Annotated in this window: 54 protein-coding genes (1 of these 54 cut by a window edge); 17 read left to right on the top strand and 37 right to left on the bottom strand. The window is 35.4% G+C overall.

From position 1 onward, the window contains the following. The 8 genes from HH_RS08155 to pgsA all read right to left on the bottom strand — a co-directional run. Nucleotides 1-789, bottom strand: partial view of an aminotransferase class V-fold PLP-dependent enzyme gene (locus HH_RS08155; protein WP_158295436.1) — the 5' portion only. The gene continues 363 nt to the left of window position 1, outside the view; the window shows 789 of its 1,152 coding nt (coding positions 1-789); its start codon is at nt 787-789; its stop codon lies beyond the left edge, outside the window. Between the two features lie 19 nt (nt 790-808). Next, nucleotides 809-2,608: a sodium-extruding oxaloacetate decarboxylase subunit alpha gene (gene oadA / locus HH_RS08150; protein WP_011116525.1), complete on the bottom strand. Its 1,800-nt coding sequence runs from the start codon at nt 2,606-2,608 to the stop codon at nt 809-811. 75 nt (nt 2,609-2,683) lie between these two features. Further along, on the bottom strand, nt 2,684-3,418 hold the full coding sequence (locus HH_RS08145) for a YaaA family protein (RefSeq protein ID WP_011116524.1): 735 nt from the start codon (nt 3,416-3,418) through the stop codon (nt 2,684-2,686). A gap of 9 nt (nt 3,419-3,427) precedes the next feature. Next, on the bottom strand, nt 3,428-4,738 hold the full coding sequence (locus HH_RS08140) for a DUF3298 and DUF4163 domain-containing protein (RefSeq protein WP_011116523.1): 1,311 nt from the start codon (nt 4,736-4,738) through the stop codon (nt 3,428-3,430). Nucleotides 4,739-4,763: 25 nt separating this feature from the next. After that, nucleotides 4,764-5,150, bottom strand: coding sequence for a hypothetical protein (locus tag HH_RS08135; protein ID WP_011116522.1), 387 nt, complete (start codon nt 5,148-5,150; stop codon nt 4,764-4,766). Then, the gene (locus tag HH_RS08130) at nt 5,147-5,815 is read right to left on the bottom strand and encodes a YggS family pyridoxal phosphate-dependent enzyme (RefSeq protein ID WP_011116521.1); all 669 of its coding nucleotides are present in this window, start codon (nt 5,813-5,815) and stop codon (nt 5,147-5,149) included. The genes HH_RS08135 and HH_RS08130 overlap by 4 nt, the downstream gene beginning before the upstream one ends. Before the next feature lie 9 nt (nt 5,816-5,824). After that, nucleotides 5,825-6,880 (bottom strand): RIP metalloprotease RseP, encoded by a 1,056-nt coding sequence (rseP, locus tag HH_RS08125; protein ID WP_011116520.1) that lies wholly within the window; start codon nt 6,878-6,880, stop codon nt 5,825-5,827. Then, nucleotides 6,877-7,422 (bottom strand): CDP-diacylglycerol--glycerol-3-phosphate 3-phosphatidyltransferase, encoded by a 546-nt coding sequence (gene pgsA / locus HH_RS08120; protein ID WP_011116519.1) that lies wholly within the window; start codon nt 7,420-7,422, stop codon nt 6,877-6,879. The genes rseP and pgsA overlap by 4 nt, the downstream gene beginning before the upstream one ends. Nucleotides 7,423-7,566: 144 nt before the next feature. Between pgsA and corA the strand changes: the two genes are divergently transcribed. Together corA and HH_RS08110 are read left to right on the top strand one after the other, a co-directional pair. Then, nucleotides 7,567-8,535: a magnesium/cobalt transporter CorA gene (gene corA, locus HH_RS08115; RefSeq protein WP_011116518.1), complete on the top strand. Its 969-nt coding sequence runs from the start codon at nt 7,567-7,569 to the stop codon at nt 8,533-8,535. Continuing rightward, complete coding sequence (locus tag HH_RS08110; protein ID WP_041309147.1) at nt 8,535-9,248, top strand: TerC family protein; 714 nt, start codon at nt 8,535-8,537, stop codon at nt 9,246-9,248. The genes corA and HH_RS08110 overlap by 1 nt, the downstream gene beginning before the upstream one ends. A 101-nt stretch (nt 9,249-9,349) precedes the next feature. Here HH_RS08110 and HH_RS08105 read toward each other — a convergent pair whose 3' ends face one another. The 9 genes from HH_RS08105 to mqnP form a co-directional block, all read right to left on the bottom strand. Next, nucleotides 9,350-9,979 carry an outer membrane beta-barrel protein gene (locus HH_RS08105; protein ID WP_011116516.1) on the bottom strand — a complete coding sequence of 210 codons (630 nt, stop codon included), beginning with the start codon at nt 9,977-9,979 and terminating at the stop codon, nt 9,350-9,352. Nucleotides 9,980-10,182: 203 nt separating this feature from the next. Continuing rightward, nucleotides 10,183-10,950 carry a tRNA (5-methylaminomethyl-2-thiouridine)(34)-methyltransferase MnmD gene (locus HH_RS08100; protein ID WP_011116514.1) on the bottom strand — a complete coding sequence of 256 codons (768 nt, stop codon included), beginning with the start codon at nt 10,948-10,950 and terminating at the stop codon, nt 10,183-10,185. A gap of 3 nt (nt 10,951-10,953) precedes the next feature. After that, on the bottom strand, nt 10,954-13,017 hold the full coding sequence (locus HH_RS08095) for an LTA synthase family protein (protein WP_226989489.1): 2,064 nt from the start codon (nt 13,015-13,017) through the stop codon (nt 10,954-10,956). After that, the gene (locus HH_RS08090; RefSeq protein WP_011116512.1) at nt 12,998-13,672 is read right to left on the bottom strand and encodes a hypothetical protein; all 675 of its coding nucleotides are present in this window, start codon (nt 13,670-13,672) and stop codon (nt 12,998-13,000) included. Before HH_RS08090 ends, HH_RS08095 begins: the two co-directional genes overlap by 20 nt. Further along, nucleotides 13,669-14,955, bottom strand: coding sequence for a sialidase family protein (locus HH_RS08085; protein ID WP_226989488.1), 1,287 nt, complete (start codon nt 14,953-14,955; stop codon nt 13,669-13,671). The genes HH_RS08090 and HH_RS08085 overlap by 4 nt, the downstream gene beginning before the upstream one ends. A gap of 9 nt (nt 14,956-14,964) precedes the next feature. Then, complete coding sequence (locus HH_RS08080) at nt 14,965-16,152, bottom strand: pyridoxal phosphate-dependent aminotransferase (RefSeq protein ID WP_011116510.1); 1,188 nt, start codon at nt 16,150-16,152, stop codon at nt 14,965-14,967. A 21-nt stretch (nt 16,153-16,173) separates the two neighbouring features. Continuing rightward, complete coding sequence (locus HH_RS08075; RefSeq protein ID WP_011116509.1) at nt 16,174-16,701, bottom strand: hypothetical protein; 528 nt, start codon at nt 16,699-16,701, stop codon at nt 16,174-16,176. 3 nt (nt 16,702-16,704) lie between these two features. Next, entirely contained in the window at nt 16,705-17,271 is a 567-nt protein-coding gene (locus tag HH_RS08070) for a hypothetical protein (RefSeq protein ID WP_011116508.1), read from the bottom strand. Continuing rightward, complete coding sequence (gene mqnP, locus HH_RS08065) at nt 17,261-18,157, bottom strand: menaquinone biosynthesis prenyltransferase MqnP (RefSeq protein WP_011116507.1); 897 nt, start codon at nt 18,155-18,157, stop codon at nt 17,261-17,263. The genes HH_RS08070 and mqnP overlap by 11 nt, the downstream gene beginning before the upstream one ends. A gap of 185 nt (nt 18,158-18,342) precedes the next feature. Here mqnP and HH_RS08060 point away from each other — a divergent pair, with 185 nt between their 5' ends. The 8 genes from HH_RS08060 to HH_RS08025 are packed head-to-tail and all read left to right on the top strand — an operon-like array spanning nt 18,343 to nt 26,150. After that, nucleotides 18,343-18,966, top strand: coding sequence for a CvpA family protein (locus tag HH_RS08060; RefSeq protein WP_011116506.1), 624 nt, complete (start codon nt 18,343-18,345; stop codon nt 18,964-18,966). A 12-nt stretch (nt 18,967-18,978) separates the two neighbouring features. After that, nucleotides 18,979-20,535, top strand: a complete 1,557-nt coding sequence (gene lysS, locus HH_RS08055; RefSeq protein ID WP_011116505.1) for a lysine--tRNA ligase — start codon at nt 18,979-18,981, stop codon at nt 20,533-20,535. Continuing rightward, entirely contained in the window at nt 20,535-21,785 is a 1,251-nt protein-coding gene (locus HH_RS08050) for a serine hydroxymethyltransferase (RefSeq protein WP_011116504.1), read from the top strand. Before lysS ends, HH_RS08050 begins: the two co-directional genes overlap by 1 nt. 11 nt (nt 21,786-21,796) lie before the next feature. Then, nucleotides 21,797-22,342 (top strand): DUF1882 domain-containing protein, encoded by a 546-nt coding sequence (locus HH_RS08045; RefSeq protein WP_011116503.1) that lies wholly within the window; start codon nt 21,797-21,799, stop codon nt 22,340-22,342. Nucleotides 22,343-22,386: 44 nt separating this feature from the next. Beyond that, entirely contained in the window at nt 22,387-23,313 is a 927-nt protein-coding gene (locus HH_RS08040; RefSeq protein WP_011116502.1) for an SPOR domain-containing protein, read from the top strand. A gap of 7 nt (nt 23,314-23,320) precedes the next feature. Further along, nucleotides 23,321-24,283, top strand: coding sequence for a Gfo/Idh/MocA family oxidoreductase (locus HH_RS08035; RefSeq protein WP_011116501.1), 963 nt, complete (start codon nt 23,321-23,323; stop codon nt 24,281-24,283). After that, nucleotides 24,280-24,861 (top strand): acyltransferase, encoded by a 582-nt coding sequence (locus tag HH_RS08030; RefSeq protein ID WP_011116500.1) that lies wholly within the window; start codon nt 24,280-24,282, stop codon nt 24,859-24,861. Before HH_RS08035 ends, HH_RS08030 begins: the two co-directional genes overlap by 4 nt. Continuing rightward, nucleotides 24,861-26,150 carry a nucleotide sugar dehydrogenase gene (locus tag HH_RS08025; protein WP_011116499.1) on the top strand — a complete coding sequence of 430 codons (1,290 nt, stop codon included), beginning with the start codon at nt 24,861-24,863 and terminating at the stop codon, nt 26,148-26,150. The genes HH_RS08030 and HH_RS08025 overlap by 1 nt, the downstream gene beginning before the upstream one ends. Here the strand turns inward: HH_RS08025 and HH_RS08020 are convergent. From HH_RS08020 to HH_RS07990, 7 genes are all read right to left on the bottom strand, one after another. Further along, on the bottom strand, nt 26,123-27,460 hold the full coding sequence (locus HH_RS08020) for a ComEC/Rec2 family competence protein (RefSeq protein ID WP_011116498.1): 1,338 nt from the start codon (nt 27,458-27,460) through the stop codon (nt 26,123-26,125). The two genes, HH_RS08025 and HH_RS08020, sit on opposite strands and share 28 nt — an antisense overlap. A 9-nt stretch (nt 27,461-27,469) precedes the next feature. Further along, nucleotides 27,470-28,933 carry a replicative DNA helicase gene (locus tag HH_RS08015; protein WP_011116497.1) on the bottom strand — a complete coding sequence of 488 codons (1,464 nt, stop codon included), beginning with the start codon at nt 28,931-28,933 and terminating at the stop codon, nt 27,470-27,472. Between the two features lie 80 nt (nt 28,934-29,013). Next, a complete protein-coding gene (locus HH_RS08010) occupies nt 29,014-30,297 on the bottom strand; it encodes a sensor histidine kinase (protein ID WP_011116496.1) in 1,284 nt (427 codons plus the stop codon). Between the two features lie 12 nt (nt 30,298-30,309). Then, a complete protein-coding gene (locus tag HH_RS08005; protein WP_011116495.1) occupies nt 30,310-30,981 on the bottom strand; it encodes a response regulator transcription factor in 672 nt (223 codons plus the stop codon). A gap of 51 nt (nt 30,982-31,032) precedes the next feature. Further along, nucleotides 31,033-31,449, bottom strand: a complete 417-nt coding sequence (locus HH_RS08000; protein ID WP_011116494.1) for a DUF1104 domain-containing protein — start codon at nt 31,447-31,449, stop codon at nt 31,033-31,035. A gap of 72 nt (nt 31,450-31,521) precedes the next feature. Next, the gene (locus tag HH_RS07995; RefSeq protein WP_041309408.1) at nt 31,522-32,283 is read right to left on the bottom strand and encodes a TSUP family transporter; all 762 of its coding nucleotides are present in this window, start codon (nt 32,281-32,283) and stop codon (nt 31,522-31,524) included. A gap of 157 nt (nt 32,284-32,440) precedes the next feature. Beyond that, the gene (locus HH_RS07990) at nt 32,441-33,967 is read right to left on the bottom strand and encodes a flagellin A (protein ID WP_011116204.1); all 1,527 of its coding nucleotides are present in this window, start codon (nt 33,965-33,967) and stop codon (nt 32,441-32,443) included. A 236-nt stretch (nt 33,968-34,203) separates the two neighbouring features. Here HH_RS07990 and HH_RS07985 point away from each other — a divergent pair, with 236 nt between their 5' ends. Next, nucleotides 34,204-34,665 carry an acyl-CoA thioesterase gene (locus tag HH_RS07985; RefSeq protein ID WP_011116492.1) on the top strand — a complete coding sequence of 154 codons (462 nt, stop codon included), beginning with the start codon at nt 34,204-34,206 and terminating at the stop codon, nt 34,663-34,665. Nucleotides 34,666-34,668: 3 nt separating this feature from the next. Here the strand turns inward: HH_RS07985 and HH_RS07980 are convergent, their stop codons facing one another. The 9 genes from HH_RS07980 to HH_RS07940 form a co-directional block, all read right to left on the bottom strand. Then, a complete protein-coding gene (locus HH_RS07980; protein WP_011116491.1) occupies nt 34,669-36,759 on the bottom strand; it encodes a hypothetical protein in 2,091 nt (696 codons plus the stop codon). An 11-nt stretch (nt 36,760-36,770) separates the two neighbouring features. Then, nucleotides 36,771-37,484 (bottom strand): hypothetical protein, encoded by a 714-nt coding sequence (locus tag HH_RS07975; protein WP_011116490.1) that lies wholly within the window; start codon nt 37,482-37,484, stop codon nt 36,771-36,773. A 35-nt stretch (nt 37,485-37,519) separates the two neighbouring features. After that, complete coding sequence (locus HH_RS07970; RefSeq protein WP_011116489.1) at nt 37,520-37,861, bottom strand: DUF6394 family protein; 342 nt, start codon at nt 37,859-37,861, stop codon at nt 37,520-37,522. Between the two features lie 10 nt (nt 37,862-37,871). Then, on the bottom strand, nt 37,872-38,843 hold the full coding sequence (gene secF, locus HH_RS07965; RefSeq protein WP_011116488.1) for a protein translocase subunit SecF: 972 nt from the start codon (nt 38,841-38,843) through the stop codon (nt 37,872-37,874). Between the two features lie 3 nt (nt 38,844-38,846). Next, entirely contained in the window at nt 38,847-40,685 is a 1,839-nt protein-coding gene (gene secD / locus HH_RS07960) for a protein translocase subunit SecD (protein WP_011116487.1), read from the bottom strand. A gap of 6 nt (nt 40,686-40,691) precedes the next feature. Further along, the gene (gene yajC, locus HH_RS07955; protein WP_011116486.1) at nt 40,692-40,985 is read right to left on the bottom strand and encodes a preprotein translocase subunit YajC; all 294 of its coding nucleotides are present in this window, start codon (nt 40,983-40,985) and stop codon (nt 40,692-40,694) included. Nucleotides 40,986-41,035: 50 nt separating this feature from the next. Next, on the bottom strand, nt 41,036-42,370 hold the full coding sequence (gene nhaA, locus HH_RS07950) for a sodium/proton antiporter NhaA (protein WP_011116485.1): 1,335 nt from the start codon (nt 42,368-42,370) through the stop codon (nt 41,036-41,038). A 20-nt stretch (nt 42,371-42,390) separates the two neighbouring features. Then, the gene (gene nhaA, locus HH_RS07945; RefSeq protein WP_041309145.1) at nt 42,391-43,902 is read right to left on the bottom strand and encodes a Na+/H+ antiporter NhaA; all 1,512 of its coding nucleotides are present in this window, start codon (nt 43,900-43,902) and stop codon (nt 42,391-42,393) included. 149 nt (nt 43,903-44,051) lie between these two features. Then, nucleotides 44,052-46,967, bottom strand: a complete 2,916-nt coding sequence (locus tag HH_RS07940; RefSeq protein ID WP_011116483.1) for a RecB-like helicase — start codon at nt 46,965-46,967, stop codon at nt 44,052-44,054. Nucleotides 46,968-47,125: 158 nt separating this feature from the next. Here HH_RS07940 and HH_RS07935 point away from each other — a divergent pair, with 158 nt between their 5' ends. The 6 genes from HH_RS07935 to HH_RS07910 all read left to right on the top strand — a co-directional run bounded on the left by HH_RS07935 (nt 47,126) and on the right by HH_RS07910 (nt 52,681). Then, on the top strand, nt 47,126-48,019 hold the full coding sequence (locus tag HH_RS07935) for a DnaJ family protein (RefSeq protein WP_011116482.1): 894 nt from the start codon (nt 47,126-47,128) through the stop codon (nt 48,017-48,019). Nucleotides 48,020-48,044: 25 nt separating this feature from the next. Beyond that, nucleotides 48,045-48,422, top strand: a complete 378-nt coding sequence (locus tag HH_RS07930) for a heat shock protein transcriptional repressor HspR (RefSeq protein WP_011116481.1) — start codon at nt 48,045-48,047, stop codon at nt 48,420-48,422. Further along, on the top strand, nt 48,416-49,651 hold the full coding sequence (locus HH_RS07925; protein ID WP_011116480.1) for a replication-associated recombination protein A: 1,236 nt from the start codon (nt 48,416-48,418) through the stop codon (nt 49,649-49,651). Before HH_RS07930 ends, HH_RS07925 begins: the two co-directional genes overlap by 7 nt. Beyond that, nucleotides 49,644-50,540: a hypothetical protein gene (locus tag HH_RS07920; protein ID WP_011116479.1), complete on the top strand. Its 897-nt coding sequence runs from the start codon at nt 49,644-49,646 to the stop codon at nt 50,538-50,540. Before HH_RS07925 ends, HH_RS07920 begins: the two co-directional genes overlap by 8 nt. A gap of 127 nt (nt 50,541-50,667) precedes the next feature. Continuing rightward, nucleotides 50,668-51,633, top strand: coding sequence for a CNNM domain-containing protein (locus tag HH_RS07915; protein ID WP_011116478.1), 966 nt, complete (start codon nt 50,668-50,670; stop codon nt 51,631-51,633). 1 nt (nt 51,634) lies between these two features. After that, the gene (locus tag HH_RS07910; protein WP_041309143.1) at nt 51,635-52,681 is read left to right on the top strand and encodes a CNNM domain-containing protein; all 1,047 of its coding nucleotides are present in this window, start codon (nt 51,635-51,637) and stop codon (nt 52,679-52,681) included. Nucleotides 52,682-52,727: 46 nt separating this feature from the next. Here HH_RS07910 and HH_RS07905 read toward each other — a convergent pair whose 3' ends face one another. Genes HH_RS07905 through gyrA form a run of 4 tightly spaced genes read right to left on the bottom strand, consistent with a single transcriptional unit; the run spans nt 52,728 to nt 57,565 of the window. Further along, entirely contained in the window at nt 52,728-53,249 is a 522-nt protein-coding gene (locus HH_RS07905) for a hypothetical protein (protein WP_011116476.1), read from the bottom strand. 20 nt (nt 53,250-53,269) lie between these two features. Next, nucleotides 53,270-54,580 carry a sigma-54-dependent transcriptional regulator gene (locus HH_RS07900; protein WP_011116475.1) on the bottom strand — a complete coding sequence of 437 codons (1,311 nt, stop codon included), beginning with the start codon at nt 54,578-54,580 and terminating at the stop codon, nt 53,270-53,272. Then, entirely contained in the window at nt 54,577-55,050 is a 474-nt protein-coding gene (locus tag HH_RS07895) for a hypothetical protein (protein ID WP_011116474.1), read from the bottom strand. Before HH_RS07895 ends, HH_RS07900 begins: the two co-directional genes overlap by 4 nt. Nucleotides 55,051-55,090: 40 nt before the next feature. After that, nucleotides 55,091-57,565, bottom strand: a complete 2,475-nt coding sequence (gene gyrA, locus HH_RS07890) for a DNA topoisomerase (ATP-hydrolyzing) subunit A (protein ID WP_011116473.1) — start codon at nt 57,563-57,565, stop codon at nt 55,091-55,093. Nucleotides 57,566-57,671 lie beyond the last annotated feature (106 nt).

The following is a 57,671-nucleotide window of genomic DNA, read 5'->3' as shown; positions in this document are numbered from 1 at the left end:
CCCAGCTCTAAGCCCAGCAATCGCACACATATTAGGTGTGCCGCTCTCATATTTATCAGGTAATATGCAAGGTTGTGTGATTTCCTCACTCAATGAGCCACTGCCCCCTTGCATAAAACTCTCTAAAAGTTCCTCATTAAAATGAGGATTTAAACTCATAAACCCAAGCGCACTTGGTGCATATAAGCCCTTATGACAAGAGGCACAAATAATATCTGCACTCGTAGCCTTTAAGGGTAAATAACCCACAGCTTGGGAAGCATCAAGGATAAATATCACTTTATGCTTTATGCAAAGCTTATAAATTTCTTCAATAGGTAATACTGCGCCTGTTATATTATTCGCATATACACATACAAAAGCTTTTGCTCCTTTGAGCTTAGATTCAATATCGCATAAATCAAGCTTACAAGTTTGTGAAGATTGAATAAACTCAAGCGTAATACCATATTTTAGCCTTAAGTTTTCAAGCGGACGCAAAACACTATTATGTTCTAATGTCGTAGTAAGCACCTTATCGCCTTTTTTAAGCAAACCATAAAGTGCACTATTAAGCATAGTTGTAGCATTTGCACCAAATATGATACGCTCCTCATTTGGCTGATGAAGTAGCTCTGCCAAGCCTACACGCGCCTCATAGAGAATCCGCCCAGATTCTATAGAAAGAGAATGCGCACTCCTAGCAGGAGAAGCCCCCACATTACAAAGATAATCTTTCACTGCCTCAATTACACACAATGGCTTAGGAAAGGAAGTAGCGGCATTGTCAAGATAAATCAATGTATTCATATCTCTCATAAGCTTATTGTTATCCAAGAAGCATAATTGCCACATCGCTCCCTATTTGCGCTCCTTGAGTTGCATAAATTTCTTTAACTACACCATCAATAGGAGAAAGCACCTCATTCTCCATTTTCATAGCTTCTACAATGGCTAGAGTATCGCCTTGTTTAACTTTATCGCCTACTTTCACTTTAAGTTTTGTAAGTGTGCCGGGCATCGGAGATTTAGCGTGGCCGGGTGCAGTTGCTTGAGGCAAAGCACCTGCTTTTTGCTCCTTGATAACCTTTCCCCCCAAAGGAGTGGAAATACTCTCAACAAATACCTCCTTAAGCTCCCCATCAACACGTATAAAAAATGGACGCACCTCATCTGTTTTTTCGCCACTCCCCTCAATTTTAATCGCATAGTGCTCTCCATTGACAACAATCTCAAACTCTTTAGGTAATTTATCATCACATTTTTCTTCATATGATTCCAAAGGCTCGGGGTTAAGCGCATTAGCATTGCGCTCTTGCAAAAACGTTTGCGCAATAGTCCCAAACATTGCATAAGATATAACATCTTGCGCACTCTTAGCAAATCCTGCACTTTCTTCTTTTGCTTTTTTAAGTTCAGGAGAGAGTAAATCCGCAGGGCGCACACGAACAATATCTTCACCCTCGCTTAAAACTTTTTTTACTAACATTTCATTTAAAGGTGCTGGTGTGCGACCATATAGCCCCTTAATTACGTTGCGCGTTTCCGTTGTAATAGTCTTATATCGCTCTCCCATAAGCACATTAAGCACTGCTTGAGTGCCAACAATCTGACTTGAAGGTGTTACCAAAGGCACATAACCAAAATCCGCCCGCACATTTGGAATCTCCTGCATTACTTCTTCCATTCTATCAAGAGCATTTTGTTCTTTGAGTTGATTTGCCATATTTGAAATCATACCACCTGGAATCTGATTGACAAGCACACGCGTATCAATTTGATTATATTGAGATTCAAATTTTTTATATTTACGGCGGTTTTTGCGCAAAATCTCTGCTGCTATCTCCATAGAGGCTATATCAAGCTTAGTATCCCATTTTGTCCCTCTAAGTGTAGCGACCATAGATTGTGTGCAAGGGTGGCTTGTGCCTTCACTTAAAGCTGAATTTGCTAAATCTAACACATCAACTCCAGCCTCTACTGCTTTCAAATGTGCTCCAAATGCAAACCCTGCGGTTGAGTGCGTATGTAAACATAGATATACACCTAGCTCTTCTTTGAGTGCTTTTACCAAATCATACGCTGTAAATGGCGTAAGCAAACCCGCCATATCCTTAATTGCAATAGAATCACAACCCATTTCTACAAGCTCTTTTGCATAATCTACAAAGCTTGAAATTGTATGCACAGGAGAAGTTGTATAACAAATTGCACCTTGTGCGTGTTTGCCATATTTTTTCACGCTCTCAATAGAAACTCTAAGATTACGAGCATCATTAAAGGCATCAAAGATTCTAAAAATATCCATACCTGCTTCACTTGAAAGCCTTACAAATTCCTCAACCACATCATCAGCATAATGCCGATAGCCTATAAGATTCTGTCCTCTTAGAAGCATTTGCAATGGCGTTTTTACAAAAACTTTTTTAAACTCATTCAAACGTTCAAAAGGGTCTTCTTTAAGATAGCGTAAGCAAGTATCATAAGTTGCCCCACCCCATACTTCTACGCTATGAAAGCCAATAGAATCAAAAATCTTTGCTGCCTCAAGCAAATCTTGCGTGCGCATACGAGTAGCCAAAAGCGACTGGTGTCCATCTCGCAAACTATTTTCTGTGATTTTTATCATAACCTCACCTTCTATTTGGATTGTTTATTATTATAAATTCTATCGCATTTGGCATTATAAATGACAAAATACAGACTAAGAGAGCACCTCATAGGTTAATATTGTAGCATTTTGTGCGTGCTGTTGCTCACAAAGATGTAAGTTTTCAATTTTTAATCTCACCAATTCATCAAGATGAGAGATTCCTTTTTGTGCTAGAGCACGAGCATAAATACCACGATAAAATTTCGCATAATGGCTTACTTTCTTGCCATTTTTTAAAAATACGATTTGGTAGTATTGCCTCGCACATTCACATTTATAAGCCTTTATATATGCTTCAGCGCGCAAATCTAGCACTTTCTCTCCACATAGAATCTTATCAATTTTAGCTTTTAAATCTTTATAGAGATTTTTTAAGCTAAAAGCTCCTACACCTTTGCCTTGATGAAGGTTGTAGTATGGCAAAGGCTCATCTGCCCTCACTGCACCAAAAAGATTACTAAAAATATACAAATTTTCACGCACATAGCTTTGCGCTTTAAAATCTAAACTTTCAAAATCAAGTGCTTTATACCCCACACCACTATAAAGCTTAATAGCTTCTACTCTTGGAGAAGTAGGTAGATTCTGTGAAAGGGCAAAATCACGCATATCAAGAATCTTGCTCCCAAAAAGTGAAGCTATTTCACTCTCGCTTGCAGTTTGCAAAAATGTTATATACTCACGCACTGCTTGAGAATCTAGTATGTGAGATAATGCATTATGCGAAGTCTTTGTTGTATTTTGAGGCTTATTTTTGCCTTCACTTGGACTAAAGAGGATTTTCATACTCATTTTTTATTTTAATCCAAACAAATACGCATAAGGCGAGGAGGGATTGACAAAAGATTTTAAGTCATTATATGGAATATGAAATTCTATTTCTCCATAAACATAAGGAGCAATCTCATAAATATGCCATACAAATTTTATGCCTTGAGATGTAGCAAAAAAAGTCTGTGGCAATTCTTTCAGCGGCAAAGTCTGCTCAAAAAGTTTCTCTTTATATTCTGGCGTCTCTAGTTTTTGAGTAAGCATTTGCAAAAGTGTATTTTTATTTTTCTCATCTAAAAGAAACAAATCCTCTAATTTGCTTGATAATCTTTCGCCATTTTGCAAAGAATAGCTTTCCATTGTTGTGCTATGAACCCCGTGTGCTCCTCCCTCATACACATAAGAAAATTTCTGTAATGATACAATATGTGAATCTATAAATTCTACACTATACATTTTTGCATATTCTGCATTAAATTGCTCTTTTTCTTGGCTATATGCCTTAAAATCCTGCTTTGCTAGATATTGAAGCTGCTTTTGTAGCTCCGACACATCTTTTGCCCCATCTGCAAGTTGCGCGTTAAGCTTTTCTACGATATGAGATTCAAGTTTGGGATTATATGAGGGCAAAATGATAGGTTTTTTGTAAGTAGATTCAAATAAAACAACTTCCTTATCTGCTTTTTTAATGGAATGTGCATAATGTCCTTGTGCGAAAGTTACCTCATTTAAAGGTAATGTATCATCTTGAATAAAGCTAAATTTCTCTCCTTTAAAATAACTTTTTTGATGCCAAAATAGCCTATCGCCGCGAGGGTTATCATTTTCCCATACACCACTTACCTTTAAAAATCCTTTTTCATCTTTACTAAAAGTAATCTTTTGAGCATCAAGTGATGACATAAAATGTTCATTGTCTCCCATTGCTTCATTCCACACATTTGGCAAAGCAATAGCAATCATTAAAGGAAAATCTTTGCTATTTTGCTTTAAATAAACTACTCTTCCTTTTTCAGGGTCATTTTGTATATTCTCTATGCTAGATTCTATATCTATATCACGCTTTTTATCCTCCCATATAGATAAATACCCTACTTGCTCCTTATCGCCTACCTTGCCTTTAAGCACATAAAAAGCCGTGCTATTTTCTTGCAGTCCTAGTAACTCCCGCACAGATGCAGAATCTCGTGCAATATCTTGCCCTTGAGCCTTGCTCTCTTGCGTTTGTTCTTGAGTAGATTGCTTCTTTTGAGAATCTTTAGAATCTCCACAGCCTATTAAACAAAAACCTAAATAAATCCCCAAAACAATATATATTAGACTTGAAAACCTCATAATACCCTCCTTCGCCTTAAAAGAACTACCAACCACGCGAAACAATATGACAACTCATACAGCCTCTTAAAATCCGTCCGTATGCGCCAGCACTTTCAATAAATTCATCACGTTTTAAAAATTGCTCCATTGCTTCAATGTTCTCTTGATTTCTATTTAAAACGCCTGTTACAACATTTATGTCTCTGCGCCTTTGCGGACCAAGATAAGTATTTGGGTCAATGTGTAGTAATTTCTTGTTGAGTGCCTTAAAATCTTTAAGTCCCTCATTAATTAATTCTTTTCTATTATACAAAAATCCTCTTTCCATTCTGTCCATTGCCCATTCCATATCCTGCATAATTTGTGTAAGTTGATGATTCTGTGCGAAAACACCACATACACACAAACTTATAAATAATAAAACCCTCATTTTGCCTCCTCAAATAGTTTTGAACCAATCCGCACAAGATTTGCCCCATAAGCAATCGCTATTTCAAAATCCCCGCTCATACCCATAGAAAGAATCTTCGCACCACTTCCTTTAAGAGAATCAAACACATCACGAGTTAATCTAAAACTACGTTCTATAAGTGCTCTATCATCGCTATGTGCGCCAATACTCATTATGCCCTCAAGCTTGATATTTGGGCAAGTAGCACAAATGTGCTCATATATTTCTTTAGCAGATTCTACGCTCACACCGCTTTTACTCTCTTCATTTGCAGCATTCACTTGAAGCAGTGCGCGAATCTTCTGCTCTCCTAATCGCTTTTGCAAAGCAAGGGCGAGTTTTATAGAATCTAGGCTATGCAAAAGTGTAGGATTCAAAGAAAGAAGCGTATTAATTTTATTTTCCTGCAAATTCCCAATAAAATGCCACTCCAAAGGCAAATCATCTAAAGATTCAATTTTTGCGCGTAAATCCTGCACTTTATTCTCACCAAACGCCCTTTGTCCGCATTCATAAAGAGCGCGTATTTGCTCCGTGCTTTGATACTTGCTTACGGCAACAAGTGAGATGATTTGATGAGGACTATAAGCGAGTCTAGCCCTTTCGATTCTACGCAAAATGCGTTCAAGATTTAAAGCTAACATATTCTTTCCTTATGACAATAAACGGAAAATATCATTATACAATCCTAAAAACATTAAAGCCAAAAGTATTGCCCAACCACACAATGTAAGATAATACGCAACATTTTCACTCGGTGGCTTCCTCATAATAATTTCATAACAATTAAATATAATATGTCCTCCATCTAGTGCGGGGATTGGCAGGAGATTAAGAATCCCTAGATTCACTGAAATAAGAGCAGTAAGCCAAAAAAGTATTACCCAACCCTCTTGGGAAGCTGAACCTATTACAGACACTATACTCACAACACCACCCACTTCACTACTTGGCACAACACCACTTAGAAGCTTTACAATTCCTTGAGCAATAAGCGTACTTGCCTTAAGCGTTTCCTCAAAACCATACCTTATGCTCTCCCAGCCACGATAGCTCACTTTACCTACAGCATTAGCACTTGCTATACCAATTACACGCCGAGTAATGTCTTCACCAAAAATATTTTTTGCTTCTTTTTCTATCGGAGTGAGATGAAAGTTAAAAATTTGTGAAGGATCTCGCTCAATGCTTATAAGTAATTCTCCACTTGAAGAAAGAATTATAGAATCTAACTCCTCCCAAGTTTTAATCTCTTCATCATTTATACTTAAGATTCTATCCCCTGCTTTGATACCAGCTAAGTAGGCAGGGTAGTTTTCTTTGACTTCTCCCACCACGGGTAATAAACTTAATTTTCCACCTATACCTACCGCTATATAGAGAAAAAAAGCAAGGAGTAGGTTAAATAATGGTCCTGCCAACAAAATAGCTATACGTTGCATTGGGGATTTACTAAGATATGAATCTACCTCATAATTGCGTGCTTTTGGATTACTATCATCTTGTCCTTTTAATTTGACATAACCACCAAGGGGAATAAGCGAAAGAGCGTATTGTGTTTGCCCTATTTGCACACTTGCAATTTTTTTGCCAAAGCCTATACTAAATACTTCTACTCTCACACCGCATAGACGAGCCACAAAAAAATGTCCTAATTCGTGAAAAAATACCAAAAAAGATAAGATGATAAGGGCAATAAAAATACTCATACGCTCAAACTTTTAACATATTTTAGAGTATAGTCCGCCCCAGAATAAAGAGTAAGCGCTACTGCAATCCATAGTAATATCTCACCGCCGGGGAAAAAATCTGCCAATAAAAATGCGATTGCAGTAATTTGTGCACCTGTTTTATATTTGCCACTTCTACTTGCTGCCACACTTGCCCCACTTCCTGCCACCATTACGCGCAATCCAGTAATAAAAAATTCTCGCGATAAAATCAAAAATACCGCCCAAGGAGATGCCCTATCTAAAATCAAAAGTGCGATAAAAGCAGATAGAATCAACATTTTATCTGCTAATGGGTCAAATACTTCCCCGAATCGTGAATGCACACAATATTCACGCGCAATATAACCATCAAAAAAATCTGTGATCGAAGCTATACAAAAAATAAAGCAAGTGAGGTAATTTACCCAACTCTTATCAATATAATCAGGAAATACTGCATCATAATGTAATGCCACAAAAAGCAATAAAACTGCTAAAAATATCCGTGAAATACTTAAAAAATTAGGTAAATGCTTCACTATTGTTCCTTATAAATAATGCCTATATAAATTGAAAATTAAAGTAGATTCTACAATGGATTATTTAACTTAACACAAAAGTATCAAAAGTTATACTAGTTTTTGCTACAATCACGCACGATATTTATTATAAGGAGGCAGGAGATGATTAATATTTTTATAAGACGTGGAGGACTTATTGTGCGAGAGAGCTTGTATTCAAGTGATGAGCAAATTAAAGTTTTCCACGAAGAAGATAAGATTTTATGGATTGATTTGTTTCGCCCCTCAAGCGATGAGGTAAATTATATTTCACAAACTTATCATCTTGAAGTGCCCACCAAAGAAGAAAGAGAAGAGATTGAGCAATCAGCTAGATATTGGGAAGATAGCGGGAGTATTACGATAAATACTTACTTTCTCGTGCGTTCTTTAGAATCTGAACTCCATAATGAAACAATTACTTTCTTACTTCGTAAAAATATCCTTTTTACAATCCGATACAGCGAGTTTCGTGTCTTTGATGAGATTCAACAAATTGTTCTCGCTACACCAAAAGTGTTTGAAGATGGATTTGACCTCATTGGCAAAATCTTTGAAATACGCGTAGAAAAAGATGCAGATTTACTTGAGAGTGCAGCAAAAAACACTCGTGCATTGCGTAAAAGAGTATTTAACTCTCAAGTAATCAACTATGATGAAATGCTAGAAGAACTTTCGTCTTTACAAGAATTAAATATGAGCGTGCGAGATTCTCTTTTTGATAAAAGAAGAGCCATCACCGCTGTGCTTAAAAGCGACAAAGCAGATGCTGATGTGAAAAAAAATATTACCATTGTTCTAAAAGACTTAAATTCACTTGTTGAATTTACAGCCGTGAATATGCACGCGTTGGACAATATTCAAACGATTCTAACAAACCAAATTAATATTGAACAAAACAAAACCATTAAACTATTCACGGTTGTAACCGTAGCAATGATGCCCCCAACTCTTATTGGCACAATTTATGGTATGAACTTTGATAATATGCCCGAATTACATTGGGATTTCTCTTACCCTGTGGCACTTGTGATTATGATTCTCTCTACAATTTTCCCTATCATTTATTTTAAGAAAAAAGGTTGGATTTGATGGATTTTTCTTGGATAGGAGATTTTAATGCGTGGGTGGCACTTGCTACACTTGTATTTTTAGAAATCGTGCTTGGCATTGATAATCTTATTTTTTTATCCATTATTATTTCACGCCTTGAAGAATCTCAACGCGATAAGGCTCGTATTTTTGGCTTAATGCTTGCTATGCTCTCTCGCATTGCACTTTTAATCTCACTTTTTTGGGTAACAAAGCTTACAAAACCACTTTTTTACATTTTGGATTTAGCAGTAAGTGGGCGAGATATTGTGTTGTTTTTGGGAGGATTATTCTTGATTTATAAAGCTACAAGCGAGATTCACGAAATGACGCAAGCACGAGAAGAGCACACTCCTGCCCCAAAATATACAAATTTTAACTTAGTGTTGCTCCAAATTATGGTGCTTGATATTGTATTTTCACTTGATTCTGTTATCACTGCTGTGGGTATGGTAGATATTTTATCTGTAATGATTATTGCCATTGTTGTAAGTGTATTTGTTATGCTTTTTGCTTCTAAGGGTATTTCACATTTTATAGAATCTAATCCAAGCATTAAGATTCTAGCGCTTGCATTCTTAATTTTGGTAGGCATAACACTTGTAGCTGATAGTTTGCATTTCCATATACCTAGAGAGTATGTTTATTTTGCTATTATCTTTTCTTTAAGCGTGGAAATTATTAATATTTACTTTATCAAATCACGCAAATAAATAGTAAAAGTATCATAGGAATGTAGCATTTATAACAATTACCTAAGGATAAATAGAACTTCTCCTTAGGTTTTAAATTTTAGGATTATAGTTCTTGATGTCTAAAAACTATAAATATAGCGCACTCCAATATTGTAATTACGAGAAGCTGTAAGTTTTACTTGAGTGCCTGCCACATTTCCATCAAATAATGTCATAGCAACTAAAGGCACTCTAACTATGGCTTCTAAACTATGTTTAGTATCTACCACACTACGCAAACCAAGATTTAAACTCACATCAAGCCCTGTTTTTTTAAGGTTTATACCAGCTGCTTGTATATCGCTAAAATCCTTATTGTCAATCGTATTGCTGCCTACGCCCACACCTACAAATGCGCCAAAGTTTGCACTCTCACTCGTGATAAAATTAAAAAGAGCATCAACATTCACACCATAATTCATTAAGGTTGTCTTGCCCGGATTCTCATCATTAAAATTTGCATAAGTGAAGTTTGCATAATAGCGCAATCCAACATCAGAAGTAAAAAATTGCTTATAACCAGCAATAATTTCATAACTTGCCCCAGCCCCTACTGCTTTATCTTTTGCTCCATTTTCTACATATTCTCTTTCCCCTGCGCCGTGCCCTATACCCACACCAAAAAATGCACCACTTTCTTCACCTACTAGCGCAGAACTTGATAACACTAAAGCCACGACAGAGCTAACTAACAATTTTTTAGTTTTCATTGAAACCACCTTTAAAGAATTGATTTTGCATTTATAATGCGTGTCAATTCTACCCCCCCCCCCCCCCCCCCGATTTTTGCTTAAAAAGCAAAAAAATAAGGTTGTATTTAAACTTTAATATGCAAAAATGTAACAATAAATTAAAGCAGGTGCAAAGATAAATATCTACCTTACCAAATTGCATAAAAAATCTCATTAATGCTCTAAGGGTGTAATGGTTTTAATCCTTTGAGCGTAAGAACTATCTTACTCATTACACTTCCTCCGCGCACCATACCGCTCTCATAGTTATATACCTTAAGCCCACCATTAAGTGCATTTTGACGAATACTTGCGCTTTGGGAATAAGTTGTAATAATGCCTTGTGGGTGCAAAAGAGAAGCAAGGAGTGAAAAATACTCTGTATTCCATAAAGTTGGATTCTTCTTTGGACTAAAGGCGTCCTGATAGATAATATCAAATGTATCCTTTGGTAAAAGCTTGCAAGCTTCAATCGCATCACCTTTATAAATATAAAGCTCAAAGGTTACACTTTGAGCCAATATACCGCTGTGCATTATCATTTTTTTATCTTGCGCAGAGGCAAAAAAATACATAATCTCATTAATATTTTCTATATACTCGCTCATATAAGGAGGATATGCCCATTTGTGTAATGCGTTAAATATATTTTTATCTTGTTCGGGAGAATAGATATGCACTTTACCACAATAACCCTTTTGGACAAGTGTGCTTAAAAGTGCAAAAGTGTTGTATCCTAACCCAAAACATATATCAAGTGCATAAATTTCGCTTGGTAAGCCTCCATAGACAGATTCTAAATGCGCTAAAGAAGGGTATATGTGCTTATAGAGTGTCTCACTTAATGCGCCATCTTTTAAGCTATGATAGCATTCATCAAAAACTTCATTATATGCGCTCAAACTTCCGTCATTACTCTGTCTTATCCAACTTTTGCCCTTTTGCTCCACGCTCTAGTGTGCCTCATCATTCCTTACTTCATAGCCATTTTTGAGAATCCACCAACTCAAAGCCGTAGCTTGTTGCAATCTCTTATAAAGTGATTGAGCAAATTCCTTATCATTGTGTCGTTCCATAGCTTTATGGAAATATTCTATTTGCTCCCCATCATTATTATAAATAAATCTATCTGTGGCGACAGAAAAATAACCAAGTGCATCATTTTCTCCAGCCAATGCTGCACTATCATTGCTTACAAGCGGAGTGCCAAAACTATAATAAGTGTAATTTTCAGGAGCGATAAGCTCTACAATGCTTGGGGTAATATCAATATGAGAGCCAATATTTGTATTTTTTTTCATTTCAAGAGTAGGTGAATAAATAATCAATGGAATAGTGTTTTGCGTTTTTAAAGAAGGCTTTGCATTTGGATATTCTCCATCATAATGATTTCCTGTAATGACAAAAAGCGAATCAGGAAGCACACGTGAAACCTCTTGAATAAAACGCGTTATCACTTTATCTTGATACCAAATATGCCCAAAAAATCGCGCATCTTTCTTTTTGTATTCAGAATGATTTGTAAGAAATTTCTGTATATCTTCAAGGGGCACATTAAACTGCTCTAAAGGCACATCATAAGGTGAATGATTAGAAGTGGTGAGTATCATATTAAAACTTGGTGTGCTTCTGTGTTTAAAAACATTATCTTTTATAAGGGTAAAAAGATAGTGGTCATATGCTCCCCATAAGCCCTCATAAGGAGAGGCATAACCATTAAGTTTTGCATTTTCAACAATATGAGTGCTATAATATATCTTTTCAAAACCTTGTGATGCGCTATATTGGTCAAGCCTTTGCCAAATACCACTGCCACCATAATAAAAATTTGTTTTATATCCTAAATCTTTCATAATTACGCCCGGCGCAGTGATAAAAGGCTGTAATGTCCCTATTATAGAATTTATGGGAATCTCTGTCTGAAACAATCCTGTAAGTTGCACATCTATACTTTTAATAGTAGAATCTGCATTTTGCAAAAATACACCAATTTTTGTTCCGTGTGCATCATTGAGTAAAGATTTGAGTCCTGAAGTCAAACCAATCTCATCAAACTCTTTATCAAAATGCCATTCACTCAAACTTTCTGCTATAATATAAAAAATATAATTAACTTTCTCTTTACTGCTATAAGTAACTTTTTTTGCTAATAAATCTTTGAGGTTATAATGTGTCTGTTTAGAATCTAGCTCAAAATACTCTTGCACCACTTCAAGTGGTGTTTGGGAAGTATAATCGCTAAAATGAGAATTTGAAATTCGCATATAACCGCGATAAACAAGGTAAAGATTCCTAAAAGCGCCTGTAGAAACTTTACGCAAAAAAGTATTTTCTACAGGCTTGGCAATTTGGTCTAAATTCCCACCCTTAAAGCTAAACGAAGAATTAATAGAAAACATCATTAAAAGTGCAAAAATAACAAACAAAATAGCTGAAGTAATTAAAGATTCTTTGCTTGTAGAGCGAGAGCGAATAGAGCTTAATGGGTCATAGCCATATTCACGCGTAATTTTGGTAAAAATTTTGCTATAAGCATACATAAATAAAAAACTGAGAATGCTATACATAAATATAAAACTGAGAATGCTATAATGTCCGCTTATACCTGTATGAAAAATTGCCTTTTGGTCATCAAAAATAAATCCAAGTAAATTTGCATTAAAAACATCATTATAAATCTCATAAAATGCAATCTCTGCAATACCTATAAATAAACTCACAATCACCACAATAAACGCATAAATCCATAAAATAACCCAACGCAATTCGCTCCAAAAAAATAATAGACCAATGGCAAAATATACAATACTTAAAGTGGCTATATGTCTAGAATCATAACGCAGTCCATTGATAAAAGTGTTTATGTATTCGCTAAAACTTTTTACTTCCCCTATGGCATCATAATATACTCCACTATAAAGCACAAAGCAAAGTTTTATCGCAAAAAATAAAGCAAATAAAAATAAAGCAAAGGTAATTGACTTAACAAGCAGCTTTTCAAACCACTTTCTTTCCATTTCTCCCTCCAAAATATAATCTTATTAATGTCTGAATCACTCGCCATATCAAAGCGATAATACAACCTATCCACAAAAATGGGTCAATACAATAATTTATAATACTCATCTGCCCTAGAATCTGTAACTCATAGCCTAGAATAGACAAAAGTAGCCCATAGCCTGCCAAAGCACACAGACTATAAGAAAAAAGAGACAAAATACAAAGAAAATAAAGTTGAATTTTAAACTCTAAATGGTAAATATCAATAAAACCATAACCTAAAAACCCATAATAAACTAATATCCCTAATCCAATCCATATATATTGTATGCTCGGTGGAAAAAAGTGATGAGATTGCATAAAATGCGACATTTGTATCAATAAAGAATCTGTTCTCATAGTGCAGCAAGGAGTTGCTGTTCTTTGAACAACAATGCGCATAAGTAAAAAACGAATAAGCCACCAAAGGCTTAAAAAGCATAGCATTAAACTTGGCACATCAAAAAGTGCATATACATAATCACACGCACTCCAGCCATATATGGGCACATTAAAACATATAAGCCACACTATGGCAATAATTACTATAAACTTGTTTCTTAAACATTGCAAACAAAATATTAATGCACAAAAAATGGTAAGATTAATCGCTATACATACAGCTATACTCATAATTCTGCCTCTATTTGTTGTGGTTGCGAATTTTGCTTGGTAGATTTTACAAGCAAAGACTTTGGCACAAGTGCAGTTTTAATATGTGTGCGTCCGTGAGTATAAGCAATATGCACGAAAGATTCATTAATAGCTACACTTGGATAAGAAACTTCATTGTCAAGCAATGTGTCAAGCTGCAAAAGAGGTTCAAATATCACTTGAGAATCTTTAAGACTAGATTGAAGTAATTTATAAATCCATAATTCCTCGCGTTTGTTTCCCGTAAGAGAGCTTGCTTGATTGTGTAATAAAAATAAAGAATCTAAAGCATTAAAAAGCACAGAAGAAGCATCATAATTTTTGAGATTGCTTGGTTTTGAATCTGCACATATTGTGCTACACTCACTTACATAAAGTGTATGCTCATAAGCTTTGTGATTGCGATAAATTCCTATACTTGAGTGCATTGTAAGTGGCACAAAGCTTGGTTGTAGTTGGGAGCGAAGCTGTGTAGGACGTGTAATAGAAGTAAGTTGTAAAGAAGGGCTAAACTCTAGCAAAAGCGGATATTTGCGCGCAAGCTCGTGGTAAATAGGCAAGATAAATCCACCATCACTTTTGGACATTGCAGGTGTGCGCACAAGATGAGAAAAGTTAAGCAAAGGGCTTATGTGCAATTCTTGCATATAACGCAAAGATTGTAGATTTTTGTCTAATTGAGAAGCAGATTCTAATAAAAGCCAATAAATTTTGCTTGTCGACCAACCACCCATACTCACTCCTACAACGAATAAATGCACTCTCCCTTGCATATCCACAAAAGTAATAGGATTCCCTAGTTTTTTAATAAATTTTCCACTTAGAGCAGAAAGTGTAGGAGCGTCTAAAAGAAGTCGGGGTTCGCTCCAGTGCCCAATCTGTGTATCTACTCTATTTTTCTTTATATCTTTATCAAAAGTAAAAAAGCTCTGATAAATCCCTACATCTCTCGCACCTTCATTACTTCCTGCAAAATATAAGAGCATAAAATCCTTATTGCTCACACTTGCGATATTGACAATCGCGCTTGCGTGTGCAGAAGCTCGAGAATTAGGAATATCAAAATAAATAATAGCTTGTGAGAGGGTATTTAATGGGGGGGGGGGCGATAAAAGATTTTGCTCTGGTAATACTAAATTCTGTTGCGAAAAATCAAGCTTGGTCTTGGGTGTCTCATCATTAATAAGACACCACCAAGCACACAAACAAAGCAAAAACACAAATATGCTATGCTTCGAATATGTGTAAAAGAGATCTCGCATTTTCATTACTTAAAAAAGCGTTTTAACAAATTGCGAAATGCGTGTAATGCCTTCTTTAAGCTGCTCTAAAGAACACGCAAAAGAAAGTCGCACAAATCCCTCCATACCAAAAGCAACTCCGGGCACAAGTGCTACTCCTTGCTCCTTAAGTAATGCTTGGCAAAATCCCATAGAATCTGTACCATACCGAGGTAATGTAGAAATATTAATAAAGAGATAAAATGCACCTTGAGGCTCACACACATTAAGGTTTTGAATATTATTAATCGCATCGCACGCAAAACGCATACGCTCTTCAAATGCCTTTCTCATATCCTCAATATCATTATTTGCCTCTCCTTTAAGTGCTACTATGGCAGCTTTTTGCGTGATAGAATTAATATTAGAAGTGCATTGGCTTTGAAGATTGTTCATTAATTTAACAAGTTTTTTGTCTTTACACGCGAGATAGCCTATACGCCACCCTGTCATCGCCACAGACTTACTTAGTCCATTAATTGTGATAGTGCGCTGCATCATATCCTCATTTACAGCTGCAACAGAGAAAAATTTCACTCCATAAACAAGTTTTTCATACATTTCATCACTCACAACCCATATGTTTGTGTCTTTTAAGACTTCAGCAAGAGATTCTAGTTCTTCTTTAGTATAAACCATACCGGTAGGATTAGATGGGGTATTAAGCACAAATACTTTTGTCTTGGGTGTGATGGCTTCACGGAGCTGTTTTGGTGTAATTTTAAAATTATTTGCTTGCGTTGTTTGCACAATGACAGATTTACCGCCGCTAAAGGTTACAAGTTCAGGATAGGTAACCCAATAAGGAGAGGGGATAATCACCTCATCATCTTTATCAACAAGAGCTTGAAAAACATTAAAAAGTGAGTGTTTTGCTCCATTGCTTACAAGTATTTCATTACGCTCATAAGCAAGAGTATTTTCACGCAAAAGTTTATCTTTAATCGCCTCAAGTAATTCTGGAATCCCTGCCACCGCAGTATATTTAGTAAAACCACTTTTTAACGCTCTAATAGCCTCATCTTTTATAATTTCTGGCGTATCAAAATCAGGTTCTCCAGCCGAAAAACTTAATATATCTTGCCCCGCAGCTTTTAATTCTCGTGCAAGTGTGCTAATAGCAATTGTGGTAGATTCTCCTAAAAGCTCTACACGTTTTGCATAAGTTGTCTTTTTCATCTTTTCTCCTTGTGCTTAAGATTACTCTTTAATATCCGCAAGTTTGAGTGTAAATTCAATCTCACCCTTGCTTAAACGCATTTCTTTTGCAATCGCATCAATGCTCCAACCATCACGAAACATACCAATAATGCGTTTTTCATCAATATTTGTGCTAGAAGTAGGAAAATAACCAAACTCGCGGATTTTCTCTTCAATACCCACAATTTTCTCTTCAATATAATCGCCTTCTTTATTGACTTGTGCTTCAAGAATCTCTATTTGGCGATATACATTTACCAAAGCATTATTGACTGCATCAATGCTCTCTGTTTTAATTTTGGTATTTAATGCAGTAGAGCTTAATTGATTCTCAAGTTCATTATCTTTAATCCATTTATGAATTTTAAAAATTTCATTATTAAGATCTTCCATACCTTTTTCAAAACGTCTTAATCGCTTGTTTAAATCAAAATTACGGGTATAATTAAAAAATGCAACTAAACATACAATACCTATTGAGACAAGCCCAAAAATCATACTGATACTACTCATTGAAACACCAAACATAAACTATTCCTCCATTTTTTGTAATCTTTTAGAATCTAAAATTGCTAAACGTTCCATTTGAACCACAAAGCTATCAAAATCTCCTGTGTCTTTATGATGAATACGCTCAAATTTTACAATCTGGTTATGGATTGCAGATGCAAAAATACCAATATATCTTTGTGGAAAGATAGGTAAAAATATACGCAAATAATACTCTTCTCCCTCTTCAAACACATTTGAAGGCATACATAACACATTATGCCCCACAAAATGAGCAATTCCTTCAAATGCCAAAGGAATATATTGTGTCGTTTTATTTAAAAGTATTTGCTCAATATTCTCCACCTTTTGATAAAGCTCTACAAGCAGCTCAAGCAAAACCTCATCGGTATCCTCTGTGGCTTTTTTAGATTTAAGTTTATTAAGCCATTGTGCAATAGAACCATAACGATGTTGCGCAAGAGTAACAAACTCCTTATTAAAAGTTGCCTGATTAGCTTCATCTAGCTTTGAAAAAGCTACTTCAAGTTCGCACGGCACGATACGTGTGTAAATACCGCATTGCTCAAGTATGCCTTTAATATCCATATACAACCCTTATAGAATCTATTAAAATACAAATAAAAAATATCATACCCAAATAACCATTAGTAACAAAGAAAGCTTTGGGAATATTTTTTAAATGCACACTGACTAAATATTGTTCATAACAAAGCATAAGAGCAGATAAAACTACGCCTATTTCTGCAATTTTGCCAAGCTGTGCTTCATATACAAAACTTACCCAAAATCCTACTGCTATAAGATGACATAAACGCGAAATCCACAATGTAGCTTTTACTCCAAAATACGCAGGAATAGAGTGTAGATGGTTATCCTTATCAAACTCTATATCTTGAATAGAATAAAGCAAATCAAATCCCGCTACCCAAAATAGCACCCCCACAGATAAAAATATACTCCACAAAGGAATCTCACCCATAACTGCAATAACTCCAGCTATGGGTGCTAAACCCAAGCATACACCAAGCACCCAATGTGCTATGGCACTAAAACGTTTGGTATAAGAATAAAAAGCCAAAATAACTAAAAATGGTACACAAAGATAAAACGCAAGGGTATTGATAAAATAAGAAACAAATATAAAAATTAAAGCATTGATAACATTAAAGGCTACAAGACCGCTAAGACTAATACGCCCATCAACACTCGGACGCTTATTTGTACGTAAATTGCGTATATCAATATCCCTGTCTTTAAGACGATTAAAGCCCATAGCAAAATTTCTTGCACTCACAAGAGCCAATATACAAAGAATAAAAGTTTCCCACCCACACCACGGAATCCCATACACTTGCATACTTGCTACAACTATTGCAATAAGAATAAAACTGCTTGAAAAAATTGTATGCTCAAAAGCAACAAGGTCGCTAAAATTTTTTATTCGCCTACCCAACGCTTGAAATAAGTTCATTTTAAATCCAGTCCTTGATTTGATTATTCTTTATCTTGCTTAAGGTAAAATAATGTAAGATTTTAAAATACCTTACCAAAAAATAAGCTAAAACTCTTGCAAAATAAGGCAAAATCGTTTAATATATCGCATTCTAAAAGGTGGGGTTATTTCTCTAATATTAAAAATTTTAAAGGACAGGGTGTATGGACAACTTGAATTACATTGACATAGGGATTTTAGTATTGCTTATTTTACTTTCCCTTAAGGGCATTTGGCAAGGTATTATCCGCGGTTTAGCAAGCTTTTTGGGTATATTACTTGGGATATTCTTTGCCTCAAGATTCTATAATGATGCGGGCGAATGGTTTGCAAGCAACATTTATGATTTTAATTCCCCTGACCTTAATGCGCTTGTAGGTTTTCTTATCATTATTACATTCATTTGGGCAAGTTTTCTGCTTCTTGGTGAGATTCTCTATCGGGCGATAAAATTCACGCCTCTTGCGGTGCTTGATGGTGCTTTTGGTTTAATGTTTGGATTCTGTAAGGCATTTTTGCTTATTTCTATAATTGTCTTTGGTATTTCACAAATTGGGTGGCTTAAGAATTTTTCACAAAATATTGAACAAAGCAGTTCTCTATTTCCGATGATGAAAAATCTTGCTGTGCATATTATGAATCTTGAGCAAATACAAGAAGTTAAAGAAAATTTAAATAATTTTAATACGCAACAACTTGAAGAAAAACTTGACAACACGACAAAACAGCTTCAAAATAAGCTACCAACATCGCCTAAACAAGATTCTCATAATTGGCGACAAAGGTAAATAAGGTAAAATATGTTTTCAAATTTTTATGTTCAACAACGTATAAAAAAAATGGAACTTATGCGACAAGAAGGCTTTAATCCTTATGCTAATAAAACTACACGCACTATCAGTAATTACAATTTTTTAAATAAATATAATCATCTCAAAATGCAATCTTCAGATGATACGCAAGATTGTACGCAAAATAAAGAGATTGAAAGCATTGTAGGACGTGTGCGTTTTATCCGTCTAATGGGAAAAGCGTGCTTTATTAAGATTCAAGATGAAAGTGGTATCCTTCAAGCTTATGTATCAAAAAATGATATTGGAGAAGACTTTTTATTGATTAAAAAAGTGCTTGAAGTTGGGGATATTATCAATGTAAGTGGTTATGCTTTTGTAACCAAAACCGGTGAATTAAGTATCCACACACTTACATTGCAAATACTTACCAAAAGTATCGTCCCACTCCCAGAAAAATTTCACGGACTAAATGATATTGAGCTACGTTATCGCCAACGTTATGTAGATTTAATCGTTAATAACAAAGTTAAAGAAACTTTTAAACTGCGTAGCCAAATTGTCTCGTGCATACGACAATTTTTTGAGCAAAAAGGATTCTTAGAAGTGGAAACACCTATGCTCCATTCTATTCCTGGCGGAGCAAATGCGCGCCCTTTCATCACTCATCATAATGCACTTGATGTAGATAGATATCTACGAATTGCGCCCGAACTTTATCTCAAACGTCTTATTGTAGGGGGATTTGAAGCTATTTTTGAACTCAATCGTAATTTTCGCAATGAAGGTATGGATCATTCACATAATCCAGAATTTAGTATGATTGAATTTTATTGGGCATATAAGACTTATGAAGACCTCATTACACTTACCCAAGAACTTTTTGCTTTCTTATTTAAAAAACTCAACTTACCGCATAGTTTGATACACGATGAGTTAGAAATTGATTTCTCACAATGGCACATTATAGGCTACAAAGAAGCATTAATTAAAATTGGTGGTTTAGATAAAAATATCATTGATAATCAAGACGCACTCCTTAGCTTCCTTATGAGCAAACATCTTAAGGTAGATAAGAGTATGTCTTATGGCAAACTTTTAGGCGAAGCTTTTGATGAATTTGTTGAACATAAACTCATCAATCCGACTTTTATCACGCAATATCCCATTGAAATTAGCCCTTTAGCTCGGCGTAATGATGAGAATCCAAATGTTGCTGATAGATTTGAGTTATTCATCGGTGGTAAGGAAATTGCCAATGGTTTTAGTGAGCTTAATGACCCAATCGACCAATTTGAGAGATTCAAAGAGCAAGCCAAGGCAAAAGATGCGGGAGATGAAGAAGCGCAGTATATGGACGAAGATTATGTATGGGCACTTGCGCACGGTATGCCACCTACTGCTGGAGAAGGCATAGGTATTGATAGATTAGTAATGCTTTTAAGCAATGCAAAAACAATTAAAGATGTAATTTTATTTCCTGCATTAAAGCCAACTAAATCAAATTTTGATATAATACTTTCTCAAGACGCATTATCTAATGCTCAAATAATCAAGGAGAACTAATGGATTACTCAATCAAAGAGCAGGACTTTGAGGTCTTTGAGCTCATAGAAAAAGAGCTTGAACGACAAAATGAGCATTTAGAAATGATTGCGAGTGAAAATTTTACTTTTCCAAGTGTTATGGAGGCTATGGGAAGTATTTTAACAAATAAATATGCTGAAGGTTACCCATTTAAACGCTATTATGGAGGCTGTGAGTTTGTTGATAAAATTGAAGAAATTGCGATTGAACGAGCAAAAAAACTCTTTGGTGCAAATTTTGTTAATGTGCAACCACATTCAGGCTCACAGGCTAATGCAGCGGTATATGCAGCGATTTTAAAACCTTATGATAAAATTTTAGGTATGGATTTAAGCCACGGAGGACATCTCACACACGGGGCTAAAGTCAGCACTTCAGGGCAACTTTATCAAAGCTTCTTTTATGGTGTAGAGCTTAATGGGCGTATTGATTATGATAAACTCGCACTTCAAGCTCAAGTGGTTAAACCAAATGTTCTTGTATGTGGATTCTCTGCTTATACTCGTGAGCTTGATTTTAAAAGATTGCGTGAGATTGCAGATTCTGTAGGGGCTTACCTTATGGGTGATATTGCTCACGTAGCTGGGCTTGTGGTTGCAGGAGAATATCCAAATCCTTTTCCACATTGCCATATTGTTACCACTACGACACATAAAACATTGCGCGGACCTAGAGGTGGAGCGATTCTTACAAATGATGAAGAACTCTATGCTAAAATCAATAAGGCTGTATTTCCAGGTATCCAAGGTGGACCTCTTATGCATATTATCGCAGGAAAGGCAGTAGGTTTTAAAGAAAATCTCAAACCTGAATGGAAAATTTATGCAAAACAAGTAAAGTCAAATATTCAAGCTCTTGCAGAGGTGCTCATCAAGCGCAACTATGAACTTGTAAGCGGTGGAAGTGATAATCATCTAATTTTAATGAGTTTCCTTAACAAAGATTTTAGTGGCAAAGATGCAGATTTAGCGCTTGGTAATGCGGGAATAACGGTGAATAAAAATACCATTCCAGGAGAAATCCGTTCTCCTTTTATTACAAGTGGTATTAGGATTGGCTCTCCTGCTCTAACTGCACGAGGTATGAAAGAAAAGGAGTTTGAATGGATTGGAGAAAAAATTGCTGATATTCTTGATGATATTAACAATACCAATTTGCAAGAACATATTAAGGCACAAGTCAAAAACTTTAGTCGAGATTTTAGAATCTATGACCGACCAATTTTTTAGGGGGGTGAGTCGTGACAGAAATGGATTTAAAGTTAATTAAAATGGATACATCGCATTATTATAAACGTGTCAGTGGATTAGGAACAAAAGTTAGTCATATGGGGCGGATTCTCTATGATAAATACGAGAGAGTAGATGCAATGCTCACTTCTATGCTTATTAACAAACATTTTCGTAAGGAAATTGTAATTGCGCATTCACTTTTGCTTGCTAAAGGAGCAAAAGTGGAAAATATTGTTTTTGATTACAATGGGCGTAATCCTGAAAAATTCTATCATCGTGCTCAACTGCTTTTACGTGAAGAAGGTTTCTTAAATTTTACAGCATTTTGCTCTAAAACACCAGGACATTTGCACCTCTATATACATAAAGGACATACAGAGATTAATGAGGGAAAACGTTTGGCTAAAACGCTTTCTATCAAGTTGGCTCAACGCTGTCCTAAAGAATGGAGAGTGTTTCCTAGTGATGAAATGCCTTCAAATTTTAACATTTTAGCCTTGCCCTATGATGTTTATGCTAAAGAGCGTGGAGCATCTTGGGCAAGACATATGTAGCCAAAACATAATATGAGAAGTTTAAATTATTTAAGGAGTAACTAATGGAAACAAAACGAGAACTCAATGATATCTTAATCAATGATGATGAATTGCAAAAACAAAACCGCACAAAAAAACTTATGATGATGATTGCCACAGCATTAGTTTTTTTAAGTATTTTAATTGCAGTAGTTTTTATCCTTACACGTGATGATGAAGAGCTTGATGAGAGACATACTGCAACCAACAGTGGTTTAACTCCCATAGATTCTCAAAACGATACATCGCATTCAAATCCTCAAGATGGTTTTGTTGATATTCCACTTGCTAATAGCGAATCAAATGATGACCCATTTCAGCAAATTCTTAATGACATTCGTAGCCGTGATCCAAAAAATACAAATACACAAACACAGGTTGCACAAAATCAACCACAAGCTCCTGCCACTCCAATAGAGCCAACAAAACCTGCACAACCTGTACTTCCACCTAAAAATACTACCCAACCTACTCAAAAAGTATCAGATTCTCCAAAAAAACCTGCAACCACTGCTGCCACAAGAGAACCAGCGAAACCTGCACAACCTGTGTTAGTTCAGCCTACTCAAACAAACAAACCGGAGCCAACAAAACCTGCACAAAATGCAGCTCCTGCTAAACCTGCTCCAACTCAAAATCAACCGCAAGCTCAAAAAAATGTGGCAAATGTTTTTGAAGATGTCTCTGTAACTCGTATGGATACTTCTAAAAATGGGCAAGTTGCAGAAAAGGGATTCTATGTGCAGGTAGGCTCATTTGCCAATAAGCCAAGTGCAGATTTTCTTAAAAAAATTAGTAACTATAGCTATCGTGTTTATGCAGGTACTTCAAATGGGCAGCCGACAACAAAATATCTCATCGGACCTTATCATTCACGCACTGATGCTGGACGTGATTTGCCTAAATTTACAACCCTTGTCTCTGACCCAGTGCATTTTGAGGTAAAATAATCTTATAATGAAAAAAACTTTTGGATTGATTGGTGTAGGTGGCTTTGTCGCTCCTAGACACCTTCAAGCCATTAAACATAATAATGGTGAGTTACTCTGCGCAATTGATAAACACGATTCAGTTGGTATTTTAGATAGTTATTTTCCAAATGCTAATTTTTTTACTGAAGCTGAACGTTTTGAGCGCCACCTTGATAAACTTTGCCGCAATGGCACACCTCTTGATTACATCAGTATCTGCTCACCTAATTATCTTCACGATACACACATACGCCTTGCCTTACGCAATGGTGCATCAGCAATTTGCGAAAAACCTATTGTACTTAATCCTTGGAATCTTGACGCCCTCATACAAGCCCAACAAGAAAATAAACAAAAAATCTACACAATTTTGCAGCTTCGTCTTCACCCAAGCATTATCGCCCTTAAAAATCGCATTCAAACCCTATTAGCACAAAACCCTTGCAAAATCTTTAATATTGATTTAAGCTATATTACTGCAAGGGGCAAATGGTATTTTCACTCTTGGAAAGGTGATGAAAGCAAAAGTGGAGGTGTAGCAACTAATATCGGGGTACATTTTTTTGATATGCTGCTGTGGATTTTTGGCTCATTCAAAGAAAGTATTGTGCATATTCGTAATGAAAAAAGCGTGAGTGGTTACCTTATATTAGAACACGCACAAGTGCGTTGGTTTTTATCTATTGATGAAACACTTTTACCTGATGAATGCAAAATACAAGGAAAAAGAGTTTATCGTCGCCTTATATTCGAAAATGAAGAATTTATCTTCAGCGAAGGGTTTGATGATTTACATACAAGAAGTTATGCAGAGATTCTCTGTGGCAATGGGTTTGAATGCACTCAATCACGAGAGGCTATTGAACTTATCCACCATATCCGCCATAGCACACCCATTGGCATTAAGGGCGAATATCACCCTCTGAATGCAAAGGTGCAAGTAGTATGAAATGCTTTATCCACCCTACAAGTATCATTGATGAAAATGTCAGCATAGGAGAAGGGAGTAAAATATGGCACTTTTGCCATATTCTTAGTGGCAGTTCGATAGGCACAAACTGCTCTTTTGGGCAGAATTGTATGATAGGTCCAAATGTGATAATTGGTAACAATCTTAAGGCTCAAAATAATATCAGTATTTATGAGGGTGTGAGAATCTGCGATGATGTGTTTTTGGGACCAAGTGTTGTTTTTACCAACGTCATTAATCCTCGTGCATTTATCTCACGCAAGAGTGAATTTCGCCCTACTCTTATTAAACGCGGTGCTTCTATTGGCGCAAATACTACTATTATATGTGGTGTAGAAATCGGGGAATACGCCTTTGTTGGCGCTGGAAGCGTAGTTACAAAAAACATTCCTAATTTTGCTCTTTATGTGGGAAATCCCGCACGACACCTTGCTTGGGTAGATAAAGCAGGAAAAAAACTTGTATTTGATGCAAAAATGATGGCTTATGATAGTTATGATGGCACAATGTATCATCTATGCAATAATCACATTGAAATAATAAATGAGAATCTGTAATGATAAATGATTCACTCCCTCACACTTGCACCCTGCCAAGTTTAGAATCTGCACACATTGCAGTCATTGGCTTAGGCTATGTCGGGCTGCCTCTTGCTGTGGCTTTTGGCAAAGTTTATCCTACAATAGGTTTCGATATTGATTCTAAACGTATAGAGGAACTACAAACTGGCATTGACAACACTCAAGAAGTAAACAAAGAGGATATTCTTCAGGCTTCACAATTATATTTTTGCGACCAACTCACACATATTGCATCAGCAAATATTTATATTATATGCGTGCCAACTCCTATTGACAAAAATAAAGTCCCAGACCTTTCTCCACTCCTTAATGCAAGCAAACTCGTAGGCAAAGTGCTCCAAAAGGGGAATCTTGTCATTTATGAATCTACGACTTATCCCACTTGCACAGAAACCGAATGCAAAAATATGCTTGAATCCACTTCTCACTTATCTCTTAATAAAGACTTTTATCTCGGATATTCGCCAGAGCGCATAAATCCTAGTGATAGCTCACATACGCTCACACAGATTCGCAAAATCACTTCGGGTAGCACATTAGAAGTAGCAAAGTTTGTGGATTCTCTGTATGCTTCAATTATTACTGCAGGAACGCATTGTGTTTCTTCAATCAAAACTGCCGAAATGGTAAAAATTATTGAAAATGCCCAGCGCGACCTTAATATTGCCTTTGTAAATGAAATGTGCATTATTTGTGATTATTTAGATATAGATGCACTTGAAGTGCTTGAAGCTGCAAAAACAAAATGGAATTTTCTTCCCTTTAGCCCCGGATTAGTCGGCGGACATTGCATTAGCATTGACCCATATTATCTCACACACAAAATGAATGCTATTGGTTATATTCCACAAGTAATTAGTTCAGGGCGACTTATTAATGATATGATGCCACATTTTGTCGCACAAAAAATGATCAAATTAATGATTGCCCAACATATAGAAGTGCTCTCAAGCAAAATTCTTATTCTTGGCATAACATTTAAGCAAAATTGTCCTGATATACGCAACTCTAAAGTGCCACTTGTCAAAAAAGAGCTTGAAGACTTTGGCGCACAAGTGAGTATCTATGACCCTCTTGCTAATGTCAAAGAAGTTCAAAAACAATATGGTATTACCCTCTTACCCTCACTTCCTACTGAATATTTTGATGCAATTTTTCTAGCAGTGGCACACGATAAATTCTTATCTCTCTCTCATCAAGATCTAGGCAAAAAAGAGCACATTTATTACACACTTACTCACCATAAACTGAGTCCAGATTTATAAAATTGCACGATAAGATAAGCAAAAAATGCAACACTCATACAATGAAGCGCATAATATGCTCTCTTAGAATATATTGCCCATATACATAAAATACCATACCCACATATAAACCACAATGGCGTATAAAATGTAATAGCATTAATCTGTTTATCTTTTATCCACAAGAAAAATTCATCACACACCCACCCAAAACCAAATATATGAGCTACAAGCATTAAAGGAAAAAATACTACAAAAATGAGACTAAGAGGGATTGAAAGCACATTTAAAGGTGTAAAATAAGGAAAAAACCAATGCACAAACGGCAACATATCTAAAAAAATAAGTGTATTAAAACTTATGGGTACAGATACTATTTTATGCCATAATCCACCTACCCAATGAATATGGCGCACAAAAAGATAAATAAAAAATACGCCACTTACAGAAAGTGCAAAACCTATACTAAAGATTAAACGTGGAAAAAGTGCTAAACACACGCATACAACGACAAATAGCAATTTAAAACTGATTAATCTAATGCCGCTATATACGACAAAGAATCCGCACACTGCCATTATAAAAGAGCGTAAAAATGAAGGTGAAAAATCAAGCACAATAAGATAGCCAAAAAGACACACAAGCACCAGCAATCCAATATCAAAATATTTATTCCGATAGCTCACAAATCTATGAAAACTATTATATACAAGACTTAAAAGCCCTCCTATAACAAAACTTAAAATCCCCAAATGAAATCCACTAATAGCAATTAAATGGGCAACACCAAGCTTATTGCTTATATCACGCCAAATATGTGGTAAAAAATCTGCCATAAAAAGCGTTTTATATAAATCAGCTACTAAAGATTCTTGATGCTGTGAATCTATCCATTTTCTCACACCTTGACGATAATCATATTCAGACAAAAGTGAAATACGATAAGAAATAAAAAAACAACTTTTTAAATATTGCGCAAAAGAGCATTCAAGCCTTTTGCCATAGATTCTCACAAAACGATGTGAAATATCCTTAATATCTTCTTTACTTGTAGTATAAAATACTTCACCATCGCTTGTTTTGAGCTTTAAGACCTCATAGACGCTATTTTTGCCATTATTTTGTTTGCTCTTTGTATATTGAGCAATGACTTGTGCATATAGCTCTTGCGTATGTGTGGGTGTAGTATAGATTCTATACTGAACATATTCTTGATATAAATGCAAAGCAAAAACCAACGCGCAAATACATATAAATACTGCCCATTGTCTTCTTGTGCTAAAAAGTTCAACTTCAAAAAGTGAATGTGTATTTTTATGAGAATCTTTCACTTAAATTCATCAAATATTTGGCATTTGGACTTGTGGAGGCAGATTCTCTATTTGTGTCATAAACTCTTCTCCATCAATGCGCGTTTGTGTCATCTCGTGCTCATACTTTTCGGGCACATCTTCAAAACGTGTAAAGCGCGTATCAAATTGAATCTCCACGCTTCCTGTTTCGCCATTACGATTCTTGGCAATAATAATTTCAGCTTTCTCAATTTCGCGTTTTTGATATTCTGGTTTAAAATCTTTTTCCTTACCTTCTTTTTTTAATCGCGCATATCTGTCATTATCTGCACGTTTTTTATACACATCTTCACGATATAAAAATAAAATAATATCTGCATCTTGCTCTATCGCACCAGAATCTCGCAAATCTGATAAAATAGGTCTTTTATCATCACGAGATTCCACAAAGCGATTAAGCTGTGAGAGTGCAATGATTGGCATATCAAGCTCACGAGCTAACATTTTAAGCCCACGCGAGATTTCAGAAACTTCTGCTTGTTTGCTACCCTCATTTTTACCGCCATTCATAAGCTGCAAATAATCAATGATTGCTATACTAATTTCTGGGTGCTGTTTTTTTAATCGGCGCAAACGCCCTTTTAATTGTGCAATACTTAAATTTGAATTATCATCAACCCATATAGGCTGCTTTGCAAATGCATCAATAGTTTCACTCAGGTTTGACCACTCATTATTAGTAAGATTGCCTATTCGTAGATTTTGTAAATGAATAGAAGCCTTTGCACTTATCATACGCATAACAAGCTGGAGAAAAGGCATTTCAAGGCTAAAAAAAGCTACGCCTTTTGGAGAATCTAAAATATGTTGAGCAAGATTAAGCACAAATGATGTCTTTCCCATAGAAGGACGTGCGCCAATGATAATAAAATCTCCCTTATTAAAGCCTGTTGTCAGCAGATTAAGCCTTTTAAATCCCGTGTCAAGCCCTACTACAACTTGATTACCACGATTTTTAAGCTCCTTGAGATGTTCTAGAACTCCTATTGCCATTTCGTGTGCATTCATAACATTATCTTGGGGTTTGCCAAGTGCTACATCATTGAGCTTACGCTCCACTTCATCAATAATATCTTCTACACTCTCTTGCATATCAAGTGATTTTTCACGCAAAAAATTTGCCAAAGAATGAAGCTCGCGCTTGATACTCGCCTCTTTAATCTCGCTCACATACGCTTCAATATTGGCAATAGGATTAAGGGCTGTAATCTCAAGTAGTTCTTCTTGTGAAATTTTTTTATGTGATGGTTTTCTAGTAAGAATAAGCTCTGTATCAATTGGAAGATTACATTTATTTAAATATACACACATATCAAAAATATCACGATGTGCTGGATATAGAAAATCATCAGCTTGAAGTTCAGCAGAGATTTCCTCAAATTTTTCAGGAGAGAAAAAAATTGATGAAAGGACAATTTTTTCAATACTAATGATATGCTCTTGTTGCTGCATCTTTTATATCCCTATTGTTCAAATGATTTTAGATTCCATAATCTTACCTTGTTTTTATTTAAAGAGTAATTTGTATTGAATTAAATGTGCTTATTCGTATGCCTCCATAAAAGCGTAAATTTACTGCCCTCTCCTAGCACACTTTGCACCTCTATTTTTATATTATACTCGGCACAAATACGTTTAATAAGTGTTAAACCTATACCAAAGCCGCCTTGAAAATCATTGCATCGCACATACCGCTCAAAGATTCTGTCCATTTGCATTTGTGGCATACCACAGCCACTATCAGCAATAGACAAAAGTCCTTTTTGTAACACTATATTAATATGTCCGCCTTTTTTATTATATTTAATTGCATTGTTCAATAAATTATCAATCACACAACTCATTTTTTCTGCACTCGCAACAATCATACTTGGCTCTATATGGATTTGAACTTGAATGGATTTTTGCTCAAAAAATGGTGAAAAATATTCCAATCTCTCTTTGAGGAGAACCTCTAAAGCAAGATTCTCACACTTATTATTAATACTATGTGGAAAATTATACGCCACCAAATCCTTATACAAATGACTTAAACTCTTTGAAGCAAGCTTAATACGCTCAATTTTTTGCATCTGTGCTGATGTAAGATTTTGTGTTTGAAGCGTCTCAATACTCATTAAAATAATACTCAAAGGCGTATTAATTTCGTGAGTGGTGTCTTTAATAAAATTATTAAGAGAGTTAATCTTCTCCTGTATGGGCTTTAAAAAAAGTCGCACTAAAAAATATGCTACAATACCCACGATAAAAAGTGAAAGAACAAAATAAAAAATAAGCTTTATTTGTAAAAGCAATATTTGAGAATCTAACGCATTATCTTGGATAAAAATTTTATACCTAGGATTCTCACGGAATTTAGAAAGTGGGCTTTTGCTTTTTTGCGTGTTTTGCTTGTGGGATTGAGATGTTTTATTAAGATGCGAAGTCAAAAGCGGAGACTTTGGCAATCGCTCGTGCATTGAGGGTTCCATAATCACTTTACCCTCACGAATTGCAACGCCTTGCTTAATTTCATTCTCACTCAACGCAACATAAAGCGTATCATAAATTATTTCATTTTTATGATTATAAATGCGCAAGGGATAGTTAATATCTGCGCTAATTTGTTTTAAGGCAGAAGGTATATCATCTTTATTTGTATGTAAAATTTCATATACTTCAAGACTAATCTCGCGTAATTCACTTACCTGTTGAGCAATAAGATGACGTTTTTCTTTTGCATAAAAAAACCAAAAAAATACACATAAAAAAACTCCTGTTGTGCCAAGATATAAACACAACACTTTAATAATTGCACGTTTTGAATTATCAGACATCACTCCTCCCAATCACGCATTATAACAATACCCTCGCCCACGCTGGTTAAGAATACTATCTTTACCCAAAATTTTACGTAGATTCTTCACATATACACGCAAACTCATTTCGCTTGGCTCTTGTTCATATTCCCAAAGTGTATCAAAAATTATCTCTTGAGAGACATAACTTCCTTTATGTTGGAGCAAAAGTGATAAAAGCAAGCTTTCTTTTTGTGTAAGAGGAATGACTATGCCACTTTTATCATAAAGTAATTGCGTAAGAATTCCAAATTTAAAGCCATTAGGCAAAATAATAAAATCCTTATGAGTGTGCAAAAACGGACGCTTGAGTAATGTATTGATACGACATTGAAGTTCTAAGAGTTCAAAGGGCTTTTTAATATAATCATCACAACCTACTTTATATCCGTTGTGCAAATCATCAATTCTATCAAGTGAAGTAATAAAAATAGCAGGAGTATCTTTCCCGCACTCCCGTAATTCTTTGAGCACATCAAATCCATTACCTTGAGGCACTTTCACATCTAAAATCCACAAATCAAAATATTGTTCATAAGCGCAATCTAGAGCATCTTTAGCATTATCACACAATCGCACATTATAGCCTTGTTCTTGCAAAAACTCCAATAGAATCTCTGAAAGAACAAAATCATCTTCAAGTAACAAAATTTTTGCCGACATTTTATTTCTCTCTTAATCTTCATTTTGCCCCCATTTAAAGGGAGCATTTACCTATTTTTTATCTTTGCAATGACACAAAGCTTTTTTGCCTTTAGAATCTTTAAAATCTCCACACGCCATTAAACCACTTTCTTTGCGCTCTTTACTACTCATTTTTTCAAGATGCTTTTTCATCGCCTCACGTGTAGCTTTTTTATATTCTCTGTATTGCTTAACACTCAATTTTTCGGTCGCTTTTTCATATTGCTCCTTGAGTTTGCTTTTAAACTCTTTTGCCTCTTTTTCTGTCTTTGACTTAAGCCGTTTTGCTACTTCAAGTTCATAATCTACAAACTCTTCTACTTTTACAATGCCAGAAAGCTTAACAAGTTCCGCATCACTTCTTGAGCTAAAATCTGCTGCATTAAGATTACTACAAAGCAGTGCGCTTAAAACGCTGCCCAATACATATACTTTTACATTTTTCATAAAAACTCCTTATCATGTTTTGTCTGTATAGACTTAAGAATTTTATAAAAATAAGGTGAAACCAAAGTAAAATCAAATATATTCTTTATAAAGCAAATAAATACAAGCTATCAAAGATACACATACAACGAGAGGCTTAATGATTTTTATGCCATAGCCAATAGCTATACGCGAACCTAAACTCGCACCTATAAACTGCCCTAAAGCCATACATAATCCCACAATCCATAGAATCTTTCCACTTAGTGCAAAAATAAGCATTGAGGCAATATTTGTAGCAAAGTTAAAAAGTTTGGTATGAGCAAGTGCATCAAGCAAACCAAAACCGCCTAAAGAAATCAGTGCTAACATTAAAAATGAACCTGTGCCCGGACCAAAAAATCCATCATAAAATCCAATGCCTCCAAGCACAAAACCCAAAGGCACAAAGCCAAGAAGTGCGTGAGAAGATGCTTCTGTGATTTTTGGCGAAAAAAGAAAATAAAAAGCAAAAATAATGAGCAAAAAAGGAATACATTTGCGCAAAAAATCTGCTTCAAATACCTGCACACACAATGTTCCCAACAAAGAAGATATAAATACTACAATCACAAAAGGTAAATGCTCTCTTAAACGAATATAGCCTTTCATATAAAAATGAAAACTCGCTCCAAAACTCCCAAAACAACTTTGAAATTTATTCGTGCCAAGTGCTTGAAGAGGAGGAATACCCACAAAAAGTAAAGCAGGGATTGTTATCATACCCCCACCTCCAGCTATGGCATCAATAAATCCTGCCACAAATGCTGCAAACATCAAAAAGATAATCATACCTACATTTATATCAAGTTCCATCACTTTTACCCCAAAGCCAGTTGTTGTTTCTGAATTTACTCTAATAATCTAAATATTCTATCTTATGAATTTATTGAATTTTATAAAACAAAGGATATTACTAGGAAGAAAAAGTCCCCCCCAAAAAAAGAGGAGACTTAAAGAAGTGTTACTTCAATTAGTTAAGTAACCTAAGAATATTTTGCTGAATTGCATTTGCTTGAGAGAGAGCATAGCTACCAGATTGAGCAAGAATATTAAGTTTTGTAAATTCTGAACTCTCTGCTGCAAAATCCACTTCACGAATACCAGATTCAGCTGCCTTAACATTCACTTGAGTAATAGTGATGTTATTTACTGTGCTTACCATTTGTCCAGATACAGAACCAAGGTCTGCTCTAATTTTATCAAGTGTTTTCATTGCAGATTCTGCAATATCCATTGATATCATTGCACCTCTTAAGCTTGTTACACCAGAACCAAGGTCTGCTCCACCAGATGCAATAACAGCATTATAGTTTGCACCTGAAGCAGAACGAACATTTTCATTAAATACACCTTTCATATCACGAAGGTTTGTAGTTGTTTGAGCTACTTTTGTATCATCATTATATCCTGTTGAGCTAATATTCAAACCAGAGACAACAATATCTCTTGCATCAGTTCTCACAAGAGAGAGACGTCCATAGTTGTTTGCACCAGTAGTAAGATCGTGTCCGCCATTCACAGTAGTAATTGCTACATCATTACCTTGTCCTGGCACAGCACCATTAGCCTTCAAACTAATACCACGTCCATCTGTGCTTCTAAGCATCAAGCGACCAAGATTATCTGTATAGGCTTCAACACCTGTGTGCATTGTTGCAGCATTGAAAGCTTGCACCAAACGTCCATCGCTATCATTTTTTTGAATACCAATAATATCTCCAATAGAAACACCATTAACCATAAGATTTGCCAAACTTCCAGATTTAATTGATTCATCTGAAGTTGTATATGCGTTTGCTTGAGCACGAACACCTGTTTTATCAGAGTTTTTATTAATAACTTCTGCTAAAACACCAAGTCCTGTTCCTGCAGAGTGAGAAACCTTTACAGATTCTAAAGTAATATCATTAACCCCATCAACATTTTTAAAGGTTACAGTTACTTCACCAGAAGCAGTAACTAAAGCACCTGTCTCAATACGCACCTGTCCAATCTTATCAGATGTAGTTGAACCAATAGATGTTTTAATAGATTGGTTAGAATATGCACCTACTTGGAACTCTTTGTTAGTAAAAGCACCAGAAAGAAGAGCCATACCATTATAAGTAGTATTATTACCTATACTATCCAAACCTTCAATCAAACGGATAATGTCCATTTGAATCATTGAACGAGATTGTGTAGATTGTCCATCTTGAGCTGCTTGAACGGCTTTAGATTTGATTGTATCAAGAATCTTAAGTTGTTCGTCCATTGCCTTATCTGCAATTTGAATAATTCCCATACCATCATTTGTATTTCTTATTGCTTGTCCTAGCGCACTTGCTTGAGAGCGCAAACTATCTGCAATTGCCATACCTGAAGCATCATCTGCTGCCTTGTTAATGCGAAGACCAGAACTCAATTTCTCCATAGAGTTTTTAAGGTTGTATTGAGTAAAGGTAGATTGTGCGTGCGCATTAAGTGCGTTAACGTTAGTATTGACTTGAAAAGCCATGGTAACTCCTTTTTAAAATTTTCCTTAGGCGTCCTTGCCTTTGGCTGTAATACAAATCGGCTATGATGAAAAAAATTTAATTGTTTTTTAGGAAACAATGAATAAAAGAGGTTACATTTAGAGACATACAAAAAATAAATATAGAATCTTATTCCTAAATTTATAGCAGTTGTAACCTTGCAAGTGCATAATTTGATATAAAGTTTAAAATAAATTTGTCCTTTTAGGAGTTACTTATGGAAGATGTATTTGACCCAAAATCCTTAACAATGAGTGTGCTTGCTTCACCAAGTATGGCAAATTTTAGTGGCGTTATGCACGGGGGTGAGCTTATGAAGTTGCTTGACCAAGTAGCATATGCTTGTGCAACACGATATTGTGGCTGCGGTGTGGTAACTATTGGCGTTGATGGTATGGTATTTAAAAACCCTATCCCAATTGGTTCGCTTGTCATTTTTCTTGCGTCAGTAAATTATGTGGGAAGCGTAAGCTGTGAAGTAGGCATAAAAGTTATTAGTGAAGATATTAAAAATCGCTTTGTTACTCATACTAATAGTTGCTACTTTACTATGGTAGCTATTGACCCTAGTGGTAAAAAAATCAAAATTCCACCGCTTACACCTACCACAGAAGAAGAAAAACGCCGATTTGAAGCCGCTAAAAAACGTAAAGAATTTAGAGCCCAAATAAAGCCCTAATTACTACTTTGCACAAGGTTTTTGTTTCGCTCTAAGTATTATTTCTTGTGTTTGCTGGGGTGAAAGACGATTATTAAGATAATCTTTCATATGTGAGAATGTTGTAAGCAATACAGGTAAGATTTCACCCAAATCTTGCGCATTTTTTAAAGATTCAAGAGCAATCTCATCATTATAAAAAATAAACTTATTGAGATTCAAATCAGCCTCTCTCAAGCGATAATACACATTACCATCTGCTATAATTTCAAGAATACGCGAGGGCAAGATTTCATTAGTTATCAAACCATTTTCTTTATCAAAATACAAATTATATCCACAAATTTTTTGCTTCTCTTGCAATACGCTCAACTTCTCATCAAGAATAAGACTTTGGACATAACAAGCCCTATCTGCTACGCCAAGCAACATAAATCTATCAAAATCTATCAAATACTCCCTGCCCCACTCTTTCCCTTGAGCATCTTTAAACTGCTTTTGATGTTCAAGATTCTCAATACCAAACACCTCTTCTAGCCGTATTTTAAACATTTCAGGAGCAACACCTCTCACATCTTGTGTTTTATAAGCTTGATACACTAAAGATAGCATAAAATCTACCTCTTGCGGAGTAAGACATACTGGGAGATTTTCCTTAAGGGCATTATTTTCCTTTGAAACAATGCTTTTGATACTCTCAATTTCAAAGGGTGAAAGGTTTAAGCGAATTTTGATATATCCTGCCTCTTCTTCAGGCTTAGCTTCTGTAAGTGTGATTTGCAAAAATTTTGTTTTATCCATTTGTTCTAAAACAAAAAGTGCATCTTGATACAAATCCTTATTTTCATCTGAAATTACATCATTATATTGAGATAACTCGGATTTAATTAAATGGAGCAACTCATTAAAACGTTCTTGGTTTTGGCGCGTATTATAAAGAGCATAAGCCCCTATAAACATTGATGCAATATAATTTTGAAATGAAGAGGGTTCAAAATGGTGTTGAAATATTTGAAAATGCTTAAAATCTTTTTGCAAAGAATCTAATGCTAAAGAAAGATTATTTGCCACATCATTATTCAATAAAGTTAAAGTCAAATAATCAAGTCCATAAAGATAATTTCCTATAAGAGCGTTATCATAAACATTTTTATGGGGATTTTGTGCAATTTGTATTAATTCTTGAGCTTTTGGGCTAGAAAAATCTTGTGTTTTTGAAATTTCATAAGCATTCTTAACGCGTTCTAAATGCAAATACCAATCCTCATTTCCTATATTTTGTTCCAAACTTGGTAAAAATTCTAAAAGTTTGACTAAAATTCTATCTAAAGGAGCTTGCTCTTTTAAAATTGCGTGATTAAGAAGCATAAAGGCTCTGTGATATACCTCATAGTGCTCTTTTGGCAAAAAATCCTGATATTGTGCAAGATTTGCACCAAGTGTTGAACGCAATTTAAAGCTCTCTGAATGTTCTTCCTTACTCTCATTAATCAAATCTAAATGATACAAACCAAAAAGTATTAAAAGTCGCACTTGCATTTGAGATTCTATAATGGTATTAAGCTCTCCTGTGCCTTTAGCACTTTGATACTGCTGCGAAAGAAGTCTCTCTAAAGTATCCACCTCATCTTGACTATTAAGCAACAAAAGGCTTAAGGAAATCTCAATTTCCGTATTAAGTCGCTGAAGAATGGGTAATTTCTCATAAGGTTGTGCCGAAGTGCATAATACATTCCATTCTTTTTTCAAGGCAAATGCTTCTTCAAGTGTTTTACTTTGAATCTGATGTGTTTTGTTCTGAAAATATGCTTGTCTAAAAAGTTGAGCTACTTCATAGCGTTTATGCTCTACTGGAATAAATTTATCTGTATCTGCATTTTTTTGCACCTCTTTGGGTAAAAAAGAACGCATTAGCTCATCTGTCGTAGTGCTATAAACATTATTTTCAAAAATCTTGTCCATTAGTTTTTCAAGGCTTTCATTACCCTCAAGTATAAGAGCTGGTTTCTCTGGAGGTGCTTGATCGGGAGTAGAATCTGTGGGTTTATCACTACAAGCTACTAACAATACACTTATAAGCATTCCCCATAGTATATAAATGCAGTATTTTTTCATCTTTGCTCCTTTTATTTTATTTTACTAAGCTGCAATGTAAAGCGATGTTTTTCCTCGCCCACTTTCACATACACATCAAGCGTCCCCTTTTGTAATTTTTGGGGCGCATAAATTACAAAACCGCCCTGTGGTGCTTTATATGGTTCAAGAGTATTTTTTTGCATCATACTTGATATAATAAGTGCTTTTTTTGCTCTCTCATCATCAAGGCGCATTTGTTGCCAAAGTCGCTCTCTAGCAGAAATAATCATATAATCATATATATAAAATCCACCCATATATCCCCGATAAATAAAGGGCATTCCTACAAACTGATTCTCTGGCATAGGCTTTGGCGGCATATAAAGATGATAAGATTCTATAATGAAACCATAATCAAACGAAGCACTCTTAAGTTCATTATCACTCAATGAATTTAATGCCTTATCATTTTGATACATTTGCACACAATCCTTATCAAAAATTACCTTTTGAGAAGCAAGATTTTGCGCAGAAATAAAAAGTGCTAAAGGAATCGCGCTTGAGCCTCCCACAAGTGTCTGTCCTACCTCAAGTCGCACTTTACTCTTAGGTTTTATAGAATCTATAATTTGCACACCCTCGTGATACAAGCTCACATCCTCTACTTCAAGTTTATAGGTAGCACAACCTTTCCATAGACAAACACAACAAACAATACACATATAATATTTTAAAAAGCTGAACATATATGTGATTGGCTTCATAGCTCTCCTTGCCCAGAATTAATAAGCCTAGTCCTTTAATAATCACTTTCTCTTGCTTTTGCGCCCCCAATACAAAGCAACACAACAGAAAATAAATTTGCCACAACTGCACCTACCACAAGTGCAGTAGCAATTTCAATATCACCAAAAACTTGTAAAAATACAAAAGCAGGTATAAGATGAAAATCTGCAACCAAGGAGCTTGCAAAAAGCTCAGCGGAAAGACTATTTTTTACACCGATGCGGAAAGTTGTAGCAATAAAATTAATCGCTGTAGCAATAAAAAGTATCACTATATTACTTTCATACAAAAATCCAAGCGTAAAAGTTAAGCTCATCAAACTAAAAAATACAAAGAATACCTTACCCCAATCCATTACTCACTCCTTATAAACGACCTTGTTCATACATTGCACGCAGTCTCTTTTTTTCCTCTTGTTTTTTGAGTTTATTTGTCTCTCTTTGATAATACTCATCAAGATTAAACCCAAACATTAATGCTAAACGCGGTGCAACAAACATTGAACTACAAGTAGCAATAATCACCCCTACAAGCATAGGAAGTGAGAATCCAACAATAATTTCTCCGCCAAAAAGATAAAGTGTTAGCACCACAAAAAACACAGTTAAAGAAGTAAGGATAGTCCTTGAAAGTGTGCAAGAAACTGCTTCATTAATAACATATTTCATATCTTTTTGACGCTTTATCATCATTTGTTCGCGGATTCTATCAAAAATAATAATGGTATCATTGATTGAATAACCAATAATTGTAAGCAACGCCGCCAAGACATCAAGATTGAAATCTACACCTGCAAGTATCACCACGCCAGAAACAATAATGACATCATGCACGAGTGCAAGCACACCTGCAAGAGAGAATCTCCATTCATAACGAAATGAAATATAAATCATCATTGCTATAAGTGCGAATGTGAGGGCAATAATACCATTTTGCTTGAGTTCATCACCCACCTTTGGACCTACGGAATCCACCCTGCGCAACTCAAAATGCCCACTTGGCTCTAAAAGAGCAACAATACTATGAGATATATCCTCATTGACACTCGTAGGGATATAAGGAATCTTAAGCAATACTTCCTCTTTAGAGCCAAACTCGCTTACTTGTGAATTTTTAAATCTCTCATCTTGTGCGAGAAGTTCGCGGATTTTACTAAGCGGGGCAGGTTTAGTATATTGAATCTGCACTATACTTCCACCCGCAAAATCAATACCCAAATTAAAACCTTTTATGCCTAAGAGCACAAATGAAGCAATAATTAATAATGTAGAGATAACAAGTCCATACGAGCTATATGTAACAAAATCATATATTTTTACTTTCTTAAAAACTTCCATATATTACCCTTTGTTAAGCTTTGTATCTTGCTGCTTTGCCGATTCTGTGGTATCTAAAGGTAGCTTGATACCAAACCACAAATTTACATTGCCACTTTTAATAATCCGCTGCATAATTGCTTGATAAATGCCGTGTGTGCCAACAATAGCAGTAAGAATAGAAGCTGTAATCCCAATCCCCATCGTAATAGCAAAGCCTTTAATAGCTCCTGTCCCAAAAGCATAGAGTAAAACAGCGGCGATAAGTGTTGTGAGATTAGAATCAAAAATTGCCCTTGAGGCATTCGCATAGCCCATTTCAATTGATTTAGCTATACCAAATCCTGCACGCAAAGCTTCTCGGATTCTTTCATTAATAATAATATTTGCATCTACTGCCATACCCACAGTGAGCACGATTCCAGCCATACCCGGCAATGTTAATGAAGCACCAAAGCACGCCATAACGGCAATAATAAGCACAATATTCACAAACAATGCGACAACAGCAATCACGCCCGCAAGAGAGTAATATATTATCATAAAAATAACGACTAAGGCAAAACCACTAATAAGCGCAATTAATGAAGCTCGTATAGAATCTTCACCTAAGCTTGGACCCACACTACGCTTTTCAAGCACTTCCATAGGTGCTGGTAATGCTCCGCTTTTAAGTGCAATTGCCAAATCACTTGCTTCAGCTACGCTAAAGCCACCGCTGATTTGTCCGCTTCCTCCACCTATACGCTCACGAATGACAGGTGCAGAATATACTTTACCATCAAGAACTATTGCCATACGTTTACCTACATTTGCCCCAGAGAAGTCTCCAAAAATCTTTGCTCCTTTAGAATCTAGGCTAAAACTCACAATGGGCTGATTGTTTTGGTCAAAAGCTGCTCTTGCATCTGTAAGCATAGAACCATCAAGAATTGGGACAGCTTTAAGTAATATGACCTGATTTAGTTTTGTTTTTTTCGCCTCAAGCTCTTGTTGAATCTTAGCAATTTCTCCCTCAATTTTAATGCGTTCTGCAAATAAAGTATTAGTTCTTTCTTGCGAGGACATAGAATTTTGTGGGTGTTCTTTTAACTCATTAAGTTTTTCTTGAAGATGAGCAAGAGTATTCTGAAGAGCTTGAACCTCAGATGAATGCACAAAAGGCAAAATAACATCATTATATTTTTGTGCCTCAAGCTCGCTCATTGTGCTTACTCGCGCATTTCTTTCTTCATCAACAGCCATCATTTGCAAATGTGCAGGCTTAGCTATCAAATCTCGTGCCCTTTGTTCTTCTTCAATTGTTTTAATGCCTGGCAACTGGACAAGAATATTATCTTTACCTTGCTGGGTTACACTTGGCTCCCTTAAACCAAATTCATCAAGGCGATTGCGAATTGTGCCGATAGCTTGTTTGAGCGCACTACTTTGAATCTCTTCTTCATATTCTGCAGTAAAAACAATGGAATACGCTCCATTATTTTCATTTACTTGCAACCCATTAATCTGAGAGAGAATCTTATCTAACATTGGCTTTTCATCAGTATCTACAAGCTCAAAACTTATCTTATCTTCAAATACTTTTAAATTATCAATAAGAATATTCTCTTTTTTGGTATCAAAAACAATCTGGGAAGCTAAGGAAGAAAAACGCGCTTTAATTGCTTCTTGAGTTTTTATACCCAAAAGAAGATTTAATCCTCCTTGTAAATCAAGTCCAAGTGCAATCTTACGACCATTGATATCTGTAAATGAAGGTAAGCAAAGAATAATACCAACTAATGCTACGAAAATAAAAGACCACAGCCTATAATTTAAACCTTTATGGCTTCCTTGAACGGAATAAGTGTGTTGTTTTGCCATTTGTAATTATTCTTGAGTTTCATCATTTGCATCAAGCTTATATGCAATAAATTCCCGAGAAAGCTTTACAATTGTGTCATCATTTAAACGCACGCTAAAAAATGTTTTTTCAGGCTTAACTATTTCACATATAAGACCGCCTGTAGTGATGATTTTATCACCCTTTTGTAGCGCATCAATCATTTCTTGGTGCTTTTTACGCTTTACATTTGCTGGACGAATAAGAAGTAAATAAAAAATCGCAATAAAAAATACGATAGGAAGTAATGACATTAATGTCTCTTGTGCTCCACCTTGCATAAGTAATCCTTTTTTAATAAACTTAAATTGTGGATTCTATCTTAAAATAGTTAAGATTTGACTTTTGCCCGAGAGTTGATTTTATAATTGATTATCAAATACAATGAACCCACAATACCTGCAATGCTTGAAGCAAGCAAAATTGCTATTTTTGACACATCACTTGCTTGAGGAGCATCAAATGCAAGATTTGAGACAAACATAGACATTGTAAAGCCAATGCCTGCGAGCATTCCTGCACCAAAAATATGACTCCAAGACACTCCTGCTGGACGTGAAGCAATTTTACATTTCTCACATAAAAATGTTAAACTTAAAATACCCAAAGGTTTGCCTACTACAAGTCCAAGTATAACCCCAAGCATAATATGGTCAATGTGAAAATTTACTTCTGCACGAATATCTACGCCTGCATTAGCAAAAGCAAAAAGGGGCATAATAATGAATGCACACAGAGGTTGCAAAGCGTGCTCTAAACGCAAAAGTGGATTTTGGACCTTTGCAAAATCTCTCCCTGCTTCATCAATTGCACTCATTTGTTGCGTATCAAGTAAAATATTTTTACGCTCTTTGTCTTTGCTCTCAAAAATTTCTATCATCTGTTGAACGACTTGAATAAATTCCTTGCTCTCAATTTTGGGCTTTACAGGAATACAAAACGCTAATGCCACAGCTGCAATAGTTGCGTGAATCCCGCTATGGTGCACACAAAACCACAACAAAATACCAATCCCTATATACACTCCTAAATGGCGCACCCCTAAATGATTGATACCTGTGAGAAGTATTAAAAGCCCTGCTGCTACACCTAAATATATAAAATGCAAACCTTCAGGCGAAGGATAAAATACTGCAATAACAACAATTGCTCCTAAATCATCAGCCACAGCAAGTGTTACAAGAAATACTTTAAGTGCCAAAGGAACACGTTTGCCAAGAAGCAAGATGACACCGAGCGCAAAGGCAATATCGGTAGCCATAGGGATTCCAAATCCGTGATAAGAGGGAGTATTCATATTGAGCACATAATAAATAACACCTGGCACAATCATACCACCTACTGCGCCTATAACAGGAAAAGCTGCTTTTTGGAATCCGGATAAATCCCCAAAAAGCAATTCGCGTTTAATTTCAAGCCCAACCATAAGAAAAAAAATTGACATCAATACATCATTAATCCAATCGTGAATACTAAATCCATAAAATCCCCCTGCAAAGCTGAAACCAAAAGGTTGTTCCCAAAAGTTTTTATAAATATCAGAGAAAGGCGAATTAGCCACAATCATTGCACTCACTGCGCAAAAAAATAAAAAAATACCACTAAAAGATTCTGCGCGGATAAAACTACTTAATGCTTCCGAAATTCTATTTTGCTTTGCTGCCATTTTTACTCCTTACTCTTAAATCAAATGATACTTTGTGTTTCCTTAAGCTTTTGAATCTCATCTTCTTCATTTATATTCTCAAGCTGATTATCCTGCTTAATTGTGCTAAGATAAACCACCAAAAGCCCAAGAACAGCTGCTATTGAAGATGCTACAAGAATAGAAATTTTAGACATATCAATACTCATTATATCATCTTTATAGGCAAGATTTGCCACAAACATAGACATTGTAAAGCCAATGCCTGAAATCATACCCACAGATAAAATATGCAAATAATTTAAATCTTTTGGACGAGTAGCAAGATTTAACTTCTCTCCTAAAAAACAAAAAAGTAATACACCTACAGGTTTGCCCACTACTAAGCCTAAAATTGTCCCAAGCATAACACTATTTAAACTTATATCAATATTGCCTTCAAGTGTTACACCTGCATTAGCAAAAGCAAAAAGAGGAACAAAAAAATAAGCGCAAATGGGTTGCAGAGCAATTTCAAGACGTATAAGCGGATTTTGTGCATAACGAGAATATGTGCCTATAGTATCCAACATATGCACGAGTTGGGAAGTTTTTGCCATATCAATCTTTTTTTCCACATCTTGATTTCCAAATATAAAACTTCTAATATTCTTAAAGCTTCCTCTCCAAAAACCCACCTTCTCCGATTCACGTGCATAGACTACATCATTCCAATCATTCGTGGCTACTTTCATTCTTTCAAATTCTTTAAGCATATTGATAAAATATTTTTTATTTACGCGTGTGCGCCCGGGAATCGCCATTGCCAAAATAACTGCTGCAATTGTTACGTGAATCCCGCTATGGTGCACACAAAACCACAACAAAATACCCGCCAAAAAATATAGTGAAAGATATTTAGTATCACGATAATTAAGATAAATAAGTACTGCAACAAGGATTAAAGAAGCATAAATCCATTGCATATTAATATTATCAGAATAAAAAATTGCAATTACAGAAATAGCCCCTAAATCATCAGCTACAGCAAGTGTTACAAGAAAAATCTTCAAAATCTTAGGCACTCTATCTCCAAGAAGCATTATAAGCCCAAGTGCAAAGGCTGTATCTGTGCTCATTGCGACACCAAAACCACTTTCATATGCTGTGCCAGAGTTAAAATATGAATAAATCATTACTGGACATATAATGCCTCCAAATGCTGCGAGAAAAGAAAAACTTACTTTTTTAAACCCAGCCAGCTCCCCATAGAGCATTTCGCGTTTCATTTCCAAACCCACGAGCAAAAAGAAAAATGACATTAATACATCATTGATAAAATCCTGCAAACTTACCTTAAAATGCGAATCACTAAAAAATGCACCAAATTCGCTATGAAAAAAAGTAAAATACATATCTGCATACGATGAGTTCGCTACAAGCATAGCTGCTCCAACGCAAAATGCAAGCAAAACTCCCCCGAAAGATTCGTGCTTGATAAAACGATTGAGGCTGTCTTGAAGTCTATCTTTTACATATGAATGTCTGCTAGGCGTAATCTTTGCTTCTGACATTGAAATCCCTCTATAAAATTATAAAATAATAAATAAGCTAAATGTATTGTTTAGAGTTAATTAACTACGACTACAATAAAAAATGAAAATGCCATTATACTTTATTTGTGCTAGGCTAGTCAATAAGTAAAATATTTTTTCTTAAAATTTTATAAGCTTACTTCATAAAATTGTTCATCTACATTTTTAAGCGGATACACAATAAAACCTCGGATATTTTTCTCCTGCTGTTTTTCTTGCTTATTAAGAGAAAATAAAAATCTCATATACTCTCGGATTTGTTCTTCTTGCATATCTATATTAGTCGCGCTACTTTTATAATCAAGAACAATCCATTCCTTTTCATCATATAAAAGTGTATCTATGCGATATAAATGTTCTTTAGCAATATAGCTTACTTCACATACAATATGCTTACCTTTTCGCATCTCTATAAACTTTTTGCTCTGAATGCAATTTATCGCATATTGCATAGCTTGAATAATACTTGAGAGTGAAAGGGCGAATCCATAGCGATTATACAAAATACTTTGTATATCTTTTTGTGTCATCTTATATCCCAAATATAATTCAAATACACTATGCAAAGCGTGTCCGAAAATAATATTGTGCCATTGTTGCGTATCAAAAATGCCTTTTCGCTCATCTTTTTCTTGCCTGATAAAAGCAATTTGTCGCCCAAAAGATGGCATATTGTGCATAAGAACTTGTGGCGTATGAATTGAAGAAATATTTTTCACACTTTGTTTTGGGGAAATGTATGCTATCTCATCACAGCAAGGGGTAAGATTTAGAATCTCAAAGGCACTTCCTTTATATTTTTGCACTATACTTAAACCATACTTAGCACGTGTAAAAGCCACATAAAGCATATTATACTCTTCTTGCTTTTCACGCATTTTATGTGCTTGGAGTGCTTTTTGATATTCTTTATCAAAGCTCTCTCGTCCAGCTATTTTATAATACATCTGCTTTATTTGTATATCCTCATACTCATAGATAAAAACTTCTCTGCCCTGCTGAAATCCACTTAATTTATCGCACAAAATAACATATTCAAACTCTAAGCCTTTTGACTTGTGAATTGTCATAATTTTTACACCTTTATTATTTTGTATCGGTGCAGCACACACCATTTGAGGCAATGCATCTAAAAATTCTTCAATGCGCATATAATCACAACTAAGCTCTAGAAACTTCATAGATGCTGCTTGTGCAATATCAAGCTCTTCAATGAGTAAAAATATCGCCTCCGAAGGTGGTGTATCAGAAGGGAGCATAAGTGTTTTAATCTCATCAATAAGTCTATTAGAACACATATAAGGCTTACCGAGAAGTTTGATAATTTTTTTTTCATAAAGCTTTTTAGTGCTCAATAATTGTTTATAAGAATCTGCCTCATACTCTCCATTTTGAATCTTTGAATACAACAGAATAAACTCAAGGGCGCAAATAAGAATCTTTACCTCTTTTCTTTGAAAAAGCGAAGAGTTTGTTTCAGTAACAATATTTAAATGAGGAATCTGCATACTGATATATTCCTTGAGTGATAAAACATCATCATTTTTAAAAGTCAAAATAGCTATATCATCTTCATTTGCACCATTTTGCAATAAGATTTCAAGTTCAGCACATATTTGCTTATGCAATCCCAAATCTTCATTATCCATACATTGAGACAATACCCTCACATAACCATTAGACTTTATATGAGATGGTTTGTGTGGATATTGTTGTGGCAAATAATATGGGAAACACGATTGAAACACATCATTATTAAAGGCAATTACACGCGGACTTGAGCGAAAATTGTAATCAAGATTTTCTTGATGAAAATCTTTTATGGCTTCCTCAAACACTCCCGCAAAACTTCCACGAAACATATAGATACTTTGTTTTTCATCACCCACCATAAAAACACTTCTATCACCAATACGCCCTTCTCCCGATTTAATTTCTTCTATAATAGGTTTTAGAATCTGATATTGCATAAGACTTGTATCCTGAGATTCATCAAGCAAAATATGCGTAATCTTTTCATCAAGACGAAAATAGAAAAAATCACGTTCTATATTTTGATGAAGCAATTCATAATTTTTAAGCATCACATCATCAAATCCTAAAAGGTTTTTTGCCCTTATTTCTTGCTCCTTGGCTTGTTTAAATATATAAATAAAACGTTTAATCCACGTAAATATCTTATATTCTCTTTGTATAAAATAAAGATGTAAAAGTTTTAGTATTTCCTCACGCACATCATCAAATTGACTTAAATCTATTTTTTTAAGATAGCTATGGTCATTCCAATCTAAAAGCATTTTAGGGCTCTCGCATATGCTTTTAATATCTTTTTTATTAAAAAGATTTTTAGCTCTCTGGCTTGCTTGAGGTTGTGTGAAGATAAATTGATAAATAATTTGCATTTTCTCTAATATCAATTTCTCTATATCATCTACCTCCAAAAGTGAGATTTCAGGTGCAGGAGAAAGGTTTTGAATAGTCTCATTTGAAAACATATAAAAATCATAAAGCATAGATAAAAACTTTGTAATCTTTATCTTATGGTGAAAACAAAATGCAACAATCTCACGCACATCTTGCAAAGAAAGCGTGCTCAAAAAGCGTTCATTAATTTCATCTTTACTCACATTACCTACTTCAAAATGTGAAGAAATACCTACATACCAACAAAATTTTTTTAATACCGCGTGAAAGAATGCATCAATAGTCGTAATGCGTGGATTGCTTTGTATAAATTCATAATAAATACTTTCAATTTTATCGCGTAAAAACTCATCGCTCAAACCCTCTTTGATGAGCGCGGCATAAATATTCATACCTTCTTTTGTATGCTTATCCTGTGTAAAATCATAGAGAAATTTGAGATAATCGTGGATTCTATGATACATTTCTTTAGAGGCTTTCTTAGTAAAAGTCAGAGTGAGAATCTGATGAGGATTGGCTCCTTGAAAAAGGAGATAAATAAAACGTAAAGAAAGATTAAAAGTCTTCCCACTACCAGCCGAAGCCTTGAGCGCAAAAAATTGCTTTTTAGTGCTTTGCACCAATATCCTTTTGTGTTAATTTATGCCCAATTATAACTTAAAGATATGAATTTTCTATAAATTTTTAACCTTGACTACACTTTACTAAACTTTTATGATACAATAGCACTTAAATTTATCACGAAATATCAATATTTAAGAATCTATAAGGAGTTATAATGTCAAAAAGTCTTTATGATACCCTTGAAGTAAATGAAAATGCCTCAAACGATGAAATAAAAAAGGCTTACCGCAGACTTGCACGCAAATATCACCCAGATATCAATAAAGACGCAGGAGCAGAGGAGAAATTTAAAGAAATCAATGCTGCTTACGAAGTGCTAAGCGATGAAAACAAAAAGGCTCAATATGACCGCTTTGGCGATGCAATGTTTGGCGGACAAAACTTTCACGATTTCTCCCGCTCACAAGGGAGCAATGTCAATCTTGATGATATACTTGCTTCTATTTTTGGACAAGGCGGATTTAGCGCAGGAAATGGCAGTGGATTTAATTTTAGCAGAAGTGCTGGTTTTGGAAGCGGTGGGGACTTTGGTTTTAGTGGTTTTAATGCTCCAAATCTTGATATACAAGAGAATATTCAGATTCCATTTGAAAGTGCAGCACTTGGCGGGAGCTATCATTATAACGGACGCAGTGGGAGTTTTGATATTAAAATCCCAGTGGGACTTAAAAATGGTGAGACTATCCGACTTAAAGGTAAAGGCAGCACACATAATGGACGCAGTGGGGATTTGCTCCTTAAAGTGCAAGTTTTGCAATCAAATGAATATGAGATTGATGGCGATGATTTAAGCAAAAGCTTTGATGTGCCCCTTAAAGTTGCACTTTTTGGAGGCAAAATTACGCTACCAACGCTCTATAAAGACATTACTTTGACGATTCCGCCTAATACCAAAAATAACCAAAAATTCCGTATTAAAGGTAAGGGTATCAAAAATCGCAAAACAAGCATTATGGGCGATTTGTATCTTAGAGCAAATATTATTTTGCCTCATACAGATCATTTGAGTAATGAGCTAAAAAATATGCTCCAAGAGCAACTCCCATAAGAGTATAACATCACAAGGAGGAATTATGTATAGCTATGACGAACCCGTTTATCTTATTAGTGTGGTAGCAAGGATCTTAGAGATTCACCCTCAAACTTTGCGTCAATATGAAAAAGAAGGACTTATTCAGCCTGGGCGCACTGATGGTAAAATGCGCTTATATTCTCAACGCGATATCGATAAAATTAAGACTATTCTTAAACTTACACGCGATATGGGCGTAAATCTCGCAGGAGTAGATATTATTCTTCGCCTTAAAGAGCGGCTTGATGAGCTCGATAAAATGGCTGGAGACTTACGAGAAGACCTTGCTAAGCATAAAGGAAGTAGTAGAGTGCTCAAAACAAATGAAAGTTCTTATGAAATTATTTTGTTTCAAAAAAACAAAGTGTCTCCTTGCTAAATCTTGCACATTTACTCCGCCCTACTTCCTTACAGGATTTTATTGGACAAGAGCATATTATTGCTCCCCATACGCCACTTTTTAAAATGTTACAGCACCATACAATAGCACATTGCTTTTTTTATGGACCACCTGGTAGTGGTAAAACTACCCTTGCTAAACTTATTGCTAAAGAACTTAACAAACCATTTGCAAACTTTAATGCTACAACTTTTAAAATTGAAGAATTGCGTAAATTTATCAAAAATTATGAAGGAGGTTTATATCAACCGCTGATTTTCATTGACGAAGTGCATCGGCTCAATACATTGCAACAAGAAGTATTATTACCAATTATGGAATCTCATACTGCCATTATTTTTGGTGCAAGCACTTATAATCCATTTCATTCACTCACAAATGCCATTCGCTCACGGAGTTTTATCTTTGAGCTCAAACCGCTTTCGCCTATACATTTAGAACAGATTTTACAATATGCGCTCACTTATTTACATAATCAAAAACATTTAAAAGTAAAGCTTGCTCCTCAAGCCCAAGAGTTTATTATTAGCTCAAGTGCTGGAGATGCACGTGCTATGCTTAATCTCCTTGATGCTGCGTGCGATACCCTTAATGAAAAAGAATGTCTCATTACCTATCAAGCTTTGCAATCTCTGCGCCCTTATACCCTCCACGATGGCTCAAGCGAAGCCCAAACACATTATAGTCTTATTAGCGCGATGATTAAATCTATACGCGGCAGTGATGCAAATGCAAGTATTTACTATCTTGCACGACTTATTGCAGGAGGCGAGAATCCAGAATTTATTGCGCGACGACTTGTTATTTTAGCAAGTGAAGATATTGGGAATGCTAATCCAAATGCCCTCAACCTCGCCACAAGCACAATGGTAGCAGTGAGCAAAATTGGTTATCCCGAATCTCGCATTATTCTTTCTCAATGTGTCATTTATCTTGCTTGTTCTCCCAAAAGTAATACTGCTTATAATGCCATTAATAAAGCTCTAGATTCTGTTAAACAGGGGTGCATACTTCCTATCCCAAAACACATTATGCCAGAAGCTCAAAAATATCTGTATCCACACGATTTTGGTGGTTGGGTAGAACAAAACTATTTAGAAGATGCAAAAGAGCCTTTAGAATTTGTAGAATCCACAACCAAAGGCTTTGAAAAAACGCTTAATGAATGGCTTAGTAAAATAAAAAATATAAGAGAGAAAAATGAATAAATATATACAAGTAAAAATATGTGCTATGCTCCTTTGTCTTGGAGCTATACAAAGCCTTGGTGCAGAAATTGATATTAATCCTGACAAACGCGGTTGGCATATTGAGCTTAAACGCATAGCAGCTAATCTAAGTTCAACTTCTATACGCGGGCAAAATGAATATATCAATTTTTCAGATAGCCGCGTAAAGGGTGATTCTCAACTTATCGCACAAGGGCTTTTTGACTTGGGACTTGATTTTTATGCACCACGCTATGTTGTATTTAATTCTATTCTTGCAGAGTATGGACGCACGATTCTTGTAGTTGAAAATGAGCGTATAAGCAATACCACACTTGATAGAATTCTTCTCTCTACTGACTATACACATAGAATTTGGTATGTTCCCACATTTGTTGGAGGTTTTGAAGTAGGTCCATTTTTTAAGCTTAATTATCAAAGTGGATTTGAAAACAGACATCAAATTATACGATTTAATACAGGAATAAAGCTCTTTGATGGGGTATATATTAAAGATTTGCATTTAAATGCCTTTAGCGAAAAAGATTTTGCACTTAATATAGAATCTGAAAACTATGGCTGGGAGAGCGGTATCCGCCTTGAATATAAAGTCAATGAAAATACAAAATTTTATTATTTTACTAACTTTCGTCATTATCTTTATAGCTCTGCTCCACAAAGCTATAATCCTCTATATCAGCTTGAAATAGAAGCACGTGTAGATACTAAACTTTATAAAAAATTAGCTATTGCACCTTTTATAAAATATTATGCACTACAAGGACGTCATATCTCACAAACCGGAAGCAATCTTTTTGTTGGATTCTCTCTCTCATTTGGATACACATTTCTTGATGCAACCAAAAAACAAGAGTTAATGCCACTTTAAATTATTTTTTAATATTTAAAAGATTGTTTTTTCCTACATTATGTTATAATCCTTGATTAAAAATATTTTCGCTTTAATTTCATCTCAACTTATAAATAAAAGCTTAAAAAGAGGATATAAAGTTTTTATGGGTTTGCTTATTGCCTATTTTTTACTTGCAATTAGTATTTCTTTTGTGTGTTCGGTATTAGAAGCTGTGCTATTTTCAGTTACACCGCCTTTTATAGAAAGCTATCCTAAGATTCACCCAAAAAGTGGTAAGATTTTGCAGTATCTCAAAACAAATATTGATAATGCTATTGGAGCAATACTCATCGTAAATCTCTTTGCTAACACAGTGGGGGCAGCAGGTGTAGGTGTGCAGGCAGTAGAAATATTTGGTGAATCTTGGCAAGGTGTAGTCGCATTTGTGATGACTATGAGCATTTTATATATTTCAGAAATTGTCCCTAAAACTATTGGTGCAACTTATTGGAAATCTCTCATTTTACCCGCTTGTTATGTGATTTTAACACTTTATTGGATTACTTTTCCATTGGTATATATTTCACGCGTTATTACACGATTACTTAAAAACAATCACACAAATCAAATGAGTCGCGATGAAATATTAGCTGTTATGGAGCTAGGCGAAAAAAGCGGTTCAATCAATGAGTTAGAAGGCGACATTTTAGAACATTTAATAGAGCAAAAATCACTCAAGGTAAAAGATATTATGACCCCAAAAGAGCAAATATTCGCCCTTGATGAACAAATGAGCATTAAAGAATCTATCAAGGCAACAAAGGAGCATAAATATTCGCGTATTCCGCTTTATGCAGCAATACCAAGCAATATTTGTTCAGTCGTATATCGCAAAAATATTTTACAAGCAATGTTAAATGGCAAAAAGAAAAAAATGCTTAAAGATTTTGCCAAAGACATTACTAAGATAGAAGAAAATGTGAGTTTGCTTGATTTATTAGAGCAATTTATCAACAAAAAAGAACATTTATTTGCTGTTGTAGATAAAAGGAATAATCTCGTAGGCATAGTAAGCCTTGATGATGTGATTATGGCTACCCTTAGCGTTGGGACACTTAAAAAGGACTAGAATGGAATTGCTTATTTTATATTGCATAATCGCTATTGTTGTGTGCTTTGTGTGTTCAATTATGGAATCTGTCTTTCTATCTATCACACCCTCATTTGTTGCAAGCTATGAAAAAAGTAATCCTAAAATCGGTGCGCGATTGAAAGAGTTAAAAAATAATGTAGATGATGCCGAAGGGGCAATTTTGGTGCTTAATACCTTTGGCATTACAGCTACTTCTACGGGTGTGGGCATTGAGGTGGCACATATTTTTGGCACAGAATGGCAGAGTTTTGGGGCAATAATCCTTACTATTGTGCTTATTTATGCCTGTGAGATTTTCCCCAAAACTTTGGGAGCAACTCATTGGAAAAGCTTTGTGCCTATTGTAACACTTAGCATTCATTATCTCCTTAAAATTACTTTTCCTTTTGTATGGATAGCTAAGCTTATTACACGTTTTGTTAAGCCAAAAAAAGGCAGTAATCCCATAAGTCGTGAGGAAATTCTCGCAGCAAGTCAAATTGGGCAAAAAGGTGGCTCAATCACAGCACGGGAGCAAAATATTATAGAGAATCTCCTTGAGTTAAAAAATTATCAAGCCTTTGATATACTCACGCCTAGAAGTGTTGTATTTGCGCTGCATCATAATATCACAATTAAAGAAGTTTTAGCACTTGAGGGCATTTATCATCATTCACAGATCCCTGTTTATGGCGAAAGTGTGGATAATATCATTGGCATTGTCTTAGCAGTAGATATTTTAGAAGAAGGCATTAAAAAAGAAAAAGAAAAGAAAATCTATGAGCTTATGCGTCCAGTGCATACTATCTCTCTTGATATTTCGGTTTTAAATCTGCTTAATCTTTTTATGAGTAAAAAAGAGCGATTTTTTGCCGTGCAAGATGCGTATGAGCAACTTATTGGTATCGTTACACTAGAAGATGTGATTGAAACGCTTTTGGGTGAGGAAATCATTGATGAATTTGATAAAACTCCTGATATGCAAAAACTCGCAAGAGAAAAGATAAAAGGCTACCGCTTAAAATATTTAAGTAAGCTAAAATAACTTTACTTCTGTATGTATTTTAAGCAGATTCTAGCATCTGCTTTTATTACCATTTTTCACTTTTTGTATATGTGCCAAAAACCTCATCGTGCAAAATAAATCCATCAAGTTTGCATTCTGTTTTTTCAAGTGTAATGTTCTCTCCTTGTTTTTGCACTTTGATATTACAAAAATCATTTGCAAATTCCATTGAATACACTTTAATAACCGCATTTTGCTTTGAAATAAGCGAAATAATGCGTGTTGTGGCATAATTTTGATCTTGTGGCTCTGTAACAAAATCTATGTTATGTTTCCACCAATCAAGAAAATCTTTGCCGTCTTTAGAATAATAAATTGAACAATAAAAATTCCCCATACCATCATTGCCCTCACCATCAGCACTCTGGTGTTCATTGACATAGCAGTTATCATCAATCAAAAAACCTAAACGCACACTTTTTTCATTTATTTGCATATCTTTGACATAGATACCACCCCATTGTTTATATAACTCTTTGATCTTAGCCTTATCATCTGCATAAATATTTATTCCCAAAAATACCAAAATCAAAATAAACCTAAACATTTTTTCTCCTCATTATGCTATTAAAGCCCATAGCGGGCAATTTTATGCCGTAATACCTCTAAATTCATACCTAATATATCACTTGCTTTTTGCACATCATTAGCAGATTCTATAAGTGTTTGAGCGATAAGCTGCTTTTCAAGCTCGGCAATCTTGCTTCCTTGCGCTTGAGGGACAAACCCAAATACACCACTTCGGCTCTCTAAAAATAAATCTTTTACGCTTATTTCATCTCCCTCACTTAAAATACCAGCTCGTTCAATAACAGAAAGCAATTCGCGCACATTACCGGGCCACTCATAAGACATAAGAGCTTCTTTAGCCTGAGATGAAAACCGCTTTTGTTCTAAACCATACTGCATACATACAGATTCTAATTTCCACTCGCTCAAGGGCAAAATCTCCTCTTTGCGCTCTTTAAGCGGTGGGATAGATAGGGGAATTGTCTGCAATCTAAAAAACAAATCCTCTCTAAATTCATTTTTGGCAATTTTTGCTTGTATATCGGCATTTGTAGCAGATATAAAACGCACATCAATTTTGATAGGCTTTGAACTACCAAGTCGTGTCAGAGCCTTTTCTTGCAATACTCGCAAAAGTTTAGCTTGAAGAGCTAGAGGCATTTCTCCGATTTCATCTAAAAATACACTGCCTCCATTAGCATCTTCTAAAATACCCGGTTTAGCAGTTGTAGCATCTGTAAAAGCACCTTTTTCATACCCAAAGAGTTCAGATTCTAATAAATGCTCAGGGATTGCTGCCATATTAATAGCTATGAAAGGCGCATCTGCCCTATGAGAATTACGATGAATAAATTGTGCAAACACATCTTTACCTACACCACTCTGCCCTAAAAGTAGCACACTTGCATCAGTTTTTGCAACTTTGAGTGCAATAGCTTTAATCTCCTCTAATTTTGGAGAAGAAGCAATAAAATCCTTAATAGAATCTGATAACTTAGCAGGGGATTTTTGTGCTATTTGGCGGACTTTATGACTACGCTCTATGGCTTCAATAAATGTTTCTATCTCACAACCTTTAATAAGAAAATCTTTAACACCCAAACGAATGGATTTTATCGCATTTTGCACAGAAGCATTCCCTGTAATGACAATTGCCTCATATCGCCCATTAAGCTCTTGTAAAAAAGCTAAACCATCCATTTGAGGCATATTAATATCTGTAATAACAAGCTCAAAACTCTCATCAAGCTTTTTTAGGGCATCTTTTGGATTCTTAAAACTGACAATCTCATATTGTGGATAATCTTCAAACGCGGTTTCTAATGATTTACGATAATTAATATCATCTTCTACGATTGCGATTTTCATACTCTCCCCTTTGATAAGATTTGTAACATAATGCTTTTATCAACAAGCTTTGCTTTAATCCTTGTGGGTGCAATTTCAAAGCTCACTCGCGAACTTAGAGCATTGTTTCTCCCCCTTGTAGATTCTTGCACATACACCTCATATGTATAAAAGCACTCTAATACTTGCTCTTTTTCTTGCTTAAGAATGGAAGTAATAAAATAAGGCATATCGTCCATAATAGGATACCTACTTGCATCAATTTCGCATTCAGCAGCGACTTGATAGCCTTTTTGATTTTGGTAATTCATTACGTGAGATACGCGATAAAGCTCTCCTAACGCAACATTATCTTTGCTTACCATTTTATAAGAGATAAGTAGCTCCACTTCAGCACCATCAAAGGATTCATTATAGGGAATCACATCAAGCTCATTTGCTCCATTGAGTATGCCTATACACAAAAGGAATATTAAGAGTTGCCCACGCATATAAACCTCCTCACTCTATTCTTACAATCCTTACTTTTAATTAACCCTCGCTTCCTTCTTCATCATTTATGTCTTCTTCTTTTGGCTCTTTTGGGCAAACATTAGCATAAGCCACTTTATCATCACCAACATTTACAATTTTTACCCCACTTGTATTGCGCCCAGCTTTACGTATAGCCTCTGTATCTACACGAATCATTTTACCTGAACTTGTCAGCACCATAAGATCCATATTTTCATCATTAATATTTACGACACTTACAAGCTTTCCTGTTCTAGGCGTAAGCTTCATTACAATGACTCCTTTACCAGCACGGCTTTGCAAACGATATTCTCCAGCCAAAGTTTGCTTACCAATACCACGCTCACTCACTGTTAAAAGCTTATCTGTATCATTAGCGATAGTCGTAGCTGCAATAACACAATCTTCGCTTGCTTTAAATTTAATACCTGTTACCCCACGACTTACACGCCCAATCTCACGCAATTCTTCAACACCAAAACGAATACACATACCTTGATAAGTGGCTATAAAAAGTTCTTTGATATGAGAATCAACAATATGTGCGGTTACAAGCTCATCATTTTCATCAAGATTAATCGCTCTAACACCTATGCTACGAATATTGCCATATTCTTTAAGATTTGTGCGTTTAACAACACCATTTTTAGTAAAAAATACGAGTGATTTATCTTCATTAAAATCTGTGGTAGTAATAGTTGCCATAATTTTTTCATCAGCTTGAAGATTAATGAGATTTACTACCGCCTTTCCAATAGCTGTGCGTCCTGCTTCTGGAATCTTATACACCTTAAGCCAATAAAGCTGCCCTTTATTGGTAACAAACATAATCGTATCGTGCGTATTTGCCACAAAGAAAGATTCTATAAAATCATCATCGTGCGTATTACCACTAATTTTACCCTTACCACCACGATTTTGTTTTTCATAAGTCTTAAGCAATACACGCTTGACATAACCTCTATGGCTCATTGTAACAACTACTTTTTCATTAGGGATTAAATCCTCCACATCAATGGCATCATAATCCTCTTCAATTTGTGTGCGCCTTTTCGTGCTAAATTTCTCTTTTATTTCTAAAAGCTCTTCTTTTACAATGGACTTAAGCTTATCTTCACTTTTAAGGATAGATTCTAAATATGCAATTTGAGCTTGAAGCTGGGCATATTCCTCATTAATCTTATCTCTCTCTAAGCCTGTAAGTCTCTGCAAACGCATTTCAAGTATAGCCTTAGCTTGCAATTCGCTTAATTTAAATTTAGACACAAGTGCATTTTTTGCCTCATCAGTATCCTTTGAAGCACGGATAGTTTTAATGACTTCGTCAATATTATCTAAGGCAATAATTAAACCCTCTAAAATATGCGCTCGCGCTTTAGCTTTCTCAAGCTCAAAAATACTCCTGCGGATAATAATTGTTTTACGATGAGCAATGAAAATCTGTAAGAGTTCAAGGAGATTGAAAATTTTGGGCTCTTTGTTATTAATTGCAAGCAGGATAATCCCAAAAGTGCTTTCCATTGTTGTGGATTTAAAAAGATGATTAAGCACAATTTCACTCATCGCATCACGTTTAAGCTCAATAACAACTCGTATACCCTCTCTATCGCTTTCATCACGCACTTCTGAAATACCATCAATAACCTTTTCTTTTGCTAATTCCGAAATTTGCTCAACAAGCTTTGCTTTATTCACTTGATAAGGCACTTCATCAATGACAATCACATCTTTGGTTTTTGTTTTTTCAATATGCACCTTTGCACGCACACGAATGCGTCCCCGCCCTGTCCGATAAGCTTCTAAAATTCCTGCTTTGCCATAGATAATTCCACCTGTTGGAAAATCCGGTCCCTGCACAATATCAAGCAAGTCTTCCACATCTTGCGTATTTTTATCAATCACCATAATAAGCGCATCTATAATCTCATCAATGCGATGCGGAGGAATAGAAGTCGCCATACCTACCGCAATACCGCTTGAACCATTTACAAGCAAATTTGGGAATCTCGTAGGCAAAACATCTGGTTCATAAAGCGTATTATCATAATTTGGCACAAATTCAACCGTGTCTTTATCAATATCACGGAGCATCTCCTCACTTGCACTTGTCATACGTGCCTCTGTATAACGCATAGCCGCTGCGCCATCGCCATCAATAGAACCAAAATTCCCTTGCCCATCAACAAGTTCAAGTCGCATAGAAAAATCCTGTGCCATACGCACAAGTGCATCATATACCGCAGTATCTCCGTGTGGGTGATATTTACCAATTACATCGCCTACGATTCTCGCACTTTTCTTATATGGACGACGTGGTGAGAGATTAAGCTCATTCATTGCATATAAGATTCTTCTATGCACAGGCTTTAGTCCATCTTTTGCGTCAGGCAAGGCTCTCCCCACAATAACGCTCATTGAATAATCAAGATAACTCTCTTTGATAGAATCATCAATTTTCACATCTATATTATTATCTTCTATTAGGCTATCCATTGTCTCTCCCAATCTAGGTTTTAGCGCTATTTTAGCCCAAATTCACTAAAAATAGGCTTACTTCTTAAGTAAAAGCGTTATATAATTCTTCTTTGGCATATTATCT

This window comes from Helicobacter hepaticus ATCC 51449, assembly GCF_000007905.1.
In the GTDB taxonomy this organism is placed as follows: domain Bacteria; phylum Campylobacterota; class Campylobacteria; order Campylobacterales; family Helicobacteraceae; genus Helicobacter_C; species Helicobacter_C hepaticus.
This window is presented reverse-complemented; position numbering and strand designations above follow the sequence as displayed.

Coding starts and splice junctions, on each gene's coding strand:
- nhaA (WP_041309145.1), bottom strand. CDS start 43,902: ATGTCAGAAGCAAAGATTACGCCTAGCAGACATTCATATGTAAAAGAT.
- HH_RS07935 (WP_011116482.1), top strand. CDS start 47,126: ATGTCAAAAAGTCTTTATGATACCCTTGAAGTAAATGAAAATGCCTCA.
- HH_RS08135 (WP_011116522.1), bottom strand. CDS start 5,150: ATGAGGGTTTTATTATTTATAAGTTTGTGTGTATGTGGTGTTTTCGCA.
- HH_RS08070 (WP_011116508.1), bottom strand. CDS start 17,271: ATGGATATTAAAGGCATACTTGAGCAATGCGGTATTTACACACGTATC.
- HH_RS08090 (WP_011116512.1), bottom strand. CDS start 13,672: ATGAGTATAGCTGTATGTATAGCGATTAATCTTACCATTTTTTGTGCA.
- HH_RS07900 (WP_011116475.1), bottom strand. CDS start 54,580: ATGAAAATCGCAATCGTAGAAGATGATATTAATTATCGTAAATCATTA.
- rseP (WP_011116520.1), bottom strand. CDS start 6,880: ATGAGTATTTTTATTGCCCTTATCATCTTATCTTTTTTGGTATTTTTT.
- HH_RS08035 (WP_011116501.1), top strand. CDS start 23,321: ATGAAAAAAACTTTTGGATTGATTGGTGTAGGTGGCTTTGTCGCTCCT.
- HH_RS08010 (WP_011116496.1), bottom strand. CDS start 30,297: ATGTCTGATAATTCAAAACGTGCAATTATTAAAGTGTTGTGTTTATAT.
- HH_RS08025 (WP_011116499.1), top strand. CDS start 24,861: ATGATAAATGATTCACTCCCTCACACTTGCACCCTGCCAAGTTTAGAA.
- yajC (WP_011116486.1), bottom strand. CDS start 40,985: ATGCAAGGTGGAGCACAAGAGACATTAATGTCATTACTTCCTATCGTA.
- secF (WP_011116488.1), bottom strand. CDS start 38,843: ATGGAAGTTTTTAAGAAAGTAAAAATATATGATTTTGTTACATATAGC.
- oadA (WP_011116525.1), bottom strand. CDS start 2,608: ATGATAAAAATCACAGAAAATAGTTTGCGAGATGGACACCAGTCGCTT.
- HH_RS07990 (WP_011116204.1), bottom strand. CDS start 33,967: ATGGCTTTTCAAGTCAATACTAACGTTAACGCACTTAATGCGCACGCA.
- HH_RS07915 (WP_011116478.1), top strand. CDS start 50,668: ATGGGTTTGCTTATTGCCTATTTTTTACTTGCAATTAGTATTTCTTTT.
- HH_RS08015 (WP_011116497.1), bottom strand. CDS start 28,933: ATGCAGCAACAAGAGCATATCATTAGTATTGAAAAAATTGTCCTTTCA.
- HH_RS08105 (WP_011116516.1), bottom strand. CDS start 9,979: ATGAAAACTAAAAAATTGTTAGTTAGCTCTGTCGTGGCTTTAGTGTTA.
- HH_RS08085 (WP_226989488.1), bottom strand. CDS start 14,955: ATGCGAGATCTCTTTTACACATATTCGAAGCATAGCATATTTGTGTTT.
- HH_RS07975 (WP_011116490.1), bottom strand. CDS start 37,484: ATGAAGCCAATCACATATATGTTCAGCTTTTTAAAATATTATATGTGT.
- gyrA (WP_011116473.1), bottom strand. CDS start 57,565: ATGGATAGCCTAATAGAAGATAATAATATAGATGTGAAAATTGATGAT.
- HH_RS08000 (WP_011116494.1), bottom strand. CDS start 31,449: ATGAAAAATGTAAAAGTATATGTATTGGGCAGCGTTTTAAGCGCACTG.
- HH_RS07995 (WP_041309408.1), bottom strand. CDS start 32,283: ATGGAACTTGATATAAATGTAGGTATGATTATCTTTTTGATGTTTGCA.
- HH_RS07905 (WP_011116476.1), bottom strand. CDS start 53,249: ATGTTTAGGTTTATTTTGATTTTGGTATTTTTGGGAATAAATATTTAT.
- HH_RS08080 (WP_011116510.1), bottom strand. CDS start 16,152: ATGAAAAAGACAACTTATGCAAAACGTGTAGAGCTTTTAGGAGAATCT.
- HH_RS07980 (WP_011116491.1), bottom strand. CDS start 36,759: ATGAAAAAATACTGCATTTATATACTATGGGGAATGCTTATAAGTGTA.
- HH_RS08095 (WP_226989489.1), bottom strand. CDS start 13,017: ATGGAAAGAAAGTGGTTTGAAAAGCTGCTTGTTAAGTCAATTACCTTT.
- HH_RS08140 (WP_011116523.1), bottom strand. CDS start 4,738: ATGAGGTTTTCAAGTCTAATATATATTGTTTTGGGGATTTATTTAGGT.
- HH_RS08075 (WP_011116509.1), bottom strand. CDS start 16,701: ATGTTTGGTGTTTCAATGAGTAGTATCAGTATGATTTTTGGGCTTGTC.
- HH_RS08060 (WP_011116506.1), top strand. CDS start 18,343: ATGGACAACTTGAATTACATTGACATAGGGATTTTAGTATTGCTTATT.
- HH_RS07895 (WP_011116474.1), bottom strand. CDS start 55,050: ATGCGTGGGCAACTCTTAATATTCCTTTTGTGTATAGGCATACTCAAT.
- HH_RS07985 (WP_011116492.1), top strand. CDS start 34,204: ATGGAAGATGTATTTGACCCAAAATCCTTAACAATGAGTGTGCTTGCT.
- HH_RS08145 (WP_011116524.1), bottom strand. CDS start 3,418: ATGAAAATCCTCTTTAGTCCAAGTGAAGGCAAAAATAAGCCTCAAAAT.
- HH_RS08005 (WP_011116495.1), bottom strand. CDS start 30,981: ATGTCGGCAAAAATTTTGTTACTTGAAGATGATTTTGTTCTTTCAGAG.
- HH_RS07910 (WP_041309143.1), top strand. CDS start 51,635: ATGGAATTGCTTATTTTATATTGCATAATCGCTATTGTTGTGTGCTTT.
- secD (WP_011116487.1), bottom strand. CDS start 40,685: ATGGCAAAACAACACACTTATTCCGTTCAAGGAAGCCATAAAGGTTTA.
- lysS (WP_011116505.1), top strand. CDS start 18,979: ATGTTTTCAAATTTTTATGTTCAACAACGTATAAAAAAAATGGAACTT.
- HH_RS08050 (WP_011116504.1), top strand. CDS start 20,535: ATGGATTACTCAATCAAAGAGCAGGACTTTGAGGTCTTTGAGCTCATA.
- HH_RS08040 (WP_011116502.1), top strand. CDS start 22,387: ATGGAAACAAAACGAGAACTCAATGATATCTTAATCAATGATGATGAA.
- corA (WP_011116518.1), top strand. CDS start 7,567: ATGATTAATATTTTTATAAGACGTGGAGGACTTATTGTGCGAGAGAGC.
- HH_RS07930 (WP_011116481.1), top strand. CDS start 48,045: ATGTATAGCTATGACGAACCCGTTTATCTTATTAGTGTGGTAGCAAGG.
- HH_RS08130 (WP_011116521.1), bottom strand. CDS start 5,815: ATGTTAGCTTTAAATCTTGAACGCATTTTGCGTAGAATCGAAAGGGCT.
- HH_RS07920 (WP_011116479.1), top strand. CDS start 49,644: ATGAATAAATATATACAAGTAAAAATATGTGCTATGCTCCTTTGTCTT.
- mqnP (WP_011116507.1), bottom strand. CDS start 18,157: ATGAACTTATTTCAAGCGTTGGGTAGGCGAATAAAAAATTTTAGCGAC.
- HH_RS07970 (WP_011116489.1), bottom strand. CDS start 37,861: ATGGATTGGGGTAAGGTATTCTTTGTATTTTTTAGTTTGATGAGCTTA.
- HH_RS08110 (WP_041309147.1), top strand. CDS start 8,535: ATGGATTTTTCTTGGATAGGAGATTTTAATGCGTGGGTGGCACTTGCT.
- HH_RS08030 (WP_011116500.1), top strand. CDS start 24,280: ATGAAATGCTTTATCCACCCTACAAGTATCATTGATGAAAATGTCAGC.
- nhaA (WP_011116485.1), bottom strand. CDS start 42,370: ATGGCAGCAAAGCAAAATAGAATTTCGGAAGCATTAAGTAGTTTTATC.